56 protein-coding genes (1 of these 56 running past the window's edge) are annotated in these 55067 nt (G+C 65.6%); 25 read left to right on the top strand and 31 right to left on the bottom strand.

From position 1 onward, the window contains the following. From AB4099_RS32310 to tesB, 3 genes are all read right to left on the bottom strand, one after another. Window positions 1-1283, bottom strand: partial view of an ammonium transporter gene (locus tag AB4099_RS32310; RefSeq protein WP_441481066.1) — the 5' portion only. The gene continues 196 nt to the left of window position 1, outside the view; the window shows 1283 of its 1479 coding nt (coding positions 1-1283); it begins with the start codon at window positions 1281-1283; its stop codon lies off the left edge, out of view. Between the two features lie 32 nt (window positions 1284-1315). Then, complete coding sequence (locus AB4099_RS32305; protein ID WP_043236992.1) at window positions 1316-1654, bottom strand: P-II family nitrogen regulator; 339 nt, start codon at window positions 1652-1654, stop codon at window positions 1316-1318. Window positions 1655-1892: 238 nt separating this feature from the next. Continuing rightward, complete coding sequence (gene tesB, locus AB4099_RS32300; protein WP_441481065.1) at window positions 1893-2759, bottom strand: acyl-CoA thioesterase II; 867 nt, start codon at window positions 2757-2759, stop codon at window positions 1893-1895. A 150-nt stretch (window positions 2760-2909) separates the two neighbouring features. Between tesB and AB4099_RS32295 the strand changes: the two genes are divergently transcribed. Further along, window positions 2910-4160 (top strand): ubiquinone biosynthesis hydroxylase, encoded by a 1251-nt coding sequence (locus AB4099_RS32295; protein WP_441481064.1) that lies wholly within the window; start codon window positions 2910-2912, stop codon window positions 4158-4160. A 72-nt stretch (window positions 4161-4232) separates the two neighbouring features. On the opposite strand, the gene AB4099_RS32290 is transcribed toward AB4099_RS32295, so the two are convergent. Next, window positions 4233-4436 (bottom strand): Trm112 family protein, encoded by a 204-nt coding sequence (locus tag AB4099_RS32290; RefSeq protein ID WP_113513472.1) that lies wholly within the window; start codon window positions 4434-4436, stop codon window positions 4233-4235. A 9-nt stretch (window positions 4437-4445) separates the two neighbouring features. After that, complete coding sequence (locus AB4099_RS32285) at window positions 4446-9290, bottom strand: NAD-glutamate dehydrogenase (RefSeq protein ID WP_441481063.1); 4845 nt, start codon at window positions 9288-9290, stop codon at window positions 4446-4448. Window positions 9291-9514: 224 nt separating this feature from the next. On the opposite strand from AB4099_RS32285, the gene AB4099_RS32280 reads away from it, so the two are divergent. Further along, window positions 9515-10063: a peroxidase-related enzyme gene (locus tag AB4099_RS32280; protein ID WP_441481068.1), complete on the top strand. Its 549-nt coding sequence runs from the start codon at window positions 9515-9517 to the stop codon at window positions 10061-10063. 337 nt (window positions 10064-10400) lie between these two features. Then, entirely contained in the window at window positions 10401-10769 is a 369-nt protein-coding gene (locus AB4099_RS32275; protein WP_113513467.1) for a DUF2794 domain-containing protein, read from the top strand. Here the strand turns inward: AB4099_RS32275 and AB4099_RS32270 are convergent. The 4 genes from AB4099_RS32270 to AB4099_RS32255 form a co-directional block, all read right to left on the bottom strand. Next, a complete protein-coding gene (locus tag AB4099_RS32270; protein WP_441481062.1) occupies window positions 10753-11301 on the bottom strand; it encodes a GNAT family N-acetyltransferase in 549 nt (182 codons plus the stop codon). The genes AB4099_RS32275 and AB4099_RS32270 overlap by 17 nt on opposite strands. Before the next feature lie 88 nt (window positions 11302-11389). After that, window positions 11390-12166 carry a Bax inhibitor-1/YccA family protein gene (locus AB4099_RS32265; RefSeq protein WP_043237003.1) on the bottom strand — a complete coding sequence of 259 codons (777 nt, stop codon included), beginning with the start codon at window positions 12164-12166 and terminating at the stop codon, window positions 11390-11392. A gap of 220 nt (window positions 12167-12386) precedes the next feature. Beyond that, window positions 12387-14972: an ABC transporter permease gene (locus tag AB4099_RS32260; RefSeq protein ID WP_441481061.1), complete on the bottom strand. Its 2586-nt coding sequence runs from the start codon at window positions 14970-14972 to the stop codon at window positions 12387-12389. A gap of 9 nt (window positions 14973-14981) precedes the next feature. Next, the gene (locus AB4099_RS32255) at window positions 14982-15683 is read right to left on the bottom strand and encodes an ABC transporter ATP-binding protein (protein WP_441481060.1); all 702 of its coding nucleotides are present in this window, start codon (window positions 15681-15683) and stop codon (window positions 14982-14984) included. 192 nt (window positions 15684-15875) lie between these two features. Between AB4099_RS32255 and AB4099_RS32250 the strand changes: the two genes are divergently transcribed. The 4 genes from AB4099_RS32250 (at window position 15876) to AB4099_RS32235 (ending at window position 18625) form a co-directional block, all read left to right on the top strand. Further along, entirely contained in the window at window positions 15876-16463 is a 588-nt protein-coding gene (locus AB4099_RS32250) for an arylesterase (RefSeq protein WP_441481059.1), read from the top strand. Between the two features lie 125 nt (window positions 16464-16588). Further along, complete coding sequence (locus AB4099_RS32245) at window positions 16589-17644, top strand: NADP(H)-dependent aldo-keto reductase (protein ID WP_113513457.1); 1056 nt, start codon at window positions 16589-16591, stop codon at window positions 17642-17644. 109 nt (window positions 17645-17753) lie between these two features. After that, window positions 17754-18332: an RNA 2',3'-cyclic phosphodiesterase gene (gene thpR / locus AB4099_RS32240; RefSeq protein WP_113513455.1), complete on the top strand. Its 579-nt coding sequence runs from the start codon at window positions 17754-17756 to the stop codon at window positions 18330-18332. Window positions 18333-18334: 2 nt separating this feature from the next. Further along, complete coding sequence (locus AB4099_RS32235; RefSeq protein WP_113513483.1) at window positions 18335-18625, top strand: 4a-hydroxytetrahydrobiopterin dehydratase; 291 nt, start codon at window positions 18335-18337, stop codon at window positions 18623-18625. Here the strand turns inward: AB4099_RS32235 and AB4099_RS32230 are convergent, their stop codons facing one another. From AB4099_RS32230 to AB4099_RS32220, 3 genes are all read right to left on the bottom strand, one after another. Next, on the bottom strand, window positions 18626-19789 hold the full coding sequence (locus AB4099_RS32230) for a GNAT family N-acetyltransferase (protein WP_162768058.1): 1164 nt from the start codon (window positions 19787-19789) through the stop codon (window positions 18626-18628). Then, entirely contained in the window at window positions 19789-20427 is a 639-nt protein-coding gene (locus AB4099_RS32225; RefSeq protein ID WP_441481058.1) for a DUF6875 domain-containing protein, read from the bottom strand. The genes AB4099_RS32230 and AB4099_RS32225 overlap by 1 nt, the downstream gene beginning before the upstream one ends. Before the next feature lie 63 nt (window positions 20428-20490). Next, window positions 20491-21276, bottom strand: a complete 786-nt coding sequence (locus AB4099_RS32220) for an RluA family pseudouridine synthase (protein ID WP_441481057.1) — start codon at window positions 21274-21276, stop codon at window positions 20491-20493. Window positions 21277-21347: 71 nt separating this feature from the next. Between AB4099_RS32220 and ftsY the strand changes: the two genes are divergently transcribed. From ftsY to AB4099_RS32205, 3 genes are all read left to right on the top strand, one after another. Beyond that, complete coding sequence (ftsY, locus tag AB4099_RS32215) at window positions 21348-22583, top strand: signal recognition particle-docking protein FtsY (RefSeq protein ID WP_441481056.1); 1236 nt, start codon at window positions 21348-21350, stop codon at window positions 22581-22583. Continuing rightward, a complete protein-coding gene (locus AB4099_RS32210; RefSeq protein ID WP_441481055.1) occupies window positions 22580-23206 on the top strand; it encodes a septation protein A in 627 nt (208 codons plus the stop codon). Before ftsY ends, AB4099_RS32210 begins: the two co-directional genes overlap by 4 nt. Window positions 23207-23280: 74 nt before the next feature. Continuing rightward, window positions 23281-23427 (top strand): hypothetical protein, encoded by a 147-nt coding sequence (locus AB4099_RS32205; RefSeq protein WP_441481054.1) that lies wholly within the window; start codon window positions 23281-23283, stop codon window positions 23425-23427. Window positions 23428-23470: 43 nt separating this feature from the next. On the opposite strand, the gene AB4099_RS32200 is transcribed toward AB4099_RS32205, so the two are convergent. Next, window positions 23471-24256, bottom strand: coding sequence for an SDR family NAD(P)-dependent oxidoreductase (locus tag AB4099_RS32200; protein ID WP_441481053.1), 786 nt, complete (start codon window positions 24254-24256; stop codon window positions 23471-23473). A gap of 178 nt (window positions 24257-24434) precedes the next feature. On the opposite strand from AB4099_RS32200, the gene AB4099_RS32195 reads away from it, so the two are divergent. After that, window positions 24435-24809: a YkvA family protein gene (locus AB4099_RS32195; protein ID WP_113513442.1), complete on the top strand. Its 375-nt coding sequence runs from the start codon at window positions 24435-24437 to the stop codon at window positions 24807-24809. A 7-nt stretch (window positions 24810-24816) separates the two neighbouring features. On the opposite strand, the gene AB4099_RS32190 is transcribed toward AB4099_RS32195, so the two are convergent. Continuing rightward, window positions 24817-25791: an NADPH:quinone oxidoreductase family protein gene (locus AB4099_RS32190; protein ID WP_113513440.1), complete on the bottom strand. Its 975-nt coding sequence runs from the start codon at window positions 25789-25791 to the stop codon at window positions 24817-24819. A 243-nt stretch (window positions 25792-26034) separates the two neighbouring features. Here AB4099_RS32190 and AB4099_RS32185 point away from each other — a divergent pair, with 243 nt between their 5' ends. The 3 genes from AB4099_RS32185 (at window position 26035) to AB4099_RS32175 (ending at window position 28443) form a co-directional block, all read left to right on the top strand. Continuing rightward, on the top strand, window positions 26035-26628 hold the full coding sequence (locus AB4099_RS32185; protein ID WP_113513438.1) for a hypothetical protein: 594 nt from the start codon (window positions 26035-26037) through the stop codon (window positions 26626-26628). 102 nt (window positions 26629-26730) lie between these two features. Beyond that, window positions 26731-27954: a dual-specificity RNA methyltransferase RlmN gene (gene rlmN / locus AB4099_RS32180; RefSeq protein ID WP_441481052.1), complete on the top strand. Its 1224-nt coding sequence runs from the start codon at window positions 26731-26733 to the stop codon at window positions 27952-27954. A gap of 3 nt (window positions 27955-27957) precedes the next feature. Continuing rightward, window positions 27958-28443 carry a hypothetical protein gene (locus tag AB4099_RS32175; RefSeq protein WP_441481051.1) on the top strand — a complete coding sequence of 162 codons (486 nt, stop codon included), beginning with the start codon at window positions 27958-27960 and terminating at the stop codon, window positions 28441-28443. Between the two features lie 142 nt (window positions 28444-28585). Here the strand turns inward: AB4099_RS32175 and ggt are convergent, their stop codons facing one another. Then, window positions 28586-30358, bottom strand: coding sequence for a gamma-glutamyltransferase (ggt, locus tag AB4099_RS32170; RefSeq protein ID WP_441481050.1), 1773 nt, complete (start codon window positions 30356-30358; stop codon window positions 28586-28588). Between the two features lie 165 nt (window positions 30359-30523). Here ggt and AB4099_RS32165 point away from each other — a divergent pair, with 165 nt between their 5' ends. From AB4099_RS32165 to AB4099_RS32155, 3 genes are all read left to right on the top strand, one after another. After that, entirely contained in the window at window positions 30524-31132 is a 609-nt protein-coding gene (locus tag AB4099_RS32165) for a LemA family protein (RefSeq protein ID WP_441481049.1), read from the top strand. A gap of 90 nt (window positions 31133-31222) precedes the next feature. Continuing rightward, window positions 31223-31996, top strand: a complete 774-nt coding sequence (locus tag AB4099_RS32160) for a TPM domain-containing protein (RefSeq protein ID WP_441481048.1) — start codon at window positions 31223-31225, stop codon at window positions 31994-31996. After that, a complete protein-coding gene (locus tag AB4099_RS32155) occupies window positions 31996-32601 on the top strand; it encodes a TPM domain-containing protein (protein WP_441481047.1) in 606 nt (201 codons plus the stop codon). Before AB4099_RS32160 ends, AB4099_RS32155 begins: the two co-directional genes overlap by 1 nt. Before the next feature lie 4 nt (window positions 32602-32605). Here the strand turns inward: AB4099_RS32155 and AB4099_RS32150 are convergent, their stop codons facing one another. The 9 genes from AB4099_RS32150 to acnA form a co-directional block, all read right to left on the bottom strand. After that, window positions 32606-33346: a DUF1223 domain-containing protein gene (locus AB4099_RS32150; RefSeq protein WP_441481046.1), complete on the bottom strand. Its 741-nt coding sequence runs from the start codon at window positions 33344-33346 to the stop codon at window positions 32606-32608. Window positions 33347-33413: 67 nt separating this feature from the next. Continuing rightward, on the bottom strand, window positions 33414-34394 hold the full coding sequence (locus AB4099_RS32145) for a lipid A biosynthesis lauroyl acyltransferase (protein ID WP_113513427.1): 981 nt from the start codon (window positions 34392-34394) through the stop codon (window positions 33414-33416). A 104-nt stretch (window positions 34395-34498) separates the two neighbouring features. Next, on the bottom strand, window positions 34499-35521 hold the full coding sequence (locus AB4099_RS32140) for a zinc-binding dehydrogenase (protein WP_113513425.1): 1023 nt from the start codon (window positions 35519-35521) through the stop codon (window positions 34499-34501). A 39-nt stretch (window positions 35522-35560) separates the two neighbouring features. Further along, entirely contained in the window at window positions 35561-36307 is a 747-nt protein-coding gene (locus tag AB4099_RS32135; protein ID WP_441481045.1) for an SDR family oxidoreductase, read from the bottom strand. Further along, window positions 36304-37587 (bottom strand): beta-ketoacyl-ACP synthase, encoded by a 1284-nt coding sequence (locus AB4099_RS32130; protein ID WP_113513421.1) that lies wholly within the window; start codon window positions 37585-37587, stop codon window positions 36304-36306. Before AB4099_RS32130 ends, AB4099_RS32135 begins: the two co-directional genes overlap by 4 nt. A 10-nt stretch (window positions 37588-37597) precedes the next feature. Beyond that, on the bottom strand, window positions 37598-38728 hold the full coding sequence (locus AB4099_RS32125; protein WP_441481044.1) for a beta-ketoacyl-ACP synthase: 1131 nt from the start codon (window positions 38726-38728) through the stop codon (window positions 37598-37600). 1 nt (window position 38729) lies between these two features. Beyond that, window positions 38730-39191, bottom strand: coding sequence for a 3-hydroxyacyl-ACP dehydratase FabZ family protein (locus AB4099_RS32120; protein WP_069878634.1), 462 nt, complete (start codon window positions 39189-39191; stop codon window positions 38730-38732). A gap of 146 nt (window positions 39192-39337) precedes the next feature. After that, the gene (locus tag AB4099_RS32115; protein WP_043242327.1) at window positions 39338-39619 is read right to left on the bottom strand and encodes an acyl carrier protein; all 282 of its coding nucleotides are present in this window, start codon (window positions 39617-39619) and stop codon (window positions 39338-39340) included. A gap of 221 nt (window positions 39620-39840) precedes the next feature. Next, entirely contained in the window at window positions 39841-42540 is a 2700-nt protein-coding gene (acnA, locus tag AB4099_RS32110; RefSeq protein ID WP_441481043.1) for an aconitate hydratase AcnA, read from the bottom strand. A 195-nt stretch (window positions 42541-42735) separates the two neighbouring features. Between acnA and ccmA the strand changes: the two genes are divergently transcribed. The 5 genes from ccmA to AB4099_RS32085 all read left to right on the top strand — a co-directional run bounded on the left by ccmA (window position 42736) and on the right by AB4099_RS32085 (window position 45668). Then, window positions 42736-43392 carry a heme ABC exporter ATP-binding protein CcmA gene (gene ccmA, locus AB4099_RS32105; RefSeq protein WP_441481042.1) on the top strand — a complete coding sequence of 219 codons (657 nt, stop codon included), beginning with the start codon at window positions 42736-42738 and terminating at the stop codon, window positions 43390-43392. After that, window positions 43389-44057, top strand: a complete 669-nt coding sequence (gene ccmB, locus AB4099_RS32100; RefSeq protein ID WP_441481041.1) for a heme exporter protein CcmB — start codon at window positions 43389-43391, stop codon at window positions 44055-44057. Before ccmA ends, ccmB begins: the two co-directional genes overlap by 4 nt. An 89-nt stretch (window positions 44058-44146) precedes the next feature. Then, window positions 44147-44905 (top strand): heme ABC transporter permease, encoded by a 759-nt coding sequence (locus AB4099_RS32095; RefSeq protein ID WP_441481040.1) that lies wholly within the window; start codon window positions 44147-44149, stop codon window positions 44903-44905. Further along, the gene (gene ccmD / locus AB4099_RS32090) at window positions 44902-45075 is read left to right on the top strand and encodes a heme exporter protein CcmD (RefSeq protein ID WP_113513411.1); all 174 of its coding nucleotides are present in this window, start codon (window positions 44902-44904) and stop codon (window positions 45073-45075) included. The genes AB4099_RS32095 and ccmD overlap by 4 nt, the downstream gene beginning before the upstream one ends. Beyond that, window positions 45072-45668 carry a DsbE family thiol:disulfide interchange protein gene (locus tag AB4099_RS32085; RefSeq protein WP_441481039.1) on the top strand — a complete coding sequence of 199 codons (597 nt, stop codon included), beginning with the start codon at window positions 45072-45074 and terminating at the stop codon, window positions 45666-45668. Before ccmD ends, AB4099_RS32085 begins: the two co-directional genes overlap by 4 nt. A gap of 67 nt (window positions 45669-45735) precedes the next feature. Here AB4099_RS32085 and purQ read toward each other — a convergent pair whose 3' ends face one another. The 4 genes from purQ to purC form a co-directional block, all read right to left on the bottom strand. Then, on the bottom strand, window positions 45736-46431 hold the full coding sequence (purQ, locus tag AB4099_RS32080; protein WP_113513407.1) for a phosphoribosylformylglycinamidine synthase subunit PurQ: 696 nt from the start codon (window positions 46429-46431) through the stop codon (window positions 45736-45738). A 4-nt stretch (window positions 46432-46435) separates the two neighbouring features. After that, a complete protein-coding gene (purS, locus tag AB4099_RS32075; protein WP_441481038.1) occupies window positions 46436-46678 on the bottom strand; it encodes a phosphoribosylformylglycinamidine synthase subunit PurS in 243 nt (80 codons plus the stop codon). An 84-nt stretch (window positions 46679-46762) separates the two neighbouring features. Beyond that, complete coding sequence (locus AB4099_RS32070; protein ID WP_441481037.1) at window positions 46763-47320, bottom strand: hypothetical protein; 558 nt, start codon at window positions 47318-47320, stop codon at window positions 46763-46765. A 41-nt stretch (window positions 47321-47361) separates the two neighbouring features. Then, a complete protein-coding gene (gene purC / locus AB4099_RS32065) occupies window positions 47362-48159 on the bottom strand; it encodes a phosphoribosylaminoimidazolesuccinocarboxamide synthase (RefSeq protein WP_043242352.1) in 798 nt (265 codons plus the stop codon). Window positions 48160-48468: 309 nt separating this feature from the next. On the opposite strand from purC, the gene AB4099_RS32060 reads away from it, so the two are divergent. Both AB4099_RS32060 and AB4099_RS32055 read left to right on the top strand, forming a co-directional pair. Next, entirely contained in the window at window positions 48469-48792 is a 324-nt protein-coding gene (locus AB4099_RS32060; protein WP_113513401.1) for a DUF1476 domain-containing protein, read from the top strand. A gap of 162 nt (window positions 48793-48954) precedes the next feature. Then, a complete protein-coding gene (locus AB4099_RS32055) occupies window positions 48955-49740 on the top strand; it encodes an HpcH/HpaI aldolase family protein (RefSeq protein WP_113513399.1) in 786 nt (261 codons plus the stop codon). 112 nt (window positions 49741-49852) lie between these two features. On the opposite strand, the gene AB4099_RS32050 is transcribed toward AB4099_RS32055, so the two are convergent. Then, complete coding sequence (locus AB4099_RS32050) at window positions 49853-50494, bottom strand: DNA-3-methyladenine glycosylase family protein (protein ID WP_113513478.1); 642 nt, start codon at window positions 50492-50494, stop codon at window positions 49853-49855. Between the two features lie 115 nt (window positions 50495-50609). Between AB4099_RS32050 and gluQRS the strand changes: the two genes are divergently transcribed. Next, window positions 50610-51506 (top strand): tRNA glutamyl-Q(34) synthetase GluQRS, encoded by an 897-nt coding sequence (gene gluQRS, locus AB4099_RS32045; RefSeq protein WP_441481036.1) that lies wholly within the window; start codon window positions 50610-50612, stop codon window positions 51504-51506. A gap of 76 nt (window positions 51507-51582) precedes the next feature. On the opposite strand, the gene AB4099_RS32040 is transcribed toward gluQRS, so the two are convergent. Both AB4099_RS32040 and AB4099_RS32035 read right to left on the bottom strand, forming a co-directional pair. Then, entirely contained in the window at window positions 51583-52500 is a 918-nt protein-coding gene (locus AB4099_RS32040; protein WP_441481035.1) for an AEC family transporter, read from the bottom strand. 134 nt (window positions 52501-52634) lie between these two features. Continuing rightward, on the bottom strand, window positions 52635-54659 hold the full coding sequence (locus AB4099_RS32035; protein WP_113513394.1) for a peptidoglycan DD-metalloendopeptidase family protein: 2025 nt from the start codon (window positions 54657-54659) through the stop codon (window positions 52635-52637). Between the last annotated feature and the right edge of the window lie 408 nt (window positions 54660-55067).

The following is a 55067-nucleotide window of genomic DNA, read 5'->3' as shown; positions in this document are numbered from 1 at the left end:
ACGAGCTCGCCCGGCTTGGAGACATAGTCCGGGATGCCGCCGCCGCCGAGCGCCTGATTGACCAGGATGCCGGTGGCCAGCGCGCCGATGATGCCGCCGACGCAGTGGATGCCGAACACGTCGAGCGAATCGTCATAGCCGAGCGCATTTTTGACGGTGGAGCAGAAGACGAAGCAGACGGCGCCGGCGACCAGACCGAGCACGATCGAACCCATCGGACCGGCGAAGCCGGCGGCCGGCGTGACGGCAACGAGACCGGCCACCGCGCCCGAGACCATGCCGAGCAGCGAGGGTTTGCCCTTGGCCGCCCACTCGACGAAGAGCCAGCCGAGCGCTGCTGCCGCCGTGGCGACGAAGGTGTTCATCATGGCGAGCGCGGCGGTGCCGTTGGCCTCGAGATTCGAGCCGGCATTGAAACCGAACCAGCCGACCCAGAGCAGGGCCGCGCCGATCAGCGTCATGGTCAGCGAGTGCGGGGCCATCAATTCCTTGCCGTAGCCGACGCGCTTGCCGAGCAGCATGCACCCGACGAGGCCAGCGATGCCCGCGTTAATGTGGACGACGGTGCCGCCGGCGAAGTCGAGCGCACCCCATTTGAAGAGCATCCCGGCATCGGCGTTGACGGCGTCGAGCGCCGCGGTCGCGGCTGCCTTGGCATCGGGACCCGCCTCAGCCACGGCCTTGGCCGCATTGCCGATGGCATCGGGACCGCCCCAGTACCAGACCATGTGGGCCATCGGGAAATAGATGAAGGTGACCCAGAGGGCTGTGAACAGCATCAGCGCCGAGAATTTGATCCGCTCGGCGAAGGCCCCAACGATCAGGGCCGGCGTGATGCAGGCGAAGGTCATCTGAAAGCAGATATAGACGTATTCGGGGATGACGACGCCGTTCGAGAAGGTCGCCGCGACCGAGTTGCCGTCGACGCCGCGCAGGAAAGCCTTCGAGAAGCCGCCGACGAAATCGTTCAGGCCGCCGCCATTTGTGAAGGCGAGGGAGTAGCCGTAGATCACCCAGAGCAGGCTGACCATGCAGACGATGGCGAAGACCTGGGTCAGCACCGAGAGCATGTTCTTGCTGCGCACCAGGCCGCCATAGAACAGGGCGAGGCCGGGAATCGTCATCAGCAGTACGAGCACGGTCGAGCTCATCATGAAGGCGGTGTCGCCCTTGTTCGGCACCGGCGCGGCGGGAGTCGCTGCTGCCTGGGCCAACGCGACCGCCGTGGTCGCGGCCAGCACCGTTCCGACCAGCCCGGCCCGCAATGGGGTCTTGAAATTCATCGTTGGAAACTCCTGGACTGAGATCGAGAGGATCAGAGGGCGTCGCCGTCGGTCTCGCCGGTGCGGATGCGGACGGCTTTCTCGATCGACGAGACGAAGATCTTGCCGTCACCGATCTGGCCGGTACGGGCTGCGGCAGTGATCGCCTCGATCACCTTGCCGACGAGCTCATCCGAGACGGCGACCTCGATCTTGATCTTCGGCAGGAAGCTCACGGCATATTCGGCACCGCGATAAATCTCGGTATGGCCCTTCTGCCGGCCATATCCCTTCACCTCGGTCACGGTCAGGCCATGCACGCCGATGGCGGTGAGCCCATCGCGCACCTCCTCCAGCTTGAACGGCTTGATGACAGCCATCACGATTTTCATGCTTGGGTTTCCCCGTTTCCGCCGCCCGGATGTCAGCCCCGGCGATCGCGTTGCGCTTCGCGCGCGCCGGTAGCCCGACGCACGTCACGGCCGGTCAATTCAAGGCCCGTGCCAACTGCCGGAGGGGGGCCATGAGCGGATGGGCCAAGGAAAAACGCCCCGTCACGCCTCTCGGCGCGGGGTGATTGCCTAATAAACAGGCAAGTGCTTGGTTGCTGTGCTTTTGCTTAGAAAGCGCTCATTCGCGATCCGGGCGCGGCCGGATCAGGCCTTCCTGCGCCACGGACGCGACGAGCTTGCCGTGGCGATCGAAGACGAGGCCGCGCGAGAACCCGCGCGCGCCCGAGGTCGAGGGGCTGTCCTGGGCGTAGAGCAGCCAGTCGTCGGCGCGGAAGGGGCGGTGAAACCAGAGCGCATGATCGAGGCTCGCGCCCTGGATCTGCTTGTCGAACACGGTCTTGCCATGCGCGATGAGGCTCGAATCGAGCAGCATCAGATCCGACGCATAGGCAAGCACGCTCTGATGGACCGCCGGATCATCGGGCAAGGGCTGCATCGACCGGATCCAGACATTGAACTTCGGCTCCATCTTCTCGCCAGTGGCGTAGCGCTGGAGCTCTACGGGCCGAATCTCGATCGGGCGCTCGCGCTGGTAATAGGCGCGCACGGCGTCGGGCATATGCGGCAATACGCTGCGCTGCATCTCCTCCCGGTTCGGCAGCTCCTCCGGCATCGGCACGTCCGGCATCGGCATCTGATGCTCATAGCCGGGTTCCTCGGCCTGGAACGAAGCCGACATCGAGAAGATCGCCTCGCCATGCTGGATCGCCAGCACGCGCCGTGTCGTGAACGAGCGGCCGTCGCGCAGCCTTTCAACCTCGTAGATGATCGGAGTCTCGGGGTCGCCCGGCAGCAGGAAATAGGCGTGCAGGGAGTGCGGCTGGCGGCCTTCCACAGTCTGGCAGGCGGCGTAGAGAGCCTGCCCGATGACCTGCCCGCCGAAGACCCGCTGCCAGCCGATCTTGGGGCTGCGACCGCGGAACAGATTGCGCTCCAGCCGCTCGAGGTCGAGGATCGACATCAGGGAGTCGCTGATCTGGGACATGGTTCTTCAGTCTCGACTGGCGGGCGGATTGACGGGCGGGCCGGCTGAGCCGAAGACGGTTCCGCCGTATCCTCCGCATCAGCACCGACGCACCGGGCGTCGTCAAGCGATGGTCCAGGCGTGGTCGGCATGAGGCGCAGGAGCAGGACGATGGGGCAGCAGACCGGCCATTCCGACAGGCGGATCGTGATCGCGGGTGGCGGCGTCGCCGGGCTTTCGCTGGCGCTGGCGCTGAAGCGCGCGCTCGGCGAGGCTTATGCGATCGTCCTGGCGGACCCGGCACTTGCGGCACCGCCGCGTCAGGACAACCGTGCCTACGCCGTGGCGGCAGCGGCACGCAACATGCTGGAGGTGCTGGGCGTCTGGGAAGCCGCTGCTGTCAGCTCTGCCGCGATGACGGAAATGGTCATAACCGACAGCCGCAATCCAGACGTGGTGCGCCCGGTCTTCCTGACCTTTGACGGCGAGATCGAACCCGGACAATCCTTCGCCCACATGGTCGAGAACATGGCGCTGATGACTGCGCTGCTAAGCGCCTGCCGTGAAGCGAATGTCGAGATGCGGCCGGAGGGCGTTCGCGGCTTCGATGCGCAGGACGACGCCATCGAGATCACCTATGCGGGGGGCGAGCGCACCACGGCGCTGCTGCTCGTAGCCGCGGATGGCGCACGTTCGCGGCTGCGCGAACGTGCCGGCATCGGCTGGGTCGGCTGGTCCTACCACCAGTCCGGGCTCGTTGCGACGCTGAGCCATGAGCGGCCCCATGACGGGCGGGCGGTCGAACATTTCCTGCCATCCGGGCCCTTCGCGATCCTGCCGCTCAGCGACGGCGGCAGGCTGGGGCACCGCTCTTCGATCGTCTGGACGGAGCGCGAGGAGAATGTCGCGGCGCTGCTCTCGCTCGACGAGGCCGATATGCTCGACGAGATCGAGCGGCGCTTCGGACTGGAGCTTGGTGAGCTTGCGCTGGAGAGCAAGGTCACGGCGATGCCGCTCGGCTTTGGCGTGGCGCGTCGCTTCGTTGGCGACAGGCTGGCGCTGCTTGGCGACGCCGCTCACCTGATCCATCCGATTGCCGGCCAGGGGCTCAATCTTGGGCTGAAGGATGTCGCGGCCCTGGCCGAGGCGATCGTCGATGCGGCACGGCTCGGACTCGATCCAGGCAGCGCCGACGTTCTCGGAGGTTATGAAAGCGCCCGGCGTTTCGACACGGTCGCGATGGGCGCTGTGACTGACGGGCTCAATCGGCTGTTTTCAAATGACGTGACGCCATTCCGCCTGGCCCGCGATTTCGGGCTCGGGCTGGTCGATCGGATGCCGGGGCTGAAACGCTTCTTCATCCGGGAGGCGGCGGGACTGGCTGGGGAACCGCCGCGCCTGCTCAGAGGCGAGGCGCTCTAAGACGAGACGGTCATGGTCGGGACAGGCCCGACCATGACACTGATCGCTCCGAAGGCGCCTGGAGAGTGGGATCTATCCCTCGATCTGCCGTGCCTCTTCCGGCAGCATGATCGGAATGCCGTCGCGGATCGGATAGGCGAGCTTGGCTGCGCGGCTGATCAGCTCCTGCCTGGCCGCATCGTATTCGAGCGTGCTCTTGGTCACCGGGCAAACCAGGATCTCGAGCAGTTTCGGATCGATCCGGGTGGCAGGCATGTCGCGTTCGGTCTCGGTCATGGTCTCTTCTCAGAGCTTTCTGGGCAGATCGGCGAGCATGCCGGCTGCGACCATCAATTTCGGCAGTGAGAGGCCCGACATCGTAATCGCCGAAACCGTTGCGCGGGTTCGATCGGCCTCAGCGCCACGCTCGGCCAGCCAGCCGTCGAGGGTGTCGGAACCGGTTGCGCCCGAGGCGATCTCCTGCGTCAGCCCGGCACGAGCATCGACCAGCGTTTCGATGGCGCGGTCGCGGGCCAGGCGCTCATAATCATCGCTTGCCGGCACGGCTGCGGCCGCAGCCGCGAGGCTGGACAGTCCGAAGACCGAATCGGCACCGAAATGAATCCGCGCAACCTCGGAAATCGACCGCTTGGTCCGGTCGGCGATGTCAACGATGTCGGTTGCCTGGGCAAGCGCGGGCAGGCTGGCAATCTGCGCGGCGAGGGGTTCAGGCACTGATTCGGAGACGAGTACGGCGATGCGGGCCGTGCGCGCCTGGGCGGCCGCCTCGGGCAGCAGGCTGTCGAGTTCGCCGGCGAGCGCCGAGACGCCTCTCGCGTAATGCGCAACCGTTTGCTCGATCGAACCCGGCTTGGCGGCGCCCCGACGCAGGAACCAGCTCATCCTGTCGGTGACGAGTTCCTGAGCTGCGGCGTATAGCCCGATCTGGGTCTTGCCAGGGATCTTGGCGTCGAGCGCATCGATTGCGGCGTTCAAGGCGATCAGATCGAAGGAGTCACGCGCAATCGCGTAGGCCGCGGCGATCGCCGGTGCGTCGGCACGTGTCTGGCCGGCCAGGGTCGAGACGATGGCGGGGCCGCCACGATTGATGATGGCATTGGCGAGTTGGGTTGCGACGATCTCGCGACGTAGCTTGTGGCTGGCAATCTCGGCGCCGTACTGGTCGCGCAATGCCTTCGGGAAATAACGGGCGAGCTCGTTGTTGAGATAGAGATCGTCCGGAATGGCCGATTCCAGCAGGGCATCGTGGAGGGCGAGCTTGGCATAGGCCAGCAGCACGGCAAGTTCCGGCCGGGTCAGGCCCTCGCCCCGCTTCTCGCGCTCAGCGAGCACCATATCGGTCGGCAGGAACTCGACCGAGCGATCGAGGCGCCCCTGAGCTTCCAGCGTCAGCATCAGGCGGCGCAGCGCTGGCGTTGCCGCCGCGCCCTGGGCCTCGGTCAGCGATAGCGCCAGGCTCTGCAGGTAGTTGTTGCGCAGGACGAGGAGGCCGACCTCGTCGGTCATGTCGACGAGCAGGGCGTTGCGCTTCTTCTCAGGCAGGCGCCCGTCGCGGACGGGGCCAGCCAGCGCGATCTTGATATTGACCTCGACGTCGGAGGTGTTGACGCCGGCGGAGTTGTCGATGGCATCGGTGTTGATCCTGACACCGTTGCGCGCGGCTTCGATGCGGCCGCGCTGGGTGCAGCCCAGATTAGCGCCCTCGCCGACGACTCGGGCACGCAGATCGGCGCCGGCGACCCGGATCGCGTCATTGGCGCGATCGCCAACCTGAGCATCGGTCTCGTCGGTCGCGCGGATATAGGTGCCGATGCCGCCGAACCAGAGCAGATCGACCCGCGCCTTCAGGATTGCGGTCATCAGTTCGGGTGGCGTGACTTCCGCCTTGTCGAGATCAAGCAGCGCGCGCAGCACCGGGGAGAGCGGGATGCTCTTGGCCTGGCGTGAGAATACGCCGCCGCCCTTGGAGATCAGCGACTTATCGTAGTCCTGCCAGGAGGAGCGGGGCAGCGCGAACAGGCGTTCGCGTTCGGCCAGCGACGCTGCGGGATCGGGCTCCGGGTCGAGGAAGATGTCGCGGTGGTCGAAGGCGGCCACAAGCTTGATCGCCGGCGAGAGCAGCATGCCGTTGCCGAAAACGTCGCCGGACATATCGCCGACACCCGCGACCGAGAAGGGGGTCGACTGGATGTCGATGTCGATCTCGCGAAAATGCCGCTTCACGGCCTCCCAGGCGCCGCGTGCGGTGATGCCCATCTTCTTGTGGTCATAGCCCTGGCTACCGCCAGAGGCGAAGGCATCGCCGAGCCAATGCCCCTTCTCGATCGAAAGCGCGTTCGCGATATCGGAGAAGGTCGCGGTGCCCTTGTCTGCGGCGACGACGAGATAGGGATCATCGCCATCATGGCGCACGGTGTCGGCCGGCGGAATGACCGTCTCGCCGTCGAGATTGTCGGTGAGTTCCAGCAGGGTGCGGACGAAGATGCGGTAGCTCTCCGTGCCTTCCGCGATCCAGGCCTGACGATCGCTCGCCGGCGGCAACTGCTTGGGGAAGAAGCCGCCCTTGGCGCCGACTGGCACGATCACGGCATTCTTGACCTGCTGAGCCTTGACCAGGCCCAGCACCTCGGTTCGGAAATCCTGCGGCCGGTCGGACCAGCGCAGGCCGCCGCGCGCGACCTTGCCGAAGCGCAGGTGCACGCCCTCGACACGGGGCGAATAGACGAAGATCTCGTAGAGCGGATGCGGCAATGGCAGGTCGTCGAGCCTGGCGCATTCGAATTTCAGCGAGATCGTGCTGCGCGGATAGCCATCCGGTCCGATCTGGAAGAAATTGGTGCGCAGCGCCGCTTCGATCAGGTTGACCAGGCGCCGCAGGATGCGGTCCTCGTCCAGGCTGGTGACGTCGTTGAGCGCAGCTTCGATGCCGTCACGCTCGGCCTGCATCGCCTTCTCGCGCTTGCTCGCATCGAAATGCGGGTCGAACTTGGCGACGAAATAGGCGATCAGCTTCGAGGCGATGCCGGGGTGGCGGGTCAGTGCATCGGCGATGTAGTCCTGGGCGTAGGGCGCACCGACCTGCCTGAGATAGCGACCGAGCGCGCGCAGCAGCGCCGCCTCGCGCCAGGCGATTCCGGCGGCAAGGACGAGCTGGTCGAAACGGTCCGATTCCGCCAGTCCACGGAACTGGGCCATCAGGGCTGCTTCGATCGTCGGATCGAGGCGGGCGACATCGATTTCGCCTCCGCCGGCACGCTCAAGCGTCATGTCGTGCAGCCAGACACGGGCGGCCTCAGGCGCTTCAACTCCATTGGCTGCCGGCGTCAGGTTGAAGGTCCGCTCGTTGACGACGCGGAAGCCCATGTTCTCGAGCACCGGCACGCGGGCGGAGAGGGAGATCGGCGAACCACTCGAGAAGACCTTGAGATTGGCCCGTGCCGCGGTATCGCCCTCGCGTCGATAGAGATTGACCGCGCGCGACCGCTCCGGCGTGAGCTTCTGCAGCATGTCGATGTCTTCGAGAGCATCGGTTGCCGAGAAACGCTCCCGATAGGCGGCGCCAAAGGCCTCGGCATAGCGCTCGGTCAGCGACCGTGCCGCCGGGCCCGCCTTCTGCTCGTCGAGCACGTCCTTGAGGCCATCGGCCCAGGTCCGCACGATCGCGGCAATGCCGGCTTCCAGCGTGGTGCGATCGACCCTTGGCGTGCGGCCTTCGTCGCGGCCGATGATGTAATGGGTGCGGGACAGCGGGCCTTCCGGATAGGCCGGATAAGCGGCAGAGAGGCGCCCCTCATAGATCCGCGCCAGGAATTCGCCGACGCGGCGGCGGACCTGGGTGTCGTATCGATCCTTGGGAATGAAGACGAGGATCGAGACGAAGCGGTCGAACTCGTCGACGCGGGCCAGTGCGCGGACGCGCGGGCGCTCGGTCAGCTGCAGGATATCGAGCGCGAAGCGTTCGAGGGTCTCGCCGTCGATCTGGAAAAGCTCGTCACGCGGAAAGGCATCGAGCACGTTGAGCAGCGCGCGGCCGGAATAGCTCGCGGCGTCGAAGCCCGTGTTCTTGGCGACGCGCGCGACCTTGAGCCGCAGATAGGGAATGGCGCGGGCGCTGCCGGTATAGGCGTTGGAGGTCAGCAGGCCGACGATACGCATCTCGCCATCGAGATGGCCGTCGGGGGTGAAGAGCTTGACGCCGATATAGTCGAGATGGACGCGGCGATGCACGCGGCTCTTGACGTTGGCCTTGGTGATGATCAGCGCCTGCGGTTTGGCGAGGAAGGCGCGAATCTCCGGCGTCATCACCACCATTTCGCGATTCTTGCGCAGCATGCGCACGGAAGGATCGCGCAGAATGCCGAGGCCCGAACTGTCGATCGGGTCGGCAGCCGCATCACCGCCCGGGAAACGGTAGGCTCGAATGCCGAGAAGCGTGAAATTATCGCCGGCGATCCATTCGAGGAATTGCAGGGCCTCAGCGACCTCGTCCTCGGCAAGCGGCGGCGGGTTGGAGCGATAGGCCTGGATCACCTCGGTGATTCGCCCGCGCATGGCAGCCCAATCGTCGACCGCGAGGCCGACATCGACATAGACCCGCTCGAGACCGGTCTTCAGGCGCTCGCGCGCCTCTGGCGTGTCGATGCGGTCGAGATGGATATGGATCAGGCTCTCGCGGCGCGCGCCTTCCGGAGCACGCCCGGTCGCTTCGCCAGCAAGCGAGTGAAAAGCGCCATCGGCATCGCGCACGACCGCCAGGATGGGGTGGGCGACGAGGCGGGGTTCGTAACCTTGCTCGGTCAGTTCAGCCAGCGTCGAGTCGAGCAGGAAGGCCTTGTTATCGTTCACGACCTCGAGAATCGTGATCTGGCGTTCGCGGCCATGCTCGCTGAACGCCTCGTCCCGGAAACGCAGATTCGGCGTGCCGGGCCGGCGCTTCGCGGTCAGATGCTGGTAGGCGGCAGCGGCGGCCCGGGCGAGCAGATCAGGCGGGAGCGCGACGATATCTTCGGCAACGACGCGGCCATAGAGCAGCTTCGGAAACTCCGCCGGCATGCCGGTTCCGCTCTGGGAGGCTGCGGCCTCGACCGCGGCCAGAGCCTCGATCGTTGCATTCGTCACTCGCTTAGCCATCCCCAGAACCCTCGGTTATTTTGCCGCAGCGATGACATAGGCTGCGGCGCCTTTCAACTTTCGTCGCATCATGCGCACGAACAAGGTCGCCCGTGCGAACATCGCGGCAGATCCTGTCGAAAGTTCAACCCCGCCGACACAACAGGAAACGCACCATGTCGAACAAGCATGACAAATCGAAGGTCGGTGAGCTTCTGACTCGGCAGGATGAGCCGCCAAGAGTGATGGCGCTTGCGTTGCCGGAAGTCGAGCTGTCGGCCGAGAATCAGGCCTATTTCGCCAAATGCCAGGAGAAGCTCGGATTCGTGCCGTATGTGCTGCTGGCCTACGCGCATGACGACGCCAAGCTCACGGCCTTCGCCGCGTTCTACAACGATCTGATGCTTGGCCCTTCCGGTCTCTCCAAGCTCGAGCGCGAGATGATCGCGGTTGCCGTGTCGAGCGTGAACCGTTGCTATTACTGCCTGACGGCGCATGGCGCCGCCGTGCGTCAGCTCTCGGGGGATCCTGTGCTCGGCGAGCTGATGGCCATGAACTATCGCGCGGCCGAACTCTCTCCCCGCCATCGCACGATGCTCGACTTTGCCGTGAAGCTGAGCGAGACGCCCTATCTCGTCGACGAAGGGGATCGCGAAGCATTGCGGGGGGGCGGATTCGGCGAACGTGACATCTGGGATGTCGGTGCGGTCGCTTCGTTCTTCAACATGTCGAACCGGATGGCCTCGGCCGTCGATATGCGGCCGAATGCCGAATACCACCGACAGAATCGCTGAAGAGGCTGCATTCCCGCCAAAAGAAAACGGCCAGCGGAAACCGCCAGCCGTTGAGGTAGCCTCGAACCGATAGGCCCGACCCCACCGCGCCCGGGGGGCTGGGGGGCTGACGTATCCGGAACTCGATGAGGCCGGGCCGTCGAGGCAACGAGCGGAGTTGAGCCCGGCAACTTGGCCATCGCTTGGCGCGTTCGCGGCGAAAATGCGGCGTGACTGACGAAGGCGTGATTCTTTTGCGGCCCGCCTCGATCTCTTGCCAGCGCAGCATCTGGGGCGCATCATCCTGCCCAACGGGAAGTGCGATCGGGCCGTGCCGGATCGCCGATCGGGAGGCGCTATGAGCGAAAGCGAAACGCCGCAATCGCACGGGGCCGGGGCGGTGGTTGCCTTCCCCGGTCCGGCCAAGCCGGCGGCTGTTACTTTTGATCGCCGGGAACTCTCAGAGCTTCTCAATCTCTACGGCCGGATGGTCGCTGCCGGTGAGTGGCGCGACTACGCCATCGATTTCCTGAAGGACAAGGCACAGTTCTCGGTCTATCGCCGGACCTCCGAGGTCCCGCTCTATCGGATCGTCAAGGATCCTGCTCTTGCCAAGCGCCAGGGTGCGTACTCGATCGTTGCGGCGACCGGGTTGATCCTGAAGCGCGGCTCGGATCTCAGCCGTGTCCTGCGGGTGGTCGACAAGAAGCTCAGCGTGGTGAGTTGAGACGCGGCGCGGTTCGGCTGCCGTCGCCGATTTCCTTCTGCATCAGCATCTGGTCGAGCCAGCGGCCGTGCTTGTAGCCGACGGCCCTGGCGATTCCGATGAGCGCGAAGCCGGCCTGTTCATGCAGGCGGCGCGAGGCGACCGAGGCGCCATTCCCGTCGCCAATGACTGCGACCATTTGCCGGAACCCTCGGGCTTCGCATGCTGCGATCAGCGCGCTCAGCAGAGCGCGGCCAATGCCCAAGCCCTGTGCCTGCCGCGAGAGATAGATCGAGTCCTCCACCGTGCTGCGATAGGCCGGCCGCGGGCGATAGGCGCCAGCATATGCATAGCCGAGCAGATCCTCGCCTCTGGTCGCGACTAGATAGGGATAGCCATCGGAAACGAGCGCCTCGAAGCGCCGCTGCATCTCGCCGGTCGAGGGCGGTTCAAGCTCCCAGGAGGCGGTGCCGTTCGAGACGGCGTCGGCATAGATCGCGGTGATGACGGGGATGTCGTCGATGCGACCGTCCCTGATCGTGATGGGCTCCATCCGGTCAAGATGGACCGCGAAGAACGCAAAAGAAAAGCCCCGGCTTTGCAGCCGGGGCTCGCGCGACCCGCAAGGGTCGAGGTGGTGCTTACTCGTTACGCGTGCCGAACAGCGAGAGCAGCATCTGGAACATGTTGATGAAGTTCAGGTAGAGCGACAGCGCGCCGTTCACCGAGAGCTTCGCGGCCGATTCCGGATCCATGTCGGAATAGAGATACATCTCCTTGAGGCGCTGGGTATCCCAGGCGGTCAGGCCGGCGAAGACCAGAACGCCGATCGCCGAGATGGCGAAGGACAGCGCGCTCGAGGCCAGGAAGATATTGACCACCGACGCGATCACCAGCCCGATCAGGCCCATGATCAGGAAGGAGCCCATGCCCGAAAGCGACTTCTTCGTGGTGTAGCCGGCAAGGCTGAGCGCGCCGAAGGCGGCGGCCGTGATGAAGAACACCTTGGTAATCGACTCGCCGGTGAAGACGACGAAGATCGACGACATCGACACGCCCATCACCGCCGCGAAGGCGAAGAACATGGCGCGTGCGGTCGAGGAGCTCATGCTCTCGGCCTTGAACGAGAAAAAGAAGATGAAAGCGAGCGGGGCCAGCATCACAACCCATTTGAGCGGGCTGAGATAGATTGCCTGGCCGAATGTCGTCAGCGCCGTGACCTTGCCGGTCGGCGAGACGCCGGCGATCGCCAGCATGCTGATGCCGATGGCGGCAAGGCCGGTGATGGCCAGACCGATCGACATGTTGTTGTAGACGCCGAGCATGAACGAGCGCAGGCCCTGATCCATCTCGACGGCGCTGGTCTGCTGTGCGCGGCCGGCACCCCAGACTGGAGCATTGCGGTCGAAGTTGCTCATAGAGCGATTTCCCTCACAGGTAGAATTCCGGGGCGGACATCGCCTCCGCGATCTCCACCATCGCCGAAAATCGTGGCGACAACGCGGAATATGAGGGGGATTGGGCGACCTTACAAGAGGCCGCCATGGTTAAGAGCGCCGCCTGCATAGATCACCGAGCCCGGCTTGATGCAATGGCGCGAGCGGTCCATGTCTATCCTCGAGGCAAAAGCGACAGTTCTCATAAATTCCGCAGATGAGAAGCTGGCGCTTTCGACAGTATTTTTAGGGTTCCGAACAATCCGAACAGGACGGTAACCACGATCGCGGTAGTCGCAGCGAGGATCGCGCCGGTCGGATCGCTGACGAATTCTATCTTCATCACTTGGGTGACGACCCCCCAGCCTGCCAAAGCGCCGGCGACAACGCCGAACAGGGCAGAGACAAAACCTATTCCGGCATATTCGAGGGCGTACGACGAAAGTATGAAGCGACGTGTCGCGCCGAGCGTCTTCAGGATCATCGCGTCGTATAGCCGCGCATGCTGCCCGGCCGCGAGAGCGCCTGCCAGGACCAGCAGACTGGATGCGATCGCCAGGCCCGAGGCGCCGCGAATCGCGGTCGCGAGCTGGCTGACGATGGTGTTGACCGCTTCGAGCGCGTCCCTCACCCGCACGGCGGTGACCGACGGGAATTCGACCGCCAGCCGGCGCAGAAGCTGCGCATCGGCGCTGGCCGTCGCGTCGGTCCCGGAGGTGACGGTCGCGAGATTGGTGTGCGGCGCGCCGGCAAAGGTGTTGGGGGAGAACACCATGACGAAATTGATGCCGAGCGAGCGCCATTCGATGGTGCGCAGATTGGCGATGCGCGCGGTGATGTTGCGGCCAAGCACGTTCACGGTGACGCTATCGCCGACCTTGAGTCCAAGCCCGGCGGCGATCGGCGCATCGAAGGAGACGAGCGGTTCGCCGCGATAGCCTGCCGGCCACCATTCCCCGGCGGTGATGGTCGAGCCCTCGGGCATGGCTTCCGCATAGGTGATGCCGCGATCGCCATCCAGGACCCAGGCCGCCTGTTCGGAGGCCTTGATCTGCTCGGCGCGCACGCCGTTGAGGCTGGTGATGCGGCCCCGCATCATCGGGACGCGTTCGAGCGTGGCGCCTGGCCTCGCTTCGGCAATGAAGCTGTCAAAGCGCGCGCTCTGGCCGTTCGGGATGTCGAGGAAGAAGAAGCTCGGCGCCTTGTCCGGCAACGACTGGGTCAACTGCCGGGTGAGGCTGACATCGATGAAGGCAAGCGCCGAGAGCAAGGCGACGCCGAGGCCCAGCGAGAGCACGAGCGAGGGTGTCAATGCGCCGGGGCGATGGGCATTGGCGAGCGCCATCCGCAGGGCCGGGTTGCGCGGCCGCGGGCTGCGGCGGGCGAGAGCCATCAGACTCCAGGCGACGAGGCGCAGCAGCAGGAAGATGCCAGCGGCAACGGCGATATAGAGCAGTGCGATGCGGCGATCATAGGCGAAGGCGACGGCGACACCGACGAGACCGATGAGAGCCGCGAGGAAAACACCGAGATAGATCAGCCTGGGCCGGCGCAGATCCGGCTCGATCTGGTCGCGGAACAGGGCTGAGACCGGCACGTCATGCGCCCGGCCGAGCGGCAATATCGCAAAGACCAGCGCAGTCAGCAGGCCATAGAGCGCTGCGATCACCAGCTCTCCCGGCGCCAATGTCGGCTCGAAGGGCAGCGGCAGCAGGTCGCGAAGCGCATAGCCGAGCGCGAAGGGGGCGGCGGCGCCCAGCATAAGGCCGATCGCGATGCCAAACGCCGCAACGATCATCACTTCAGTCAGATGGATCGCGACGACATGTCCGCCGGTTGCGCCGATTGCCTTCAGGGTTGCGAAATCGAGCTTCTTGGCCTCGACGAAGCGCCGCACCGCATTGGCGACGCCGACGCCGCCAACCAGCAGGGCGGTCAGCCCGACCAGGGTCAGGAACTGCGTGAACCGCTCGAGATTGCGCTGAAAGCTCGGCGCGGCATTGGCGCGCGAGCGGATTTCCCAACCAGCGTCCGGCTGTTGGCGTCCGGCATCGGCAATGAGGCGCTCGAGGGCCGTATCATCGGACGCCGTGGGGGGCAGCGAGACGCGATACGTCCAGCGCACCAGGCTGCCCGGCTGGAGCAACCCGGTGGCACGCAACGCGTCCTGGGAAACCAGAAGGCGAGGGCCGAAGCCGACGCCCGAGGCGATCTTGTCCGGCTCGGAAACGAGGCTGGCGCGCAGCTGCACGCGCGCGCTGCCGACCGAGATCGTGTCGCCGATCTTCAGGTCGAGGCGACCAAGCAGGACGGGATCGGCAATGGCGCCAAAGCTGCCGTTGCTCTGGGACAGCAGATCGGAAAGGGGGGCAGCCGGCTCGCTGACGACCTCGCCGATGCTCGGATAGGCGGAATCCACCGCCTTGAGCTCGATCAGGGCCGCGCCCTTGTCGCCGGCATTGGCCATGCCGCGCATGGTGGCGATGGTCGAGAGCGCGCCACGTCCTTCGAGAAAGCTGCGCTCGACGGTGGTGGCCTCGCGGTGGATCAGGCTGAAGGCGACGTCACCACCGAGAATGCGTCGCCCTTCGCGGTGTAGCCCTTCCGTCAGGCCGCGCGACGCCGAGCCGACGGCTGCGATAGCCATGACGCCGAGTGCGAGGCAGGCGATGAAGACGCCGAATCCGCGCAGGCCACCGCGCAGATCGCGCCAGGCGAGGCGCAGGGCGAGTGTCGGGCCAAAAGGGGATCGGGGGGTGGCAGCGGTGGGCTTGACCGGAGCGTGCATGACGAGGGCTCAGGCGACGGCGAGATCGGCATCGACTTCGATCCGCCCGGCGCGCAGGCGCACCGTCCGGTCGCAGGCCGCAGCGAGCGAGAGGTCATGCGTGACCAGCACGAGAGTCGCGCCGCGCTCGCGGCGCAGCGCGAAGATCAGATCGACGATCGAGCGGCCGGTGCTCTCGTCGAGATTGCCGGTCGGTTCGTCGGCGACGAGAATGGCCGGATCAGGCGCGACGGCGCGGGCGATCGCGACACGCTGCTGCTCGCCGCCGGAGAGCTGGGCCGGATAATGGTCCATGCGATCGCCGAGCCCGACATTGCGCAGCTCGGCCTCAGCCCGGGCGAACGCATCGTCTGCGCCCGCAAGTTCGAGTGGCAGAGCGACATTCTCGCGCGCAGTCATGGTCGGAACGAGATGGAACGACTGGAAGACGATGCCGATCTGGCGCCCGCGGAAAACCGCAAGGCCATCTTCCCCGAGCTGACCAAGATCCTGGCCCGCCACCTTCACCAGTCCGGAATCGGGCCGCTCCAGCCCGGCCATCGTCATCAACAGGGTGGATTTGCCTGATCCGGAAGGACCGACCAGCCCGGTTGCCTCGCCGGCAGCCAGTGACAAGGAAACGCCCTTCAGGATATGGACGCGGGCGGCTGCACGCCCCAGACTAAGATGGACATCCCGCAATTCGATCGCCGGGGCTGACTTATCACTCATCGCCACATGATCCTGTCTTCAATGCCATCGACGACGTCCATCCGCATCGCATCGCGATGGGGATGGGGCCTCAGCGCGTTACGCCCCGACGCCCGATATGGGCGCGGACCCGCGCTTGTCCAATCATTTGCCCGTGCTTTTTGCGCTGCGGCCTTTTGGCTGGCGCTTTTGGTGGTCCTTCCGGTTTCAGCCATGGCACAAACCCAGACACCGCACCCGCTCAAGCTTGTCGTGCTTGGCGACAGCCTCAGTGCCGGCTACGGCCTGCCGGCGAGTGCGGCTTTCCCGGCGGTGCTCGAGCAAGCCTTGCGCCAGAAGGGACACGCCGTCGAAATCGCCAATGCCGGGGTCTCGGGCGATGTCGCCCAGGGCGGCCTTGAACGGCTGGACTGGTCCGTGCCCGACGGCACCGACGGCGTCATCGTCGAGCTCGGCGCCAATGACGCGCTGCGCGGTTTCGATCCGGCGGTGACGGAGAAGGCGCTTGAAGACATCATCACGCGGCTGAAAGCGCGCGGTATCCCGGTGCTGCTGGCCGGGATGTATGCTCCGCGCAATCTCGGCACGGAGTATACCGGCCGTTTCGACGGGCTGTTCAGGGCACTCGCCGAGAAACACGCGCTGGTATTCTATCCGTTCTTCCTCGAAGGCATCGCGGGCGATCGCGCGCTCAACCAGCCGGATCTGCTGCATCCGACCGCCGAAGGCGTGCGCGTCATTGTCGAGCGCATCTTGCCGACGGTCGAGCGCTTCCTGGAGACCATCCGCCCGAAATCCTGATCCTTCCGTTCCGGACCGATGCGCCGCCACGGAGCAGGGCGGCGTACGCCTCATGCCGATCGGCCCGAAAATCGCTTCCCACCCCATGAGCGCCGCTGCGCGCAATCTTCCGGAGTTGTCTGACCATGCAATATCGCCGCCTCGGGCGCACCGACCTCCAGGTCTCGGTCATCTGCCTTGGAACCATGACCTGGGGCCAGCAGAACACCGAAGCCGAAGGCCATGAGCAGATGGACTACGCTCTCGCGCAGGGCGTGAATTTCTTCGATACGGCAGAAATGTACTCGATTCCGCCGCGGCCGGAGACACAGGGCTCGACGGAGCGGATCATCGGCAGTTGGTTCAAGGCGCGGAAGAACCGCGACAAGGTGATTCTGGCCTCCAAGATCGTCGGCCGTTCGGCCAATGACTGGTTCCGGGACGATCGCGGACCGACCCGCATAAACCGCAAGCAGATCTTCGAGGCCGTCGACAAGAGCCTGAAGCGGCTGCAGACCGACTATATCGACCTCTACCAGCTGCATTTCCCCGAGCGTGCGATGCCGTGGGGCTCGAACCCAACGCGCTTCAGCAAGGCCGCCTTCGAAACGCCCGATGGCGAGACGTCGATCGCTGAACAACTCGACGCCTTCGGCGAGATCGTGAAGGCCGGCAAGATCCGTCATCTCGGTCTCTCCAACGAGAGCGCCTGGGGCACGATGAGTTTCGTGCGCGATTCCGAAATGCGCGGGGGGCCTCGGGTCCAATCGATCCAGAATGCCTACAACCTGCTCAATCGCACCTTCGAGACGGGGCTGGCCGAGATCGCGATGCGTGAGCAGGTCGGCCTGCTGGCCTATTCGCCGCTGGCCCAGGGCTACCTCACCGGCAAATATCTGGACGGAGCCAAGCCGGCCGGCGCGCGCTCGACGCTGTTCAATCGCGGCCAGCGCTACGAGGCTGCCGGCGCGGAAGACGCGGTGAAGCGCTATATCGCGATTGCCCGCGAGGCTGGTCTGGATCCGGCGCAAATGGCGCTGGCCTTCGTCAATTCGCGCCCCTTCGTGACGGCCAACATCATTGGCGCGACGACAATGGAACAATTGCGAACCGATATCGGTTCGATCGATGTCGCACTTTCGCCTGAGGTCGAAGCAAAGATCGACGCGATTCACCAATTGGTCGGAAACCCCTGTCCCTGAAGCAAGTGTGGCTCATGGCGGGGCGACGACGCGAAGGTTTGCAGAGGTTTTCCTGCAGCCCATCGCTTTTCGTCTCGCCAGAGTCACAAAAACTTGGCACTGATTCGGCATGCCGAGGCTGTTCACAGCTCTGGAGATACCCGCCGAGGTCGCCTCGACGCTGACGCTGCATCGCGGCGGACTCGTTGGAGCGCGCTGGATCGAGCCGGCCGACTATCACGTCACCTTGCGCTTCCTCGGCGATGTCGACCGCCGCATGGCCCATGACGTCGACAGCTTTCTCGCCGATCTGCAGACGCAGCCCTTCGAGGTGATGCTCGACGCATTGGGCAGTTTCGGGGGCGACAAGCCGCGCGCGGTGTTTGCGCGGGTGCAACCCAGTCGCCAGCTCAGCGAACTCCAGGCCGATATCGAACGCCTGATGCGCCGCCTCGGACTACCGGCGGAAGGGCGCAAATTCGTGCCGCATGTCACGCTTGCCCGGCTGCGCGACACCTCACCCGTCGAGGTGGCGCATTATCTGGCGATGCATCCCATCGTACGGCCGATCGCCTTCACGGCCCGGCGCTTCGCCCTGATGTCATCGCGGGATTCGATCGGCGGCGGGCCTTACGTGCTTGAAGCTGCCTATCCGCTTGGCCCCACCTACCCCAATCGGCTGCCGCGAAGCGATTTCCAGCGGAGATGATCATGCGCAAGCGACTGAGTGCCGACGCACGCAACGAAGCGCTCATGACACTGGTGGGCTGGAAATTGGTCGAGGGTCGTGAGGCCATCGCCAAGCGGTTCATCTTCCGTGATTTCAATGAGGCGTTCGGCTGGATGAGCCGTGTGGCGCTGCTGGCCGAAAGGATGGACCATCATCCGGAATGGTCGAATGTCTACAAGACGGTCGAGGTGACCTTGGCGACGCATGATGCCGGCGGGCTGACCGAGCTCGACGTCAAGCTCGCCCGCGCTATGGACGCCATGGCCGGCTGATCAGCCGGCCCTGCCCCAGACCGCGACACGGCGCGCAATACCGGGTGGAAGTCGCTTGGCCGCGCTCTTCAGAACGGGCCGCAAGCGTTGGAAACCGACGCTGCAGGCGAGCCGCCCCTTGAGGGAGAGCGGCAGCAGAAGGTCGCGGACACCGGTCTGCCCGTCGGCGTGTTCGAGCTTGTAGGCATCCGACGGGGCCAGCAGGTCGAACACGGCATTGCCGCGTGCCCTGGCGCTGGCGAAGCTGTGATGGATCAGGATGCTGCCGACGCCGCCACGCTCGAAGTCCGGATGGGCTGCGAGGACATGGCCGAAGCTGCGGCCCTTGCAGTCAAGCGAGAGGTCGATGCCGATCGGGACGCCGTCGCAGCATATCGCGGAGACGCGCAGCGAGCTTCCCCCCTCCGCATCTCCGGCAAAATCCCGAAAGAAGGCCGCGAAGCGTGGATCGTCGATCGTCGGCGCGACGGTGCCATGGCGCAGCAGCGCGGCTTGCTTGAATGCCACGGCGTCGCCGGCAAGAGCTGCGGCGGCGGGACCGGGCGGCGGCGCCTCGAAGCTGATCGCACCGCGTTCCTCGAGCCGGCGTAGGCGACGACGGTAATTCGAGCGTTCGCGGGCCGGGTAGGCGCTGCTCGGGCCGTTCGTGCCGACCCGCCAGACCAGATCGGCAAAGGGTGCGTTGAGCTGCTCGATCGGCATGGCCTCACCGAGCAGGCCGGAGGCGGCGAGAATGGAGTCTGCTCGCAGTTTGCGCGCCTCGAACAGATCGGCGCCCAGCCCCCGCACGGCGCGCCATCCTGCTCGCACCAGAGCATCGCGGTCGGGGCCGGTTTCGACGAGGATGTCACCGAATTGCGCCACCGGGATGCCCATGAAACGCAGCGTCTCCAGGCTGCAGCGGCGCTGCCGGAGGAGTGGCCAGATCATTGCAAGGACACCCTGGCGGCGTGCGATCACGATACTGAGCCGGCCATGGCCCTCGAGATAATGCGCGGCCCAGTGCTTCAGGAAGACGTGGCTCTGGAAGACCTGATGCGGCAGGGCGGTGCGTGCAAAGAACGCGTCCCATTCCGGCTGGAGCGCGAGAAAGCCATCGCGCTCGGTAATGACTTCTGTCGTTACGGCTCCGCCGATCTCGGAGCCTTCCCGCCGCTTGCTCATCATTGGGCTCCGGCGCGCAGATGTGCGATCAGCCGCTTCGACCCTGCGATCGGGAAGCGGGCGAGATAAGGCAGGAGCAACAGCGGGTGCCTGGCGGCGAAGGGCGCGTCATGCTCGACCATGTGGCGGATGGCGATGACAGGCAGAGGCGCGCGCAGCGGCCGAAAGTCGGAATTCCAGAGGCCCGGCGCCTCCGACGTGGCATGCATCAGCCCGATCATGCGGTTGCGCCGCAGCGAGTAGAATTTGTGACGGTCCTGGACGCGCTTGAGCATGGCAATGCCGTCCGGGGTGTCACATTTCGGAAAGCCGATGATCACCGTGCGGAAATGCCGCATGCCGGGCTTGCACGGGATGGCGTCGAGCGTGCTGAAGCCGCTGCGAACCTGGGCGAAGGCCGCCTCCTCGCCCGCGGCGCGCTCATCGGAAATGCCGAGGCGAACCGTATCGAGCCGGGCGGCCTGGCGTGTGAAAGGGCAGACGGCGCCGGTCCGGCCGAGATCGACATGACCTTTCATCAGATAGTCTTCGACCCAGCAGAGCAGGGTCGACAGCGGAGCATCGGGACCGGCCTCACGCGCGGATTGGCGCGCAGCTTCGAGCGTCATGATCCCGCCGGGTCCGGCTCTGCCGCTCAAGGTCGCTATCTCCGGCATCAATGCACGCTCCGGTTGCTGTCCCCTAGCGATAGCAAGCTGAAATTAGCGAAGGGTTGATGACGGTTCGTCCTGTTTGGCAGCGGCGTTAGGATTCCCGAAAGATTTGCTCCAGCCGCAGCGCCCGAGCGCCTCCAGCATGTGCGAGGGCGGGGGGGCCTCGATTCTGACCGGCTCGCGCTTGCGATAGAGCGGAACGCTGACAGCGCGGGCATGGAGCTGGAGTCCTGGTCCGCCGTCGCGAGGCGCCGAACCGTAGACTTCGTCACCCAGCATGGGCCAGCCCGAGGCTGCGCAATGCACCCGCAATTGGTGCGTGCGGCCGGTGAGCGGCTCGAGTTCGAGCCATGTCAAACCGTCCGCGCGACCCAGCACCCGATAACGGGTTTGTGACGGCAACCCCTCCGGGTCGACCTTCATCCACCAGCCGCGTTCGGGAGAGCGCCTGGCGAGCGGCAGATCAATCAGCCCCTCGTCGTCCGCGGGGTCTCCCTCGACGATAGCCCAATAGGTCTTGTCGATGCGGCCGTCGCGGAACAACTGGTTGAGCTCGGCCATCGCGCGTGGATGGCGGCCGAGGATGAGGCAGCCGGATGTATCCTTGTCGAGCCGGTGGGCGGCTTCCGGTCGCCGTGGCAGACCAAAGCGCAGGGCGTCGAGATAATCGGTCAGCACGGGGATGACGCGGCGCTTTGCCTGCGGGCCGCGATGCGAGGGCAGGCCGGCGGGCTTGTCGATCACCAGCATCAGCGCGTCGCGATAAAGCAGTGGCACCGGCAGGGCCGCGTCTGGGGTCTCTCGCGAAATTGCTGGTTGATCCGGGCTGCTCATGGCATTGCGCTATCCAAACCAGCGGTGTGGCGCAACTCGGGCGCCCGGCCTGCAGGATGACGGGACGAGTGATGAGCGAGAGCGAACCGAAAAAGCGCGGCTTCTTTTCGAGGCTGTTCGGGCTGGAGCAGGAACAGCCCAAGCCTGCTCCGGAGAGCGTAGCCGAGCCCCCCCCGGAGTTGCCGGATGCCGCGGCCGAGCTGCCTCCTGAGGCTGAGCCGGATGCCCCAATAGCGCCCGATCTGCTGATTGGCGAGGCTGCGCCCCTACCGATCGCGATGCCGGAGGTGGAACCCGAACCGGAGCCCGAACCCGCGCCCGCGCCGATTTCGCCCATGGCATCCGGACAGCCTGCGGAGCCGACTCCGGCGCCGCAGCCGAAGCGCAGCTGGTGGCGCAGGCTGGCGGACGGGCTCTCCCGTACCTCCTCGGCGCTGACCACCGGCATCACAGAGCTCTTTACCAAGCGCAAGCTCAATGCCGCCACGCTCGAGGATCTCGAAGATATCCTGATCCAGGCCGATCTTGGCCTCGCCACCTCGGCGCGCGTCGCCAAGGCGGTGGGCGAGGGACGCTATGACAAGCAGATCGAGCCGGAGGAGGTGAAGGCCATCCTGGCGCGCGAGGTCGAGAGCATTCTGACGCCGGTGGCGCATCCCTTGACGATCGACGCCACGAAAAAGCCGTTCGTGATCCTGATGGTCGGGGTCAATGGCTCCGGCAAGACGACGACGATCGGCAAGCTGGCTGCGAAATTCCGTGCCGAAGGCAAGTCGGTGATGCTCGCTGCGGGCGATACGTTCCGCGCAGCTGCGATCGAGCAGCTCAAGGTCTGGGGCGAGCGCACGGGTGCAGAGGTTGTCTTTGGTCAGCAGGGTGCGGATGCGTCGGGTTTGGCCTTTGAGGCGCTGCAGAAAGCCAGGGCCAACGGGGTCGATATCCTTCTCGTCGACACGGCCGGCCGGCTGCAGAACAAGGCAGGGTTGATGGACGAGCTCGCCAAGGTGGTGCGGGTGATCCGCAAGCTCGACGCGGAAGCGCCGCATGCGGCCTTGCTGGTGCTCGACGCGACGGTGGGCCAGAATGCGATCTCGCAGGTCGAGGCCTTTCGCGAGACGGCTGGCGTGACCGGGCTGGTGATGACGAAGCTCGATGGCACGGCGCGCGGCGGCATCCTGGTGGCGCTTGCTGCCCAGTTCGGCCTGCCGGTGCATTTCATCGGCGTCGGCGAGAGTGTCGAGGATCTGGAACCATTCTCCGCTCGTGACTTTGCACGAGCGGTCGCTGGATTGGGAGAAGCCGCGTGAGCGAGAGTCTGGCCGAGACGACAAAGGACAAGAGCGTTAACCCGCTGCTCAAGCTCGGCCTCGAGTTCGGGCCGCTGGCCATTTTCTTTTTCGCCAATTCCTATGGCGACCGCCTGTTCGGCATCGCAGAGGACCGGCGCATCTTTGTTGCGACCGGCATCTTCATCGTGGCGTCGCTCGTCTCGCTCGGCCTGTCGCGCGTGTTGCTGCACCATCTGCCGCGCATGGCGATCGTCAACGCGGTGGTGGTGACGGTCTTTGGCGGGCTGACGCTGGCACTCGACGATGCCTTCTTCATCAAGGTGAAGCCGACCATCGTCAACACGCTGTTCGGCTGCATCCTGCTTGGCGGATTACTGTTCGGGCGTTCGCTGCTGGCGCTCGTGCTCGAAACCGTCCTGCAGCTCGATGAGGAAGGCTGGCGCAAGCTCACCTTCCGCTGGGGCCTGTTCTTCTTCGTCCTTGCCGCGTTAAACGAGATCGTCTGGCGCACGCAGACGCAGGATTTCTGGGTCGCTTTCAAGGTCTGGGGCGTGATGCCTCTGACCATGGCCTTTGCCCTGGCTCAGACGCCGCTGATCCTGAAGCATGAGATCAAGCCGCCTGCGGCGCCCGGACAATAGGCGGCACTGCAAAGGGGGCGGCAGATCCTCCATTTGGCATCGGATGGATGACTTGATGCGAGATGGAGCGTGTCGTGACCTCCCCGTTACCGATCGACACGGCTGCCGGCGCCTTTGTGGCCTCGCCCATCTGCGAGGAAGCGGCCGGCGCCATGGTCCGCGCCGCGCCCAGCCTCTTCAGCGTCTGCGGCGTAACCGAAGCGGGTGGACCGCTGCCGTGACCGGACGAGCGGCGAAGCCCTCAGGATTGTTTGACGCGGCACCTCATTTCGGCGCGAGGCGGATCGCGCCATCGAGGCGGATGGCCGTGCCGTTCAGCATGTCGTTCTCGACGATGCTCCTGACCAGTGCGGCATATTCGGTGGGACGGCCGAGACGCGAGGGGTGCGGGATCGAGGCTTCCAGGGCCTGGCGATAGTCATCCGGCACCGACGCGAACATCGGGGTCTCGAACAGGCCGGGCATGATCGTCATGACGCGGATGCCAAGCTGGGCGAGGTCACGCGCGATCGGCAGGGTCATGCCGACAATGCCGCCCTTCGAGGCGGAATAGGCCGCCTGGCCGATCTGGCCATCCTCGGCCGCGACCGAAGCCGTGCAGATGAAGACTCCGCGCCCGCCATCGGGCGTGACCGGTGGCTCCGCGGCGAGAGCAAGCGCCGAGCGCGCGATCATGCGGAAGGTGCCGGCGAGGTTGACGGCGAGCGTCTTTTCGAAAGTCGCGAGATCATGGGCCACGAGTTCGCCGGTTTCGCGCTTCTTCGAGACGACGCGGCGGCCGGGTGCAATGCCGGCGCAGTTCACCAGGATGCGCTCGACACCATGCGCCTGACGAGCCATGAGCAGGGCTTCGTCGACCGAGGCATCGTTCGAGACATCGCAAAGGGCAAAGACGCCGCCGATTTCGCTCGCCACTTGTTTGCCGCGTTCGGCATTCATGTCGAAGATGGCGACCTTCACGCCCTGGGAAGCGAGCATGCGTGCAGTGCCTTCGCCGAGGCCGGACGCGCCGCCGGTGACGACGGCTGCGATGGACGAATCGAGCTTCATGTCAGGTCCCTGTTCGCAAAAATGGCTGGACCAGCCTTAATCCGCGCCATCGGCCGCTCCAAGGACGATTCTTGGCGCAACCCTTGTGCAGCCTTGCGACCAGGGCCACATTTTCGGCGCGGGAAATGTGTATTCCGCACTGGGCCGGGGTTTCAGGTCCTTGCACGGAGAGAGAGGAATGAGCGAGGGTTTCAGTTCGCGTTTCAGCGCCGAAGAGATGGCGGCGATCCGGCGGAGCCTGCGCGACGAAGCGCGCTTCGGCGCCGATCTGATGAGCCTTCTCAAGCGGGTCGCCAAGCGCATCCCCTTTGCCGAGGATCTGCTGGCAGCCTATTTCTGCACCCGCGATCCGGCGACCCCTCGGCGTGTCCGGCTGACGCTGCTCGCCGCGCTCGGCTATTTCGTGCTGCCGATCGATGCGATTCCCGACATCATGCCGATCATTGGCTTCAGCGACGATGCGGCCGTGATGGCGGCTGCGATCGCCGCGGTTGCAGGGTCGATCACGCCGGAGCATCGCCAGAAGGCGCAGGACACGCTGGCGGGGCTTTGAGCCCCGTTCAGGGCGTCAGGACGATCTTGCCCTGCGCCTTGCGATCCCCGATCATCGCAAACGCTTCCGCTGCGCGTTCGAGCGGGAAGGTGGCGTGGACATGGGCACTGATGCGCCCAGCTGCGGCCCATTCCAGCAGTCGTTCCATGTTGCGGCGATGCGCCGCCGGTTCGCGCGCGACGAACTCACCCCAGAACACGCCGCGCAGGTCGCAGCTCCTGAGGAGCAGCAGGTTAAGTGGAATCTTCGGGATCGCGCCGCCGGCAAAGCCGACAACGAGGTAGCGCCCCTCCCAGGCCATGGCCCGCAATGCCGGCTCGGCGAGATCGCCACCAACCGTGTCGTAGAGCACGTCGACGCCACGGTTCTCCGTCAGGCGGCGCAGGCCCGCCTTCACATCCTCGATGCTGTAGTCGATCTCCTCCTGGGCGCCATGTTCACGTGCCAGCGCAAGCTTCTCCGGCGACGAGGCGCAGGCGATCACATGGCCGCCGAGCAAGGCGCCGATCTCGACGGCGGCGAGACCCGCGCCGCCGCCCGCGCCGAGAATGGCCAGGGTCTCGCCGGCCTTGAGCCCGGCACGCTGGATGAGGCCGTGCATCGCCGTGCCATAGGTCACGAAGAGCCCGGCAGCCTGCGCGTCATCAAGAGTATCCGGCACGCGCACGATCGCCCGGGCGGAGACCGCGACCTTTTCACGCGCTCCGCCATGCCCGAGCCATACGGCGACACGCTCGCCGATCCGCCAGCCTTCGACATCGCGGCCGATGGCGCTGATGATGCCCGCGCATTCGCCTGCTGGCGAGAAGGGCAGGGGCGGCTTGGTCTGATAGCGATTCTGGATGATCAGCGTGTCGAAGAAGTTCAGCGCCGCCGCCTTGACGGTGATGACGACCTCGCCCGGGCCGGGTTTCGGATCGGGCAGTTCACGGATCACCAGGCTTTCTGCCGGCCCGTGGGTCTCGCAAAGCAGTGCTTTCATCTCTTCGCACCGTCCTTAGCCTGGCTTGTACCCGCGATACCATCCAGACAACGCTGGTCACTGCCCGTTTCCCGGCGGATTGTGCCACGGCCCCGGTGCGGACGGAACCTTGTTCGCGGCAGCGTCATATTCGCATTTTCGCCAGGATCGTGACATCCTATGGTTCAGGCATTCTTGAGATTCCGCGCAAAATGCTTCGGAAATAGAGATGCTGTTAACATTTCTGCTGATTGATGGCGGTCGATGATTCTCAACTACTTCCGAACCGGCGTCACCGCCACCCGGCACGCGAAACTGGCTTCAGCGCTTGTCGCGCTGGCCTTGCCGCTTCTGATGTCCCCGGCCCAGGCGCAGCGAGCGCCTGCTCCGGCGCAACGGGCTGCGGCTTCGGGCCAGGCCCAGGCGATGCTGCTCGAGACTGCCGGAAAGTGGCAGGCTTTCTCGTCGCAACAGGGGCGATCCAAGGTCTGCTACGCGCTTTCCAAGGCGGAAACCCGCATTCCCGCTAATCTCAAGGATGTCGAAGGCATGCTCTTCGTCTCCAGCCGCCCCACCGAAGGGGTGCGCAATGAGATCAGCCTGGTGATGAATTTCGATCTCAAGGAAGATGTCGAGCATCAGGCGATCATCGGCAATGAGCGCTTCGCGCTGGTCGCCAAGGGCCAGAACATGTGGCTCAAGAATCCGGCCGAGGAAGGCCGTATGCTCGACGCGCTACGCAAGGGCGCGAGCCTCGAGGTCAAGGGCACGTCGAAGCGCGGGAATCCGACCAGCGACAAATACTCGCTCGCCGGCCTCAACCAGATCGTCAAGCGCGCCGAAGACGCCTGCAAGTAGCGCGGGCAGGCGGCGCATTTCCGCCGATTTCGCGCTTTATGCGGATTATGATATGAGCCCGCCGAGCGCGGGCGCATGATGCCCGCTTGAGCCCGAGTTCCGATGTCCCTGTCCGTCCCTGCTTCTTCCGCTCCGGCGGCCGAACCCGTTTTGCGACCTGCCTCGCTGGTGGGGCGCACGCGCGCCGGCCTGTCCGATGCGTTGGCTGAAATCGGCGTTCCCGAGAAGGAGCGGCGCATGCGCGTCGGCCAGCTCTGGAACTGGATCTATCATTACGGCGCCCGCGATTTCTCCGCGATGACGACGATCAGCAAGGTCTTGCGCGCTGCGCTGGCTGAGCGCTTCACGCTCGCTCTGCCGGAGGTCACGGCCGAGCAGGTCTCGAGCGACGGCACACGCAAATGGCTGCTGCGGATGCCGCCGGTCGGCGCACGCGATCGTGGTGCCGAGATCGAATGCGTCTATATCCCCGAGGTCGACCGCGGCACGCTCTGTGTCTCGAGCCAGGTCGGCTGTACGCTCAGCTGCACCTTCTGCCACACCGGCACGCAGCGCCTGGTGCGCAACCTCACCACCGAGGAGATCGTGGCGCAGCTGATGGTGGCGCGCGATCGTCTCGGCGACTTCCCCGGGCGCACCCCGCCCGAGGGCGCCTTCGTGCCGAATGACGGCGGCCGCTTCGTCTCGAACATCGTCTTCATGGGCATGGGCGAGCCGCTCTACAATTTCGACGGCGTCCGCGATGCGATCGACGTGATCTCGGACAATGAGGGCTTGTCGCTCGGCCGTCGCCGCATCACGGTTTCGACCTCCGGCGTGGTGCCGCAGATCGAGGCGCTCGGCGCGGAGATGGGCACGATGCTGGCGATCTCGCTGCATGCCGTGCGCGACGACCTGCGCAATGAACTGGTGCCGCTGAACAAGAAGTATCCGATCCGCGACCTGCTCGAGGCTTGCCGCAACTATCCCGGCCTGTCCAACGCCAAGCGCATTACCTTCGAATACGTGATGCTGAAGGGCGTCAACGACAGCGATGCCGAGGCGCGCGAGCTCGTCAGGCTGCTCAAGGGCATTCCGGCCAAGATCAACCTGATCCCGTTCAATCCCTGGCCGGGCACGCGCTATGAATGCTCTGACTGGGACCGGATCGAGCGCTTCTCCGAGATCGTCTACCGCGCAGGCTATGCCTCGCCGGTGCGCACGCCACGCGGGCGCGACATCCTCGCCGCCTGCGGCCAGCTCAAGAGCGAGACTGAAAAGCTCTCGGCTCGTGCCCGGCTGATGCTGGAGCAGAGCGAGGCCGAAGCTGCGGCGCTGGCGGGCTGACATATGCTGCGTTGGCTGCTGTTGATTCCGTTCGCGCTGCTCGTTGCGATGGGCTTTGGGATGTTTGCCCTGCTCATCGCCAGCGTGATTTCGCCTGACATCGCTCTGCTGATCGGCGGCGGCTTCGAGCGTCTGCTCTCAGCGCTCTTCGCCCAGGCCGAGAGCGGCTTCGATCCCGGCCCCACGGCGGAAGCCGCCTTCACGCTGCTCGGCCGGCTGGGCTTTGCAATCATGGTCGCGCCGGTCGTGCTCGTCGCGGTCGGCTCCGAGCTCTTCCGCATCCGCAGCGGGCTCATCCAGAGCGGACTGACAGGCACGCTCGCGGCGCTGTTGCCGCTCGCCATGCTGCGGCTGTCACGCGCACCGACGGCGAGCGAGACACAGATCATCGCAGCGCTGTTCCTGGTCGGGGCCGCCACCGGCTTCGTCTACTGGCTGATCGCGGGACGCGGCGCGGGTGAGGAGCGCCCGCCGCTCGGGCAGGCTTAGCGCCTGCTGCGTGTCTCGGGCGCAGCGCCGACCCGAGACACTCCGAAGCCGATGAGGCCCGGAATTCGCCCGGGCATGATGTAGCCTTCTGTGTTTGCATCGGCTTTTCCGAAAACCGCAATCCACTTTTCGGGCCGATGCTTTAGTCGCCGATCGCCACGCCCTCGCGCCGGCCATCGGCTCCCCCGACAAAGCCTTCAGGGGTCTTGACGATCGCCTGGATGCCGGAGGTCATTTCCAGCAGCCTGACCTCATGGCCCTTGGCCTCGAGCGCTGTCTTCCAGGCCTCGGCTTCAGTGCCCTTTTCAAGCTCGGTGGGGCCATTGCGGCTGCCGAAATTGGCGAAGTCGACGGCGGCTTGCGGATCCATCTTCCAATCCAGCAGGGCGACCAGCGTCTTACCGACAAAGCCAATGATCTGGCTGCCGCCGGGGGAGCCGACCACGGCGTAGAGGCGGCCAAAGGCATCGAACACCAGGGTCGGCGCCATGGACGAGCGCGGGCGCTTCCCGCCCTCGACGCGGTTGGCGACGGGCTTGCCCTCCTCCTCCGGAGCGAAATTGAAATCGGTCAGCTCATTGTTGAGCAGAAAGCCGCCCTTGGTCATCTGCCGTGAGCCGAAACCATCCTCGATCGTCGTGGTCATTGAGACCGCATTGCCGTCTGCATCGATCACCGAGATATGGCTCGTGCCGTTTTCGATGCCGTCCGAGGGGGCAAAGAGCTGGGCCCGCTTGTTGGGGGGATCGCCGGCCTTGGCGCGGCCCATCGACTTGTCGGGGCTGACGAGCCCGGCGCGCGAGCGGACATAATCGCGGTCGATCAAGCCGCTGACGGGCACGCTGACGAAGGCCGGGTCGGCGAGGAAGAGCGCGCGATCGGCGAAGGCGAGGCGACCTGCCTCGCTGAACCAGTGTGCACTTTCGGCTGAAGGGCCGAGCCGGGCCATGTTCTGGGTTTCGAGGATGCCGAGCATCTGCTGGACGGCGATCGCGCCGGAGCTCGGCGGCCCCATGCCGCAAATCCGCCAGACCCGATAGGAACCGCAGACGGCCTCTCGCTCCTCGACCTTGTAGGCTTGCAGATCGGCGAGCGTCATATCGCCGGGGTTGGTCTTGTGACCGGTCACGGTCGAGACGATGTCCTCGGCGATCGGCCCGGAGTAGAAGGCGTCGGACCCTCTCTCGGCGATGGCACGAAGCGTTGCGGCGAAGGCCGGATTCTTCAGGACCGTGCCGACCGCCTTGGCGTTGCCGTCCGGCTCGTAGAAATAGGCGGCGGCACGCGGGTCCTTTGCGAGATTTGTCTCGCCGGAAAGCAGGCCGTTGAGGCGCGGCGAGATGGTGAAGCCGTCTTCTGCCAGCTTGATCGCCGGGGCCATGACTGCGGCCCAGGGCAATCTGCCCCAGCGCTTGTGCGCCTCCTCCAGCAGCTTGACCGTGCCGGGCACGCCGACCGAACGGCCGCCGACGACCGCGTCGATGAACTTCATCGGCTTACCATCGGGGCCGATGAAACGGCCGGGCCTGGCTGCCTGCGGAGCCCGCTCGCGGCCGTCCAGCGTGACGAGGGTTCGTCCGGCCTCGTCCCAGTGCACGAAGAAGGCACCGCCACCGATGCCCGAGCTCTGCGGTTCGACCAGATTGAGTACGAGCTGGATCGCGATCGCAGCGTCGGTCGCGCTGCCGCCGGCGCGCAGGATGTCGCGGCCGGCGCTGGCAGCGAGCGGATTGGCGGCGGCCGCCATGTAGCGCTGCGCGGTGCCGGCGGGTTTGGCGATCCGGCCGGTCGCAGCTTCGGGCGCGGGCGCAAGGGGCTGTGAGGCCGCGCCTCCCGCCCAGAAGGCGCCGGCAGCGGCCAGCGCAAGGAGGGTTGATCGTGCGGCGCGTCGTGATGTGGAGAAGGAGAAGTTCATGCTGCGATCTCCCGCTGCGGGCTGACGCTCATCCCAGCAGCGGAAAGGCTGCGGTGCAAGGTCCGGATAACGCAACGGGTGATTGTGCGAGCTGCCTTTCACCCGCTCGAGCGGAGCGCTAAGCTCCGAATCGATCGCTCGATCACTGCCAAAAGGGGCATCGACATGTCGTTCGCGCTCTCCACCGTTCGTCGCCGCAGCCTTGCGCTTGCGGCCGTCACCCTCTTCGGCCTCGTGCTCGCGGGCTGCGGCATCAACAATGTGCCGACACTCGAGGAAAAGGCTAAAGCGGCCTGGAGCGAGGTCCAGAACCAGTATCAGCGCCGCGCCGACCTGATCCCCAATCTGGTCGAGACCGTGAAGGGCTATGCCTCGCAGGAGCGTGAGGTGCTGACCCAGGTGATTGAGGCGCGCGCCAAGGCGACGCAGGTCAAGGTCGACGCTTCGACCATCACCGATCCCGCGAAGTTCAAGGAGTATCAGGATGCGCAGAATGCCCTGACGGGCGCTCTGGGACGGCTCCTGGTCACGGTCGAGCGCTATCCGGAGCTGAAGTCGAACCAGAACTTCCTCGCCCTGCAGTCCCAGCTCGAAGGTACCGAGAACCGCGTCGCGGTTGCCCGGCGCGACTACATCCAGGCGGTGCAGAGCTTCAACACCGAGATCCGCACCTTCCCAGGCGTGATCTGGGCGCGGCTGTTCTGGGGTGCCAAGGCGATGGAAACCTTCTCCGCGACAGCGGGCGCAGAGAAGCCGCCGGAGGTGAAGTTTTAAGGGGCGCCCGGGGTGCCCCGGCTCGCTCGCGAAACAGGTCGGGCCGCCCCTCTTCCAGAAGGGGGAGGGGTTCTCCGTTATCTCTCCCTGTTGCTTGTCCTGCTCTGGGCCGGCTTGGCGCTCGCTGCCGATCCCAGTTTTCCTAACCTGACCGGCCGCATCGTCGACAACGCCAATCTGCTCGATGCCGCGGCGCGCAGCCGCATTGAGCAGAAGCTGCAGGCCCATGAGGCGAAGACCAGCGATCAGGTCGTGGTTGCGACCTTGCCGTCGCTCCAGGGCTACGACATCGAGGATTTCGGCAATCGCCTGTTCCGGCACTGGCAGCTCGGTGAGAAGGCAAGGAATAACGGCGTGCTGCTGCTGGTTGCGCCGAACGAGCGCAAGGTCCGAATCGAGGTGGGGTATGGACTGGAGGGCGCGCTCACGGACGCGCTCTCGAAGGTCATCATCACCACCGCGGTGGCACCGAAATTCAAGACGGGTGATTTTGCCGGCGGCATCGAGGGCGGCGTCGACGCGATCCTGAGCATTCTTGCTGGCGATGCCGAGGAATGGCAGCGCCGTGCCACTGTCCGCAGCGATGACAGCAGCATTGCGGAGGATGTTGCCGTCATCCTGGTGATGTTCTTCATCTTCATCGTCGTGGTCAGCATCCTGCGTGGGCTGAACCAGCAAGGCAGCGGGCGCAAACACCGGATGCGCGATGGCCGCTGGGTGACGCTGCCGCCGACCAGCTCCGGTTGGGGCACCGGTACGGGCTCCGGCTGGAGCGGTGGCGGCGGGTGGGGTTCGGGCTCTGGCGGGGGCTTTTCAGGAGGCGGAGGCTCGTCCGGCGGCGGCGGCGCTTCGGGGAGTTGGTGATGGATACGCAAGATCAGGAGGCGATCGCGGAAGCGGTCAGGCAGGCGGAAAGCCTGACCTCCGGCGAGATCGTCGTGGTGATCGACCGCGCTGCAAGCAGCTACCGCACAGTGCCTTTGGTGATGGCACTGGTGCTGGCGCTGTTCGTGCCCTGGCCGTTGCTGATGCTGACGGCCACCAGCGCTCCTCGAATCTTCCTGATCCAGCTCGTCTGCGCCGCGATTTTGATGGCGACGCTGCTCTGGTATGGGCGTGGCGGACGCTTCGTGCCGGGATTCATCAAGCGCCGGCGGGCTCATGATGTGGCGCTCCGCGAGTTCACGGCGCGCGGCCTCACCCGAACGCGCGGACGCACCGGCGTCCTGCTCTACATTGCCCTGCAGGAACGCTATGCCGAAATCGTCGCGGATATCGGGATCGACGAGACGATCGATCAGGCGACTTGGCGCGGCATCATCGAGCCCCTGCTCGCGGCGGCGAAGGAAGACCGCTTGCGCGAGGGCGTGATCGATGCGGTTGGAGCCGTCGGCAGTGTTCTGGCCCGCCATGCGCCGCCAGCGGCGGATGACGTCGACGAGCTGCCGAACAAGGTGGTCCTGCTCTGAAACCTCAGTGCGGGCTGCGCGCGGCGCCCAGGATCACCCGGTTGGGCTGCTCGCCCTGGATCAGGACGACATAAGAGTCGGCATTCGGAAGCTGTGTCGTCGCAAGGGGGACCGACATCGTCGTTGCCGCCCCGGCCCATTCGCCAATCTTGACGATGCCGCGCACGACATTGGCGTAGGTCACCGATTTGCCCTTGTTCTCGCCGCGTTCGATGGGAACCGTGACGAGGCGCGAGATCGGCACCAGCCAGATGCCGCCGGCGCGCTCGCTCCCCGCGCCGGTGGGATCGAGCTTGATGCTCAGGTGGCCCGAGGCTTCGGACAGGGTGACGGAGATCGGCAGAGCCGAGCTCGCATGATCTTTGAGCGATCGCTCGATCAGAGCCTTGTCGGAGCCGACCATGTGCGAAGCGCCGTTGATCACGGCCTGGGGCGTGTAGATCTGGCCGTCGCCGCGGCCCTTGGCGTAATATTTCTGGCGCTTGCTGAAAACGTCCTGGCCGAGCGTGTCCTTCCAGCCGAGATAATCCCAATAGGTCACCGGCATGGTAAGGGCGATCAGGCTCGGATCCTTAGCCAACTCGACGAAGAGGGCGTCGGCCGCAGGGCAGGATGAGCAGCCCTGGCTGGTGAAAAGCTCGATCACCGCCCTTGGCGGCTTGACCGGCGTCTGGGCAAGCGCTGCCGCGCCGCCGATCGTGAGGGCAGCGAGGAAGGCAGAAGAGAGGCGTAACCGGCGGGTCATTCTCGAAACTCGGCTTCAAGCTGACTGCGAGATGTTACCAAAGCGCTCAATAAGCCTCACTTGGAAATCACGTTGCCTTGAATTTGGGCTGCGGCCAGGTCGTATCCCCGTAATTCGCCAGCGCAGCGGCCTTGATCATGTTCGGCCGCCAGCGCCGGTGCATCCAGAGCCATTGTTCAGGGTGCTCGCGTACCCAGCCTTCGACCACCGCGGTCATCATCGCCATGGCGCCGGTGACGTCGATCTCGCCGGTTTCGTCGCGGGGCAGGTCGAGTGGTGGGGTCAGTTCGAGCCGGAAGCGCTGCCCCGGCAGCCGGATGACCCGCACGCCATGGACCGGGCAGTCGAACCGGCGTGCAAACTTGCCGAGGATCGGGTTGGTCAGGGCCGGGCGGCCCAGGAAAGGGATCACCACGCCCCGCGTGAAATGCTGGTCGATCAGCATGCCGAGATGGCCATCCCTCTCGAGCACGCCCTGCATCGCGAAGGCGGCGCCCTGCTTCGCGGCGGCAAGCCCGCCCATCGCGCCGGAGCGGATCTCGTGCACCACGTTGGCGATCGCCGGGTCATTCGGGGCGCGGAAGACCGCGGTGGTGTCGAGCTTGTAGGCCGCGGCGCAGATCGCCGGGAGCTCCCAGTTGGCGAGATGCGCCGAGAAGATCAATCCAGGCTTCTCGTCATCTTTCAGCGCGATGAAATGCTCGATGCCGGAGACCTCGACCCGGGAGGGAGCGTCCCGGTTGTCGTCGTCGTAGTCGAAGAGGGTCTTGAGATGGGCGTACTCGGCGGCGGTGCGGCCGAGATTCTCCCAGGCGCCTCGCGCAATCGCCCGAACTTCGGCCTCGTTCTTCTCCGGGAAGGCGGCACGGATATTGGCCAGTGCGACGCGGTTGACCGGAATCAGCGGGCTGACGCTGCGCAGCAGCCAGCCTCCGAGATCACTGGCGCGTTCCGGCCCAAGCAGGCGCAGGAAGCCGAACAAAGCCCGGATCAGGCCGATCATGACGGCCGCGACGAGCCGGCCCGCGAAGTGCTTCAAACGTCTCAATGCCGCGAGGGCCTCTTTCCGAAGAGCCGGAAAGGCCCGGCATCAGCCGCGCGACTTGCGTCAGGAATGCGCGACGGTCAAGTCCGGCGCGCGAATCCCGCGGCTCAGAAGGCGACAATGACCTTGCCGAAGACCTTGCGGCCCTCGAGCCGGGCGAGCCCCTTCTCGAAATCCTCCAGCGGGAAGACCGAGTCGATCACCGGCTTCATGCCGCCCGCCATCTTCTCCAGCGACTGCGCAATGTTCTCGATGCGGCAGCCGAAGGAGCCGAAGATGCGGTATTGCTGCTGGAAGAGCTGCATCAGGTTCATCGTGGTCGAGGGGCCTGACGTCGCGCCGCAGGTGACGAGCCTGCCGCCGCGTTTCAGGCAAAGCAGCGAGCCATTCCAGGTATCGGCGCCGACATGCTCGAAGACGACATCGACGCCCTTGCGCTTGGTGAGCTGGCGCACTTCGCCCTCGAAGCGCTCGGTCTTGTAGTTGACCACGAAATCGGCGCCGAGAGCCTTGGCCTTGGCGCCCTTCTCGTCGTCGCCGACAGTGGTGTAGACGGTGCAGCCGATCGCCTTGGCCATCAGGATCGCGGCGGTGCCGATGCCGGAGCCGCCGGCATGAACGAGAATGGATTCACCCGGCTCCAGCTTGGCATTGTCGAAGAGCATGTGCTGCACCGTGCCGAAGCCGATCGGCGCGCAGGCGGCCTCCTCGAAGGACACGCCCTTCGGAGCCTTGATCACGAGGCGCTCGGGCCGGTTGATCAACTCGCGGGCGAAACCGTCGATATGGAAGCCCATGATGCCGGCGACATTCTCGCAGAGATTGTCGCGACCCTCGCGGCAGGCCTTGCAGTGGCCGCAGGTCTCGGCGCCGTACATGGTGACGGTGTCGCCCTCCCGGAAACGGCTGACGCCCTCGCCGACAGCCACAACCTCGCCAGCGGCCTCGACGCCGGCCGCCTGAGGCATCTTGCGCTTGGCGAAGGCCATGCCGCGGAAACCCCAGACGTCGAGATAGTTCAGGCCGACGGCACGCACGCGAATCTGCACCTCGCCGGCGGCGGGTGGCGGTGGCGGGTCGATTTCGGTCAGCCGCAGGTCACGGTCGCCGAAGAGCTGGAGGGAACGCATGTCGAGCCTTTCAAATACACATCTGCCGGCCGAGCGCGCTCAGCGATGCACGCCGAGCTGTGCCGTCAGGCCACCATCGATCGGCAGGACGGTGCCGGTGATATAGCCGGCCGGGGGGCTCATCAGGAAGGCGGCGAGCCCGGCGATCTCCTCGGGCTTCGCGAAGCGGCCGGCCGGGATCTGGCTTTCCATCTTTTCCCGATAGGCGGCGTAAGGTGCCATCATGTCGGTATCGATGAAGCCCGGCGCGATCACGTTGACGGTGACGCCGCGCTTGCCGGTTTCGACGGCCAGTGTGTTGGCGTAGGAAATCAGCGCGCCCTTCGAGGCGGCATAGGCGGCGTTGCCCGGGTTGCCGCGCAGCGCGGCCACGGATCCGATCGCGACGATGCGTCCGCTGCGGGCGCGGAGCATGCCGCGCATCAGGCTCTTGGCAAGACGCGTGAAGGCCCAGAAATTGACCTGCATGATCGCTTCGGCCTTGTCCTGCACCATCATCGCTGCAAGCGAGTCATAGGGTTGTCCGGCATTGTGGACGAAGCCGAAATAGCTGTCGCCCTCGACCGCCTCGCAGAATGTGTCCAGGGCGCGCTTGTCGGCGAGATCGAGCGGCAGAGCGCGAACGGCCTGGCCGGGATGCGCCGCCCCGATCTCGGCTGCCAGCGCCAGCGCCTGATCGGCCGATGACCGATAGGTGAAATCGACATCATGGCCTGCGGCTGCGAGCGCACGCACGATCTCGGCGCCAACGCCCTTGGCGCCGCCGGTGACGAGAATGCGGGTCATGCCGGCTCCGGGGGGGCGGTCAGCACGAGACAGGTATTCTGCCCGCCGAAACCGAAGGAATTGGAAATGACGGTCCTGACTTTGGCGTCGCGCGCCGTATTCGGCACGACATCGAGTGCAATGGCAGCGTCGGGCTGATTGTAGTTGATCGTCGGCGGGATGCGGCCATTGGCGATGGTCAGGAGCGAGATCACCGCCTCGACTGCACCGGCGGCCGTGAGCGTATGGCCGATCATCGACTTGTTCGAGGAGATCGGCAGGCGCGCCATGCGCTCGCCGAAGACGGCGGAGCAGCTCATCGCCTCCATCTTGTCATTTTCGGGCGTCGAGGTGCCATGCGCGTTGATGTAGTCGACATCGTCCGGCGTCAGTCCGGCATCGGCGAGAGCATCCTGCATGGCGAGGATCGCGGGCTTGCCGTCCGGGCTCGAACGCGTGCGGTGGAAGCCGTCGCCGCGCTCGCCGCAACCTGCGACGATGCCGAGGATGGTCGCGCCCCGCGCCAGGGCATGGTCGTAATCCTCGAGAACCAGCGCCCCGGCCCCTTCGCCCATGACGAAACCGTCGCGGTTCTTGGAAAACGGCTTGGATGCGCCTTCCGGCGGCTCGTTCTGGGTCGACAATGCCGAGAGCAGGGAGAAGCGGATCAGCGCCTCGGCATGCACCGAGCCGTCAGTGCCGACGCACAGCGCCGCGCTCGTCTCGCCGCGCCGGATCGCCTCCACGCCCATCTGGATGGCGGTTGCGCCGGAGGAGCAAGCCGTCGAGAGCGAGATCGGAGAACCCTTGGTGCCAAATCGGTCGGCGATGTGATCAGCAACGCCTCCGAACAGGAAGAGCTCATGCATCGGCTTGTGTTTGTGCGTGGCGGCGGCGCGCAGCAAACCATCATAATCGACGTCGCCGTCGATGGCCTGCGCCAGTTCCTGCTTCTGGGGCCATTCCATCTCGACGGGAGGGACGGCCATGAAGAGCTCGCCGGGAAAATCACCGTCCGAGCCGAGACCGCTCTGGCTCACGGCTTCCTCCGCGGCGAGCGTCGCGAGCTTCTCGGAGAGCTCAGGCGCCGTGAAAGGTGCATCGAAAAGGAAATCGACCGTGCCGGCGATGGTCGTGCGCAGCCCGTCGATCGGAAAGCGCTCGATGCGGTGGATGCCCGAGCGCCCGGCGGTCAGCGCCTCCCAGTTGGTCTGCTTGCCCTGGCCGAGCGAGGTGACGACACCCAATCCGGTGACGGCGACGACGGGGCGGCCCTTGGAGTCGCGATGCTGTGCGCTCATGGCGATGTCCTCACGCTTTCACGAGGCGCGCCGCGCCTTCTCCGCGCCAATGGCCGGCGCCGGTCACGATCGCTTCGCTTGCCTGGTCGTTGGCGAGCGCGACGGCGGCAAGGGCAACCGAAATGGGGAATGCAGCCTCGAGGCTGTGGCCAACGAGATCGCCCGCCGCAACGCGCTTGGCCGCGGGCAGGCTGGCGATGGCCGATGCCTCTTCGCTGGTGATGCCGGCCGCGCCGGTCGCCGCCGAGATGACGAGGGCTGAGGACGACACCGTGCCGAAACCGGCAACAAGCTTGCGCAACGAGGCCTCGACCGCACCCTGTTCGCTGCGGCGCGCGCGGTCAGCCGCGACATGGCTGAGGCCGGCAAGCACCTTCGCGCCACGGGCCTTGGCGCGCTCGGCCGATTCGAGGACGAGGAACGCTGCGGCGCTGCCGGTGATCAGTCCCGGCACATCCTGCCGTTCGAAGACGGGTGCGAAATCACCCTTGCGCAAATAGCCTCCGGCCTCGAGCAGCAGCAGCATGTCGCGACGCTCGGCATTATAGGCGCCACCCACCAGCATGATTTCTGCCTGGCTGGAGGCGACGCGGGCATGGGCTGTACGGATGGCGTCGACGCCGGCCTGCTCTTCGCCCATGAAGGTGCGCGAGGCGCCGGTGACGCCGTGGACGATCGCGATATTGCCGGCAAGAAGGTTGGAGAGCTGCGCCAGGAAGAGCGTCGGGCGCAGGTCGCCCATCAACCGCTCGTTCAGGAAGGCGCCAGGCTGGTTTGCACCGCGCAAGCCGGTCAGGATCGCGGAATCGACGGCATGATCGCGTTCGCCACCACCGGCCGCGACAATGACCTGGAGTTCGCTCTTGGCTTCGGCGTCGTCCTTCAGGCCGGCAGCATCGAGGGCAAGACCAGCGGCATAGACGCCAAGCCGTTGCCATGGCTCCATCTGACGCTGGTCGGATTTCTTCGGAATCTGCCGGTCGAGTTCGAGCGGCTTCAGCCGGTGCACGGGATAAGGGGCGAAACTCTCGGTATCGACGATCGGTGCGACGGAGGAGACCAGAGCCGCTGCATGCGTCTCGATGCCTTCGCCCAGGCTGGAGGCCAGGCCGATGCCGGTGATGACGACGTCACGCATCATGTCAATTCCGTTCCGGAACGAGGCCGATCGCCGCGATCCGTTGCTCCATCAGCGTCCGCATGTCGGCCGGGAACGGCATCAGGCGGAAACGTAGCTCGGCATCGCAGATCGGCTTGCCGTCGATCGCGATCCTTGCCTTGGTGGCGGCGTAGCCCGAGCCCTCGTGAACGAGCTCGGCGCTGACATCCAGCACCGCATCGGGTTCGACGAAGGTGCGGAAGCGCGCCTTGTCCACCATCATCAGGAACGGCATCTGCTGCAACTGGTTGAGAGCGAGCAGGAGATAGCCGGAAGCCTGGGCCATGGTCTCGGTGAGGAGGACGCCGGGTACAAGCGGATGGCCGGGGAAATGCCCCTCGAAAACGGGGCTCGCGCTCGGCACGGTCGAACGTGTGGCGATGCGCTTCTGCGACGGATCGAAGGTCACGACCGTGTCGATCATGTCGAAATATTCGAGGCGCATGCGGGTCCTGACCGGGTGGCGAGCAACAGATGCGCCGAGCGGGCGAGGGATCGCCCGGCTCGGCTGCATCATGCTCTATCGGGAGAGGGTGTCCGTCTCAAGGCCGCCTCGCGATTTCATCGAAGCGGCGGCCCTGCGAGCGAAATTCAGGCCTTCTTGGCCGCGACGAGGTCGTCGATGCGCTGGCACAGGTTCTCGAGCACGAAATACTGCTCCGCCGGCGCCTTGCCTTCGTTGACCTCCTGGGTCCACTGCTCGAGCGGCAATTTGATGCCGAAAGCCTTGTCGATCGCGAAGGCGATGTCGAGGAAAGCCAGCGAGTCGATGCCGAGGTCTTCGATGGCGTGGCTCTGGGGCGTGATCTTCTCGCGAGGAATATCGCAGGTCTCCGAAATGATACCGGCGACCGTCTCGAACGTGGCGGACATGCGGGTGCTCCCGTCGTCTTGGATTGTGGCGGCGGACATCCGGGCGCGCTGGCGCGCGCCTGCCCCAAGCCCCCCGCCAAGGATGGCTGTGACGCCCCATTACACCTACGCCTGCGCGAGGACAACTGGAGGCGCCGCAAGGCGAAACAGGGCCGGCCAGAGGCCGACCCTGCATGTCGATCTCCCCGGCGCCGTCAGACGGAGCCAGGGCAGGGCGCGGACTACGCCGCGATGCCGCGCAGCACGTAGTGCAGGATGCCGGCGTTCTTGAAGTAGTCGAGCTCGTCCAGCGTATCGATGCGGCAGAGAATCGGGACATTCTTCACACTGCCGTCGGCGAAGGTGATCTCCGCCTCCAGCATCTGGCGCGGCTTGACCGTGGCCAGCCCCTTGATGGTGACGCTCTCGTCACCCTTCAGGCCCAGCGAGGCCCAGCTCGTGCCTTCCGGCAGCGTGAAGGGGACGACGCCCATGCCGACGAGATTCGAGCGATGGATGCGCTCGAAGCTCTGCGCGATCACGGCCTTGACGCCGAGCAGGTTGGTGCCCTTCGCCGCCCAGTCACGCGAGGAGCCGTTGCCGTATTCGACGCCGGCGAAGATGACCAGCGGGACCTTCTCCTCCTGGTAGCGCATGGCCGCGTCGTAGATCGGCAGCTCTTCCTTGCTGGGATAGTGGATGGTGTAGCCGCCCTCGCGCCCGTTCGGCCCCATCATGTGGTTGCGGATGCGGATATTGGCGAAGGTGCCGCGCATCATCACCTCATGATTGCCGCGCCGCGTGCCGTACTGGTTGAAGTCGGCGACGGCGACGCCGTGCTCGGTCAGGTACTTGCCCGCCGGCGAGGCGGCCTTGATCGAGCCGGCCGGCGAGATGTGGTCGGTCGTGATCTTGTCGCCGAACAGGCCGAGGATGCGCGCGCCGACGATCTCGGTGACCGGCGAAGGCTTTCTGCCCATGCCCTGGAAATAGGGCGGGTTCTGCACATAGGTCGAGGCATCGTCCCAGGCGTAGGTCTGGCTCTCCGGGGTCTTCACGTCCTGCCAGTGCTGGTCGCCCTTGAACACGTCGGCATATTTCGCCTCGAAGATGGCGCGCGTGACGTTCTGGGCGATGAAGCTCTGGATCTCCTTGTTGGAGGGCCAGATGTCCTTCAGGAAGACGGGCTGGCCGTCCTTGCCCGTGCCAAGCGGCTCGGTCGTCAGGTCCTTCTGGACGCTGCCGGCCAGCGCATAGGCGACGACCAGCGGCGGCGAGGCGAGGTAGTTCGCCTGGACGTCCGGCGAGACGCGTCCTTCGAAATTGCGGTTGCCGGAGATCACGGCGCCCGCGATCAGGCCCTGATCGTTGATCGCCTTCGAGATCGGCCCAGGCAACGGGCCGGAATTGCCGATGCAGGTGGTGCAGCCGAAGCCGACCAGGTTGAAGCCGAGCGTGTCGAGGTCGGTCTGGAGGCCGGACTTGGCGAGATATTCCGCCACGACCTGCGAGCCGGGGGCGAGCGAGGTCTTGACCCAGGGCTTCACCGTCAGGCCCTTGGCGACCGCGTTGCGGGCGAGCAGGCCCGCGGCCATCAGCACCGAGGGGTTCGAGGTGTTGGTGCAGGAGGTGATGGCGGCAATGACGACGTCGCCATGGCCGAGATCATGGGCACGGCCTTCGACGGGAACACGGCGGCCGATCTCGGCGCCCTTCTTGTATTCGGTGTCCATCGCGGCGGCGAAACCCTTGGCGACGGCGCCGAGGTCGACGCGGCCCTCGGGGCGCTTCGGGCCGGCCATCGAAGGCTGGACCGTGGTCAGGTCGAGTTCCAGCGTGTCGGTGAAGACCGGGTCCGGCGTCTCGATGGTGGCGAACAGGCCCTGCGCCTTGCTGTAGGCCTCGACCAGCGCGATCCGGTCCGACTTGCGGCCGGTGGTGGTGAGATAGTCGATCGTCTCGGCGTCGACCGGGAAGAAGCCGCAGGTCGCGCCGTATTCCGGGCCCATATTGGCGATGGTGGCGCGGTCGGCGAGCGTCAGATTGTAGAGGCCGGGGCCAAAGAACTCGACGAACTTGCCGACGACGCCCTTCTTGCGCAGCATCTGGGTGACGGTCAGCACGAGATCGGTCGCGGTGATGCCTTCGCGCAGCGAGCCGGTGAGCTTGAAGCCGATGACCTCGGGCAGAAGCATGGACTGCGGCTGGCCGAGCATGGCGGCCTCGGCCTCGATGCCGCCGACGCCCCAGCCAAGCACGGCCAGGCCGTTGACCATGGTGGTATGCGAATCGGTGCCGACGACGGTGTCGGGATAGGCGACCTCGACCTCCTTGCCGTCGATCGTCTCGGTCCGGGTCCAGACGGTCTGGGCGAGGTATTCGAGATTGACCTGATGGCAGATGCCGGTGCCGGGCGGTACGACGCGGAAATTGTCGAAGGCGCCCTGGCCCCATTTCAGGAAGCGGTAGCGCTCGCCGTTGCGCTCATATTCCAGCTCGACATTCTGCGAGAGAGCCTTGGGCGTACCGAACTCATCGACGATGACCGAATGGTCGATGACGAGATCGACCGGGACGAGCGGGTTGATCTTGGCCGGGTCGCCGCCGAGCGCGACGACGCCATCGCGCATCGCTGCCAGGTCGACCACTGCCGGGACGCCGGTGAAATCCTGCATCAGCACGCGTGCCGGGCGGAAGCCGATCTCCTTGCCGGCCTTGCCCTTGTCGGACAGCCAGGCAACGAAGCCCTCGATGTCGCTCTTGGTGACCGAGCGGCCATCCTCGAAGCGCAGCAGGTTCTCGAGCAGAACCTTCATCGAGAAGGGGAGCTTCGAAATGCCGGGAAGGCCGTTCGCCTCGGCGTCGGGCAGGGAGTAATAAACGTAGCTCTTGCCGCCGACGTCGAGCGTCTTGCGGGACTTGAAGGAATCCTGGTTAGCCATGCGGGCATAATCCTGATCAAGGGGTTGCGGTCGCGATTCGGTCGCCCTTGCGGGCAGGCCAGATCGAAGGCCTAATGCGCATGACGCGCGCGCCGCCCCGGGAGTGCCCGAGCCCCGCGCCGGATCGGCGTGCGGCGTAGCCGAGCGTTCTATAGATCAATTCCAAGAAGCCCGCTACATGAACGAAACGCGTGCGTGGCAGCTTCTGACGCACGGGAAGATGCCCTGGCCTTGACGCAGTTTTTCTATCCCCCACTCACGCTGAGCGCCGAAGACCTGGCTTGCCGCCGAGGCGGGCGGCTGGTCTTCGAGAACCTGGACTTCACGCTCGGGAGCGGGGAGGCGATTGCGCTCACCGGCCGCAACGGCGCCGGCAAGTCGAGCCTGATCGCGATGATCTGCGGGCGGTTGCGGCCTGCTGCGGGACGTTTGCGGGTCACGGGCATCGGCGATGCGCCCCTCATGGAGCAGATCCACCTCGTCGGTCATCGCGACGGACTGAAAACGGCGCTGACAGCGCGCGAGAATCTCGATTTCGTCCAGGCACTCCTCGGCGAGCCCGGGCTCCCCGCCGATGAGGCGCTTGCCGCCATCGGCCTGCCGCATGTCGCGGCGCTGCCGGTCGGCTATCTCTCGGCCGGGCAGCGCCGGCGCGTCGCGCTGGCGCGGCTGCTGGTTTCACGGCGGCCGCTCTGGCTGCTCGATGAACCGGCCTCGGCGCTCGATACAGCCTCGCAGCGGATGCTGGTCGGGCTGATGCAGTCCCATCTCGATGCGGGCGGCGCGATTCTGGCTGCGACGCATGGTCCCCTCGGCCTGGAGGCGGCGCGCGAGATGAGGATCGGGCCGTGAGCGGAGCATTCCTCGCGATCCTGAAACGCGACCTCGCCCTGGCGGCCCGTGCCGGCGGAGGCGGGGAGCTCGCACTGGTGTTCTTCCTGACGCTGGTCGTGCTGGTGCCTTTCGCGCTCGGGCCCGATCTCAATCTGCTCTCCCGGATCGGTCCGGCGATCCTCTGGCTCGGAGCGCTGCTTGCGACCCTGATCGGGCTCGACCGGCTGTTCCAGGGCGACGAGGAGGACGGTTCGCTCGACCTGATCCGCGCCTCGGCCCTGCCCTTGGAACTCGCCGTGCTGGCCAAGGGGCTGGCGCATTGGCTGACGACCGGCCTGCCGCTGGCTCTGGCTGCCCCGCTGCTTGGTCTGCTGGTCGCGCTGCCGGCCGAGGCGATGCTGCCGGTCGCCGGGACGCTGCTGGTGGGGACGCCAGCGCTGAGCTTCATTGGCGCCACGGGGGCAGCACTGACGGCCGGCCTCAAACGCGGCGGCCTGATCCTGCCGATCCTGGTCGCGCCGCTGACCGTGCCGGTGCTGATCTTCGGCGTCTCGGCTTCGAACAGCGCGCTTGGCGGCACGGTTCCCTTCCTGACGCCGTTCCTGATCCTGTGCGCCTTGTCGCTCGCGACTCTCGTGATCGGAACCATCGCGGCTGCCGCAGCGCTCCGGCAGGCGGACTAGGCTGCGACGCCATGGCCATCGGCTGCGATTGTGAAGCGTGAAGCCGGTTGCTACATCCTCACTCGTCAAATGAAGAGCAAAAGGGCCGCATGGCTAGCCTGATCGAACTGGCGAACCCGACGCGTTTCATGCGCCTGTCGAGCCGGCTGCTGCCCTGGTTCGTGGGCGCGGCGGCGTTGCTGCTTGCCGTCGGCTTCTATCTCGCCTTTTTCGTCGCGCCGGCGGATTACCAGCAGGGCGAGACCATCCGCATCATGTTCGTGCATGTGCCGGCCGCCTGGCTCGCGCTGATGTTCTACTCGATGATGGCGGTCTCGGCGCTGGGCACTCTTGTCTGGCGCCATCCGCTTGCGGATGTTGCGCAGAAGGCGGCAGCGCCGATCGGCGCCTGCTTCGCGCTGATCTGCCTGATCACCGGGGCTCTCTGGGGCAAGCCGATGTGGGGCACCTATTGGGTCTGGGATGCGCGGCTGACCTCGGTGCTCGTGCTCTTCCTGATCTATCTCGGTATCATGGCGCTGTGGCGCACGCTCGACGATCCCTCGCGTGCCGGGCGGGCGGTGGCGATCCTGACACTGGTCGGCTTCGTCAATGTGCCGATCATCAAGTTCTCGGTCGACTGGTGGAATACGCTGCACCAGCCGGCATCGGTCTTCCGCGCCGGCGGGCCGAGCATTCATCCCGCCATGCTCTGGCCGCTCCTGATCCTGGCCGTCGGCTTCACGTTGCTGGCGCTGGCGCTGCATCTCGTCGCGATGCGGGCCGAGATCATGCGCCGTCGGGTCCGGACGTTGACGATCTTCGAGGCCGAGAGGTTGGACCGGCTGGCGGCGGAGGTCGCGATATGAGCGCGTTTGGACCGCATGCCGGCTACATCCTGACCGCCTATGCGTCGGTCGTGATGATCCTCGGTGGATTGATTCTGATGACCTGGCGCGATCACCGCGCGCAAAGGCTGGCTCTCGACGCGCTGGAACAGCGCGGCGCCGGCCGCCGTTCGGGGAAGGCATTGTCGTGAGCGAGGTCGAGAGCGCGCCAGGCCGGCGCTCGCCGCTGGTTTTCCTGATTCCCCTGATCCTGTTTGCCGGACTGTCCCTGGTCTTCCTGGTCGGGCTGTTCAGCGGGGATGCCAGCAAGGTTCCGTCGGCGCTGATCGGCAAGCCGGCTCCGACGATCGCGCTGACCGCGCTCGAAGGGTTGCAGCGCGACGGCCAGCCGGTCCCTGCCTTCACCATGGCCGACCTGGCCAAGGGGCGGGCCACCATCGTCAATGTCTTCGCGAGCTGGTGCGCGCCCTGCCGCGTCGAGCACCCGCATCTTGTCGCGCTGGCCGAGGCGCCTGTGGTCAAGCAGGGCAAGGTCGCGGTGGTCGGGCTGAACTACAAGGACGAAGCCGAGAATGCCCGCCGCTTCCTGGGAGCGCTCGGCAATCCCTACTCGGCCGTGGGCGTCGATCGCGCCGGCCGTGGCGCAATCGAATGGGGTGTCTACGGCGTACCGGAAACCTTCTTGATCGGCCCTGACGGGCGGATCGTCGACAAGCATGTCGGCGCGCTCGATGTGAACAGCGCGCAGAAGCTACTGGCGAAGGCGGCTGCGCTGGCGAAGTGAGCCTGGCCGCCTGGCCAAAGTCGTGTCCGTCATGCCGAGCCAAACCCGAGCATGACGGGGAAGCCGGTCAGGCTGCCTTCTTGCCGCTGATCAGGCTCTCGAACATGCCGCGCCCATCGGTGCCGCCAGTGAGCGAATCGATCAGGTTTTCCGGATGCGGCATCAGTCCGAGAACATTGAAGCCGGGCGAGTAGATGCCGGCAATGCCGTTCAGCGAACCATTCGGGTTGGCTTCGGCCGTGACCTGACCATCGGCGTCGGCGTAGCGGAAGGCAACCAGGCCTTCGCCTTCGAGCCGGGCCAGCGTCTCGGGATCAGCGATATAGTTGCCTTCGCCATGCGCGATGCAGACATCGATCACCTGGCCCTTGGCGTAGGCACGGGTGAAGGCGGTATCGGCGCGCTCGACGGTGAGATGCTGGCGCTTGCAGACGAATTTCAGATTGGCATTGCGGGCAAGGACACCCGGGAGCAAGCCCGCTTCGCAGGCGATCTGAAAGCCGTTGCAGATGCCGAGCACATAGCCGCCGCGTGCCGCATGGGCTCGCGTTGCATCCATGATGTGGGCCCGACCGGCGATGGCGCCGCAGCGCAGATAGTCGCCATAGGAGAAGCCGCCCGGCAGCACGACGAGATCCGTGCCGGCCGGAAGCTCCGTGTCGGCATGCCAGACATGGGTGACGGTGGCGCCGGCTTGCCGCAGGGCAGTGGCGACATCACCCTCGCGATTGGATCCGGGGAAAGTGACGACGGCGGCTTTCATCGTCTCACGCTCCGATTTCGACGCGATAGTTCTCGATCACGGTATTGGCGAGCAGCTTCTCGCAGGCATCCTTGAGCGCGTTCTCGGCGGCGGCCTTGTCGCCCGCGGTGATCTCGATGTCGAAGACCTTGCCCTGACGCACCGAGCCGACACCGTCGATGCCGAGCGATTTCAGAGCGCCTTCGATCGCCTTGCCCTGCGGATCGAGCACGCCGTTCTTGAGGGTGACGGTGACGCGGGCTTTCATTGTGCTCTCCGGGCAGGGCTTCTGCGGGGTGCCTTAGCGGCGAATCGGTTCGGGCTCAACCACTTGTCAGGGCTTCACGGCGAATCAGCGGCTGCGCCAGGCGGCGCGTGCATAGTTTTGCGCCGCCTCGGCATCGTTGCTGACCGCGATCGCCATGACGAGCTTGCCGGCCTCCCGGCCATAGAGGATCGCTGTTGCCGCAAGCAGACCGGTCTCGCCCTTGCCGCGAATTTCAACGAGCAGGCCAGACGCACCGCCGCCATTGAAGCGGGAAACGCTGGTGGTGCTCTTGATCGTGGCCGCCGCGGCCCTGGGTTTCGTGCCCTTGTCAGCATTGACCGGCTTCGAGAATTCACGGGCCAGACGGGCGGGATCGGTGGCGAGGCCTCGTTCGAACTCGTCGGCCTTGCGGCCTTCAACGGCGATCAGGGCTGCGACAGCGGGGCGCAGGCAGTGCGCGCCGGCGCAATAGACGATGGTACGGGGCTCGAGGTCGTCATTGACGACCCAGGAGCCGATCGGCAGCGGCTGCCAGCCCCGATCGGCCGCCAGCTCGGCAAGACCAGGTCCGAAATGGTTGCTGCAGGCGGTGAGCAGGCTCAGGCCGCCGAGCAGCGCAGCCAAAAGCAAACGGGAGCGCATGCGCCCCCGTTTGCAATTCGCTGTCACGGCTCCGCCAGCGCTCACTGCACCAGGCGAGGTCCGGCGGCAGGGCCGGCCTTTTCGTTCTCGCCCATGATGCCGAGGCGGCGGGCGACTTCGGTATAGGCCTCGATCAGCCCGCCCATGTCGCGGCGGAAGCGGTCCTTGTCCATCTTGTCCTTCGACTTGATGTCCCAGAGTCGGCAGGAATCCGGGCTGATCTCGTCGGCGACGACGATGCGCATCATCTCGCCTTCCCAGAGCCGGCCGCATTCCATCTTGAAGTCGACGAGGCGGATGCCGGCCCCGAGGAACAAGCCGGAGAGGAAATCATTGACGCGGATGGCAAGCGCCATGATGTCGTCGATTTCCTGGGGCGTCGCCCAGCCGAAGGCAGTGATGTGCTCTTCCGAGACCATCGGATCGTTCAGCGCGTCATTCTTGTAGTAGAACTCGATGATCGAGCGCGGCAGCTGGGTGCCCTCTTCGAGACCGAGCTTGGTCGAGAGCGAGCCGGCGGCGACATTGCGCACCACCACCTCGAGCGGGATGATCTCGACTTCGCGGATCAGCTGCTCGCGCATGTTCAGCCGGCGGATGAAATGCGTCGGCACGCCGATATCGTTGAGATTCGAGAAGATGTGCTCGGAGATCCTGTTGTTCAGGACGCCCTTGCCGTCGATCACCTCGTGTTTCTTGGCGTTGAAGGCGGTGGCGTCGTCCTTGAAGTGCTGGATCAGCGTACCGGGCTCCGGTCCCTCATAGAGGACCTTCGCCTTGCCTTCGTAAATGCGACGGCGGCGATTCATCGGGATGTACCGTGGCTTGAGGAAATCCAAAATCGGCCTTTCTCTGGTCGCGGTTGCCCGCGGCGGGATCGTGGCCCCTGTTCCACCGGTCCTTCGCAAGCCTCGCCTCAGATCTGCGCTCGGACGCGATCGGCCTGGATTGCGGATTGGTCCGGTTCAACGCGAGCATAGCCGGATCGGCCACCCCCGCGACCGCTATATGGCGCTTCTGCACTGCAAACGCAACAAACCGGGCGGAGAGCCTGATCGCCGGAGCGCAATCCGCGCTGGCCCTGCGCGCTGGGGCATCCTATATCGCTTCAGAGAAGCCACCGGAGCCCGCGAGAGGACTTAACCCGCATGACGACTTTTGATCAGCGCAAGGATGCCTTCGAGAACAGGTTCGCGCTCGACGAGGAGCTGCGCTTCAAGGCGACGGCTCGGCGCAACAAGCTTCTCGGCCTCTGGGCCGCCGAGAAGCTCGGCAAGAGCGGCGCTGAAGCGGACGCCTATGCGAAGTCCGTGGTGCTGGCCGATTTCGAGGAAGCCGGCGACGATGACGTGCTGCGCAAGGTCAGGTCCGATTTCGCGACTGCAAGTGTTGCGGTTGCAGACGAGGAAATTCGCCGCGTGATGACCGAGCTTCTGATCAGGGCTGCCGAGGAAGTCCAGGCTGGGCGCTAGCATCAAATCCCTGTTTCACGTGAATCCGCATGACCGGTTCACCAAACGCAGGACGTGGTTGAAACGGGCGCATGAGCGCCCGTTTGTTTTTGTGCGAGTTTGCTGCCCACTGTCCTCGTCCCGCCGTGATTCAAGAGCGGGCTCAACCGGATGAAAACGCCGATGTCTTCCGCCAAGCCAACCGTCCTGTCCTCGCTCGCCGATCGTCTCGCCAAGGGCGACACGCTCCTGTCCGCCTGGTGCGGGCTGCCCGATCCGAGCATTGCCGGAGTGCTCGCGCAGGAAGGTTTTGACGCCGTCACGCTCGACATGCAGCACGGGCCGATCACGCTTGGCGAGGTCATCCGGGCGATCCCGCTGATCAATGCCGCTGGAAAGCCTGCTCTGGCGCGGATCGCGGTCGGCGAATTCCAGAACGTGTCGAAGCTGTTCGATGCGGGCGTCTCGGGCGTGATCGCGCCGATGATCAATACGATGGAGGATGCGCGCCGTCTGGCCGCCTATGCCAAGTATCCGCCGCTCGGAGAACGCAGCTGGGGCAGCTATGGCGGCCTGGGCGCCTCGGGGCTCGACGCCAATAGCTATCTCAAGGCCGCCAATCGTTTCTCGATGACATTCGCGATGATCGAGACGCGCGAGGCCATGGCGATTCTCGACGATATTCTGGCGCTTGAAGGTATCGACGCGTTGTTCGTCGGCCCATCCGATCTTTCGATCGCGTTGTCCGGGGGAGCGTCGGTCAACGCCTCGGCGAAGGAGGTCGACGAGGCGTTGCGTCACATCGTGGCGCGCGCGTCTGCCGTGAACAAGCCGGTCGCATTCTATGCCGCCACCGCCGAGAGGGCGAAGGAGGGCGTGGAGATGGGAGCCAGGCTGGTCACCGTGATGAGCGATTCGGGCTTCCTGCGCGCGGCCGCGCAGGCCGCGCTCAAAGTGGTTCGCGGCTAAGATCCGGCTCCTGGATCATCGGTTCTGGATGTCGTATCCGGTCCGATGATCCAATTTCCAGTGCTCGCATCGGCCTTCCGGAAAACCGCAATCCACTTTTCGGACCGATGCTTCAGGCGTTGATCCCCTCGCGGCGCTTCAGTGCGGCATAGTAGGCCCAGAGCAATCTGGCTGCGACGCCGCGCCAGGGGCGCCAGGCCTCGGCCATCTCCTGCAGCTCGCCCGGTTTTGGGCGAGCCTCCAAGCCGAAAGCGACGCGTGCGGCCTCCTGGATGGCGAGATCGCCGGCCGCGAAGCCGTCTCGGTGTCCGAGGCAGAACAACAGATAGATATCCGCGGTCCAGGGTCCGATGCCGGAGACGGCGGTCATGTGCTGGTGAATATATTCCGGCGTACCGCCCTCCAGAGACACCAGATCGAGCGTTCCCTCGGCGATGGCCCCGGCGACGGCTCGCAAGGTGCGCTGCTTCGGCCGCGAGAGGCCGGACAGCCGCAGATCCTCGTCGCTTGCAGCGAGCACACGCTCCGGTGTGAGCGGCGTCAGGACCGACTCGACTCGGGTCCAGACGGCCCGCGCGCTCGCCACCGAAAGCTGCTGCGCCACGATGATCGATGCCAGCCCCTTGAAGCCGCCTTCGCGGCGACGCAGCGGCGGCAGGCCGGTCCGGTCGATGATGGCGCTCCAGCTCGGGTGAAGGGGGCGGAGCGCGGCCATGCCCTCTTCGAGGTCGGCGTCGCAGGTGATTCTGTTCATCGTCGCTTCTTGAACCGGGATGGTGGCAGTGCGCGTCAGGAGGTTTGGCTGTGCCTCAAGACTTGGCTGTGCCTGAAGGCTTGGCGCAGTCATGGCCAGACCATAGAGAGGGCCCATGGCAACGTCCTCACGCGATTGCGACAGACCGGTGTTTCGTTTCGCGCCGAGCCCGAACGGCCGGCTGCATCTCGGCCACGCCTTCTCGGCGCTGATGAATGAGCGCCTGGCCAAGCGATTGGGCGGCAGGCTGCTGCTGCGCATCGAGGATATCGACATCGCGCGCTGTCGGCCAGAATTCGAGCAAGGCGTCCATGAGGATCTCGCCTGGCTCGGCATCCGCTTCGACGCCGCCATCCGCCGGCAGTCCGAACATTTCGACGATTATCGCGTCGTCCTCGACCGGCTGCAGGCGAAGGCGCTGATCTATCCCTGCTTCTGCTCGCGCGGACAGATCATGCGTGCGGTGGAGGCCAAGGAAGCGGAGATGGGCCGGCCCTGGCCGCGCGATCCCGACGGATCGCCGCTCTATCCCGGGACCTGCTGCACGCTGCTTCCCGACGAGGCGGGCAAGCGTGCCGCCAGCGGCGAGGCCCATGTGTTGCGGCTGGCGATAGGGCGGGCGGCGGCAGCGATCGGCGGGGAGGTCGGGTATCCGCACTTCGACGAGGATGGGCGGGTGACGCGTGTAGCGGCTGCTCCCGCGCGCTGGGGGGATGTGGTTCTGGCACGCAAGGACGTGCCGACCAGCTACCACCTTGCCGTGGTCGCGGATGACGCGCTTCAGGGCGTCACGCACGTCGTGCGCGGACGGGATCTCGAAGCGGCGACCGATATCCATCTCGTGCTGCAACGCCTGCTCGACCTGCCGACGCCGCATTACCACTTCCATCGGTTGTTACAGGACGAGACCGGCCAGAAGCTCGCCAAAAGCCGGATGTCGGAAGGCCTCGCGGAGCTGAGGGCACAAGGTGCTACGGCCGCGGACATTCGCGCGCGGCTCGGCTTTGCCTAGCCCCTCGGGGGTGATCTTCTGGATTTGCTTCGGCTGGAAAGCGGCAACCTACGTTTCGGGCCGATGCATAGGCGGTTCAGCCGACGCCGAGCCAGGTCAGCCAGGCAGCGGTGGTAAAGAGCGAGAGCATGGTCGAGAGCGCGATCGCGCTCGAGGCATCGGCGACACCCTGCCGATAGCGCTCGGCGAAGAGATAGGCGTTGATCCCACAGGGGCAGGCGGCGAAGAGCACTGCGACGCCTGACCAGTGCGCCGGCATATCGAAGACGCGGGTCGCCAGCAGATAGACGATCAGCGGATGAAGTCCGAGCTTCAGAGCGCTCAGCACGGCCGGCAGACCGAGACCGGATTCCAGCCCATAGCGCCGCATGGCGATACCGAGGCTGATCAAGGCGCAAGGGACCGCAGCACCGGCGAGCAGGTCGACCAATGTCCAGAGCGGGGCTGGGATGAAGTCGATCACCGGCCGCACCGCCGATCCGAGCAGGATGCCGATGATGATGGGGTGGGTGAAGAGCCTGCGGGCCATCATCTTCAGCGACGCCGAGCGGCCCTCGGCGAGCAGGGTCGCCGCCGTCATCGTCACAGGCAGGTGGATCGCCAGCAGCAGGCCGAGCGGCACCGCGCCGGCATCGCCATAGGCCTTGAGGATCATCGGCACGCCGACGAAGACCGTGTTGGACTGGGCGGCGGCGAAACCCGAAACCACCAGTTCCGGCCCCTTGCGGCTGAAAACGCGGTGCGCAATCACCATGGCCAAGGCCCAGACGATAGCGAGGCCGGTGAAATAGGAGATCCAGTAGCCCCAGGGCTGGCTCGCCGGGATGTCGGCCTTGGCCAGCGTCCTGAACAGCAGGCAGGGCACAGCCAGAACGAAGACGAAGTCCGAAAGACCCTCGCCGGTCGTTTCGCGGACCAGCTTCGTCCAGCGCGCGACATAGCCGAGGCCGATCAGGCCGAAGACGGGCAGGACGACAAGCAGGGAGGAGAGCATCGGCGCGACAGGTTCGATGAGCGGGAGCGCGAAGGCGCCCCTCGCGATCGGTCTTGCAGCAGGCAAAGTCAAGGAAGCGGTGGCGCAAATGGCGGCATGGCCGTGCCGCGTTTTCGGTCAGTCTCGAGAGGGGGCTAGCGCGCCTGGGCCAGCACGCCGCCCGAGCGCACGATCAAGCCCTGGATCTCGTCACGCTGGCGCTTGAACTCGGCCAGTGTCTTGCCTTCGAGCTCGCGTCCTCGCGGAACGCGGATCTTCATCGGATTCACGAAATTGCCGTTGACCATGACCTCGTAATGCAAATGCGGCCCGGTGGAGAGGCCGGTATTGCCGAGATAGCCGATAACCTGGCCCTGGCGCACTTTCACGCCGGCAGCGATGCCCTTGGCAAAGCCCGACTGGTGCGAATAGGTCGTGACATAACCGTTCGCGTGCTGGAGTTCGATCCGCCGACCGTAGCCGGAGGCCCAGTCAGCCTTGATCACCGTGCCGTTGCCGGCGGCCAGGATCGGGGTGCCGATGCGGTTGGCCCAGTCGACGCCGGTATGCATCTTCGAATAGCGCATGACCGGGTGGTAGCGCATGCCGAAGCCGGAGCGCATCTCGGCATCGGTGATCGGCTTGCGCAGCAGGAACTTCTTCAGCGAGCGACCTTCTTCGTCAAAATAGTCGATCAGGCCGTCTTCAGGGGACTGATAGCGAAAGACCCGGCGGGTATCGCCATTGATGGTGAGCGTTGCCGACAGGATTTCGCCACGCTCGCCTTCCTCGTCCTCGGTGAAGATCACCTCGAGATTGTCGCCGCCGCGCACGCGCTGCTGGAAGTCCAGGTCGTAGGAGAAGATCCGAACCAGCTCATCGATCATCGGGCGCGGCAGATCGTGGCGCAACCCGGTCTCGTAGAGGCTCTCGTAGAGTCTGGCGCCGCCAGTATCCTCCTCGTCCTCCTCGTCTTCTGAGATGGCCTTGCGTGGCGTGCCGACGATCTCCTGCTTCGGCAGCGAGACCGGAACGAAAGTGCCCTGGTCGTTGACTGCGATCGTTGCCTCGGGCTGGCCGTTTGTGAGCAGCGAGACGCGCACGATCTGACGCGGATCGCCTGGCCGAGGACCGGGGGCAAACAGCGCTTGCAGGACCTGGCCGTCCGGCAATGCGGCAACGCGCACCTTGCCGCTGAAGGCCTGGATCATCGCCCTGATCTGCTCGGCCGGGGCTCCGGCATTGCGCAGGACCTGTTCGAAATTCTCGCCGCGCCGGGTAATCAGCAGCTTGTCCTCGACAAGCGGCTCGCGCGATGCGGCGATGGGTGTCTTCAGCGCGTTGGTGACATTTTCAGGGACGACGCGCACCTCAATGCCGGAGAAGCGCGTGTCCGTGGCCGGAGAATAGGCAAGAAGGTCGTTCGTGGCGCTGGGCGCTGCGCCGCCGCCAAGTGTGCGGCTGAGCATCAGCTGCGGTGGAATCGGCAAGGGGCGTTGTCGGCCGGCCACGGCCTGGTTGGCGCGCTCTTCCTCGACCTGCTTGATCACGTCTGGGTCGCCGAGGCGTGGGCGGCCGGCCGGAATCGCGATCGTGGAGAGGTCGCGCTTGACGATGGTGACGTCGGCATCCGGCATGTCGCCGGCCGGTTCAGCATAGCGCTCGGCGGGCTGGCCACCTTCCGCAAACAGGCGCAGTGGATTGAAGGGCGGAATATTCGTCGCGTAGACGCCGGTGGTCAGCGACAGGTTGGAGGCAAGCCGCACGAAGGGGCGCACGCGGATGACCTCACGGTCGCCAACGCGTTGGGACATGGGGGCGCGAGCGCTGTGCCGGGCTGCCATGACGGGCTGGTCGGTCACCAGCTTGTCTGCCTTGCGTGCCCCGCCACCCAGGCCGGCTGAGGACGGGCCGCGTGCCGTCACCATTTCGGGCTGCTCGGGGAAACTCGTGTCGCCACGGGTCGCGACCAGGATCGCGCCACCGAGCAGGGCCGCACCGCAGGAGCCGACCAGGGCGCAGGCAGCCAGCCAGCGCAAGGAAACGCCACGCCGGTCCAGCGCCTGATGCGGCGCTCCATCGGGCCGGATCGGCGGCTCGATACCGAGATCGACCAGAAGCGCGGCGGCTTCCGGCGATAGCGGTTCTGCTGGCGTGCTGAGCTCGGGATGGGCGTTCATCGCTGGTCGTCAGAGAATCCTGATCCTGGTCCGGAACCCGGGCGGGCCGGAATGCCGAAGAAGCCGCATCTGCTGCACGCGTACGCGCCTGATATCGACCATGCCCGCGTCGCAGCCCGGAATCAATCCGCGGACCGCGCCGCTGCGGGGCTTTGGCTGTCGATTACGGCTCTTTGCGGGCGCTACGTACGTGCGCGGCGCGCGGCGCTCGTACGCGCGCGATGGATAAAGTCGGGATGGGCGAGCCGGGATAAAAAGTCACGGAACTGTCGGAAAAGTTTTGTTTTGGCGTTGACAGGTGGAGAGGGCGGGGCCTATAACGCGGCCATCGAGACGGCGCCGCCGCTGGCGGGGCCGCTCTACTGCGCTTCATGAGAGCTTCGGGCCTTGTAGCCGAGAGATCGGTGT

It is taken from the genome of Allobosea sp. 2KB_26 (assembly GCF_052115715.1).
Taxonomy (GTDB): domain Bacteria; phylum Pseudomonadota; class Alphaproteobacteria; order Rhizobiales; family Beijerinckiaceae; genus Allobosea.
Note: the sequence above shows the minus strand (reverse complement) of the source record. Positions and strands in the feature narration are given on the sequence as shown.

Excerpts from the sequence above, each read along its gene's own strand:
- AB4099_RS32305 (WP_043236992.1), bottom strand. The coding sequence starts at position 1,654 with ATGAAAATCGTGATGGCTGTCATCAAGCCGTTCAAGCTGGAGGAGGTG.
- tesB (WP_441481065.1), bottom strand. The coding sequence starts at position 2,759 with ATGTCCCAGATCAGCGACTCCCTGATGTCGATCCTCGACCTCGAGCGG.
- AB4099_RS32295 (WP_441481064.1), top strand. The coding sequence starts at position 2,910 with ATGGGGCAGCAGACCGGCCATTCCGACAGGCGGATCGTGATCGCGGGT.
- AB4099_RS32290 (WP_113513472.1), bottom strand. The coding sequence starts at position 4,436 with ATGACCGAGACCGAACGCGACATGCCTGCCACCCGGATCGATCCGAAA.
- AB4099_RS32285 (WP_441481063.1), bottom strand. The coding sequence starts at position 9,290 with ATGGCTAAGCGAGTGACGAATGCAACGATCGAGGCTCTGGCCGCGGTC.
- AB4099_RS32280 (WP_441481068.1), top strand. The coding sequence starts at position 9,515 with ATGGCGCTTGCGTTGCCGGAAGTCGAGCTGTCGGCCGAGAATCAGGCC.
- AB4099_RS32275 (WP_113513467.1), top strand. The coding sequence starts at position 10,401 with ATGAGCGAAAGCGAAACGCCGCAATCGCACGGGGCCGGGGCGGTGGTT.
- AB4099_RS32270 (WP_441481062.1), bottom strand. The coding sequence starts at position 11,301 with ATGGAGCCCATCACGATCAGGGACGGTCGCATCGACGACATCCCCGTC.
- AB4099_RS32265 (WP_043237003.1), bottom strand. The coding sequence starts at position 12,166 with ATGAGCAACTTCGACCGCAATGCTCCAGTCTGGGGTGCCGGCCGCGCA.
- AB4099_RS32260 (WP_441481061.1), bottom strand. The coding sequence starts at position 14,972 with ATGCACGCTCCGGTCAAGCCCACCGCTGCCACCCCCCGATCCCCTTTT.
- AB4099_RS32255 (WP_441481060.1), bottom strand. The coding sequence starts at position 15,683 with ATGAGTGATAAGTCAGCCCCGGCGATCGAATTGCGGGATGTCCATCTT.
- AB4099_RS32250 (WP_441481059.1), top strand. The coding sequence starts at position 15,876 with ATGGCACAAACCCAGACACCGCACCCGCTCAAGCTTGTCGTGCTTGGC.
- AB4099_RS32245 (WP_113513457.1), top strand. The coding sequence starts at position 16,589 with ATGCAATATCGCCGCCTCGGGCGCACCGACCTCCAGGTCTCGGTCATC.
- thpR (WP_113513455.1), top strand. The coding sequence starts at position 17,754 with ATGCCGAGGCTGTTCACAGCTCTGGAGATACCCGCCGAGGTCGCCTCG.
- AB4099_RS32235 (WP_113513483.1), top strand. The coding sequence starts at position 18,335 with ATGCGCAAGCGACTGAGTGCCGACGCACGCAACGAAGCGCTCATGACA.
- AB4099_RS32230 (WP_162768058.1), bottom strand. The coding sequence starts at position 19,789 with ATGAGCAAGCGGCGGGAAGGCTCCGAGATCGGCGGAGCCGTAACGACA.
- AB4099_RS32220 (WP_441481057.1), bottom strand. The coding sequence starts at position 21,276 with ATGAGCAGCCCGGATCAACCAGCAATTTCGCGAGAGACCCCAGACGCG.
- ftsY (WP_441481056.1), top strand. The coding sequence starts at position 21,348 with ATGAGCGAGAGCGAACCGAAAAAGCGCGGCTTCTTTTCGAGGCTGTTC.
- AB4099_RS32200 (WP_441481053.1), bottom strand. The coding sequence starts at position 24,256 with ATGAAGCTCGATTCGTCCATCGCAGCCGTCGTCACCGGCGGCGCGTCC.
- AB4099_RS32195 (WP_113513442.1), top strand. The coding sequence starts at position 24,435 with ATGAGCGAGGGTTTCAGTTCGCGTTTCAGCGCCGAAGAGATGGCGGCG.
- AB4099_RS32190 (WP_113513440.1), bottom strand. The coding sequence starts at position 25,791 with ATGAAAGCACTGCTTTGCGAGACCCACGGGCCGGCAGAAAGCCTGGTG.
- AB4099_RS32185 (WP_113513438.1), top strand. The coding sequence starts at position 26,035 with ATGATTCTCAACTACTTCCGAACCGGCGTCACCGCCACCCGGCACGCG.
- rlmN (WP_441481052.1), top strand. The coding sequence starts at position 26,731 with ATGTCCCTGTCCGTCCCTGCTTCTTCCGCTCCGGCGGCCGAACCCGTT.
- AB4099_RS32175 (WP_441481051.1), top strand. The coding sequence starts at position 27,958 with ATGCTGCGTTGGCTGCTGTTGATTCCGTTCGCGCTGCTCGTTGCGATG.
- ggt (WP_441481050.1), bottom strand. The coding sequence starts at position 30,358 with ATGAACTTCTCCTTCTCCACATCACGACGCGCCGCACGATCAACCCTC.
- AB4099_RS32165 (WP_441481049.1), top strand. The coding sequence starts at position 30,524 with ATGTCGTTCGCGCTCTCCACCGTTCGTCGCCGCAGCCTTGCGCTTGCG.
- AB4099_RS32155 (WP_441481047.1), top strand. The coding sequence starts at position 31,996 with ATGGATACGCAAGATCAGGAGGCGATCGCGGAAGCGGTCAGGCAGGCG.
- AB4099_RS32150 (WP_441481046.1), bottom strand. The coding sequence starts at position 33,346 with ATGACCCGCCGGTTACGCCTCTCTTCTGCCTTCCTCGCTGCCCTCACG.
- AB4099_RS32140 (WP_113513425.1), bottom strand. The coding sequence starts at position 35,521 with ATGCGTTCCCTCCAGCTCTTCGGCGACCGTGACCTGCGGCTGACCGAA.
- AB4099_RS32135 (WP_441481045.1), bottom strand. The coding sequence starts at position 36,307 with ATGACCCGCATTCTCGTCACCGGCGGCGCCAAGGGCGTTGGCGCCGAG.
- AB4099_RS32130 (WP_113513421.1), bottom strand. The coding sequence starts at position 37,587 with ATGAGCGCACAGCATCGCGACTCCAAGGGCCGCCCCGTCGTCGCCGTC.
- AB4099_RS32125 (WP_441481044.1), bottom strand. The coding sequence starts at position 38,728 with ATGATGCGTGACGTCGTCATCACCGGCATCGGCCTGGCCTCCAGCCTG.
- AB4099_RS32120 (WP_069878634.1), bottom strand. The coding sequence starts at position 39,191 with ATGCGCCTCGAATATTTCGACATGATCGACACGGTCGTGACCTTCGAT.
- AB4099_RS32115 (WP_043242327.1), bottom strand. The coding sequence starts at position 39,619 with ATGTCCGCCACGTTCGAGACGGTCGCCGGTATCATTTCGGAGACCTGC.
- acnA (WP_441481043.1), bottom strand. The coding sequence starts at position 42,540 with ATGGCTAACCAGGATTCCTTCAAGTCCCGCAAGACGCTCGACGTCGGC.
- AB4099_RS32095 (WP_441481040.1), top strand. The coding sequence starts at position 44,147 with ATGGCTAGCCTGATCGAACTGGCGAACCCGACGCGTTTCATGCGCCTG.
- ccmD (WP_113513411.1), top strand. The coding sequence starts at position 44,902 with ATGAGCGCGTTTGGACCGCATGCCGGCTACATCCTGACCGCCTATGCG.
- purQ (WP_113513407.1), bottom strand. The coding sequence starts at position 46,431 with ATGAAAGCCGCCGTCGTCACTTTCCCCGGATCCAATCGCGAGGGTGAT.
- purS (WP_441481038.1), bottom strand. The coding sequence starts at position 46,678 with ATGAAAGCCCGCGTCACCGTCACCCTCAAGAACGGCGTGCTCGATCCG.
- AB4099_RS32070 (WP_441481037.1), bottom strand. The coding sequence starts at position 47,320 with ATGCGCTCCCGTTTGCTTTTGGCTGCGCTGCTCGGCGGCCTGAGCCTG.
- AB4099_RS32060 (WP_113513401.1), top strand. The coding sequence starts at position 48,469 with ATGACGACTTTTGATCAGCGCAAGGATGCCTTCGAGAACAGGTTCGCG.
- AB4099_RS32055 (WP_113513399.1), top strand. The coding sequence starts at position 48,955 with ATGTCTTCCGCCAAGCCAACCGTCCTGTCCTCGCTCGCCGATCGTCTC.
- AB4099_RS32050 (WP_113513478.1), bottom strand. The coding sequence starts at position 50,494 with ATGAACAGAATCACCTGCGACGCCGACCTCGAAGAGGGCATGGCCGCG.
- gluQRS (WP_441481036.1), top strand. The coding sequence starts at position 50,610 with ATGGCAACGTCCTCACGCGATTGCGACAGACCGGTGTTTCGTTTCGCG.
- AB4099_RS32040 (WP_441481035.1), bottom strand. The coding sequence starts at position 52,500 with ATGCTCTCCTCCCTGCTTGTCGTCCTGCCCGTCTTCGGCCTGATCGGC.
- AB4099_RS32035 (WP_113513394.1), bottom strand. The coding sequence starts at position 54,659 with ATGAACGCCCATCCCGAGCTCAGCACGCCAGCAGAACCGCTATCGCCG.